This is a genomic window from Pseudodesulfovibrio senegalensis (assembly GCF_008830225.1).
In the GTDB taxonomy this organism is placed as follows: domain Bacteria; phylum Desulfobacterota; class Desulfovibrionia; order Desulfovibrionales; family Desulfovibrionaceae; genus Pseudodesulfovibrio; species Pseudodesulfovibrio senegalensis.
The window spans coordinates 115344-170995 of record NZ_WAIE01000001.1; the positions used below are offsets into that span (position 1 = coordinate 115344).

Genomic DNA, 55652 nt, shown 5'->3' on the forward strand with positions numbered 1-55652 from the left:
TGACGGCTATGGCGAGGGTGCGCGGGGGGCGCGGTTCTGTTTCCGCCTGAAAACACCTGCGTAATCCTGATGTGATTTGGTTGCCGTCCCCCAAGGAGGGGGCTTGATGGACGTATACGATCTTTTCTTTTATCTCTCGCTATTTGCGGGATTCATGATGGCTTTCAACCTGGGGGCCAACGACGTTGCCAACTCCATGGCTTCGGCCGTGGGAGCCAAGGCCATTACGGTGCGTCAGGCGGTGTTCATCGCCGGTGTGCTCAATTTTGCGGGCGCGGTTTTTCTGGGTTCGCACGTCACGGCCACGGTCAGCAAGGGCATCATCAACGCGAGCTCCATTGATCCGAAAATAATGATGATCGGCATGTTTGCCGCGCTTCTGGCTGCCGCCATCTGGGTGCTTCTATCCACGTTGACGTCGTTGCCGGTTTCATCGACCCATTCCGTGGTGGGAGCCATCGCGGGCATGGGCATCGTGGCCGGGGGCATGGACGTGGTCAACTGGCTCAAGATGGGCGGCATCGTTCTTTCCTGGGTCATTTCACCGTTTTTTGCCGCGGCAATCGGTTTTGCGGTCTTTTCGCATGTCCGGCGTTACATCCTGTACAAGAAGCATTTTATCCTGCAGGCGCGGCGATGGGCCCCGTTCTGGGTGGCGCTCACCGTGTCGCTGGTGGTGCTTTCCTTTTTGTACAAGACGCCCATCGGCAAGAATCTGCATCTGCCGTGGGCCGTTTCTCTGGGCGTGGCCGTCGTGCTGGCGCTCTGTACGTGGGCCGGGGCCCGGATCTGGGCCGGGCGCGTGGTCAAGGATGTGGAAGAGGGTGCCGAGGGCGTGGAGCGGGTTTTTCGCAAGATGCAGGTGGGAACGTCCTGCTACGTAGCCCTTTCCCAGGGTGCCAACGACGTTGCCAACGCCATCGGTCCTGTTGCCGCAATTTACATGATCGCCAAGGACCATGTGCTGCTGGGCAAGGCCGAAGTGCCCATCTCCATGCTGATTCTGGGCGGCGTGGGCATTGCCGTGGGTATCAGCCTGCTGGGGCACAAGGTCATGGCCACGGTGGGCAGCAAGATCACCACCCTGACCAATACGCGCGGCTTTGCCGTGGACTTTGGCGCGGCCAGCACCGTGCTGGTTGCCTCGAACCTCGGCCTGCCGGTTTCAACGACCCACGCGGCCGTGGGCGCTGTGGTGGGCGTGGGCCTGGCCCGCGGGTTCAGCGCCGTGGATTTTCGCGTGCTGGGGCGCATCGTGATCTACTGGTTGCTGACTGTGCCCATTGCGGCCTTGACAAGCATCGTCATATTTGAGCTTTTGAAATGGATGTGCCTCTAGGCGCGAAAACATATACGGAGTCCTGCCATGTTTTTGAAAATTCCCTTTTTCGGACTGATCGCCAAGCGTTCGCCCATGGACGGCCTTGTGGAGCATTACGACAAGATTTCCGAGTGCGTGGCCACCATTGATGAATCTCTTGAGTGTTATGTTTCCGGTGGCGTGTGTCGCGAGTTCGAGGAACTGACCAAAACCATCGACACCATCGAAAACCATGCGGACAAGATCAAGCGGAACATCCGCAACCATCTGCCGCGCGGCCTGTTCATGGCCGTGGATAAAAGCACATTCCTCAATTATACGAAATTTCAGGACAATATCCTCGACGCCGCACAGGATGCCCTGCATTGGCTGGGTATGCGTCCCGTTGCCATCCCCAATGAATTCCAGAAGGAACTCATCAACCTGCTGGACAGCGTGCGCCACGCCACCGAACTGCTTGGGCCGGCGCTCAAGTCCACCATCGGCCTTGTGCACGGCGAATCTCTGGACCGCTCCGGCACCAAGGACTGCTATCGCAAGGTTCGCCACGAGCGGGAGACCATCCGCAAGGCCGCCAACAAGCTGCAGGGCAGGATTTACAATTCGGACATGGATTTCAAGGACATCTATCAGGTGATACACTTCATCGACTGCTTGGGCGACATGGGGCATAACTGCGAGAACTGCGTGGACTGTTTGCGCAACATGATAGCGCGCTAGCCTTACGGCTGCCGATAGCGGCGTGACTGCGTCGTCGATGCAAAAAGACCAACCCCTCGCGTACGTTTTGTACGCGTCGGCCTTGGTCTTTTTTTTTCTCCTAGCCCTCGCTTGCTCTCGCCAGCCTTGCGAATTGAGGGGGCACCCACGCTGCGCGGCTTCGGTTTGGAACTCGCCGAATCAGCCGAAAGGGAATCGGGGCGGTCGCGGTTCTGGTGTCCGATTTTTTATCGCGTTGTTTCCGGTGGTTGTGGAAAAAATTGCGCTTCATGCCGCATGTGTTGCCGAAAGCCTGTTGCCGCCGGGCCGTATTTGCGGTAAATCGTTCTCCTTATGCATGAAATGTCAATAGTCCAAAGCATTTTGGCGATACTCAAGGATGAAATGACCAAGCGGGATATTCCCCGACTCAAGCGTGTGGTTCTCAAGAACGGCGCCTTGGCCGGAGTGGTGTCCGAATCCATGGAATTCTGCTGGACGGCCCTTGTGCCGGGCACCGAGTTCGAGGACACGGTGCTGGAATTGAGCGAAATTCCCCTGAAGCTGCGCTGCGGAGAGTGCGGCGAGGAATTTTTTCCGGAAGATGTCCGCTATACCCCGTGCCCCAAATGCGAGGCGGTCATTGGCCACGATGTTTTGGAGGGGAAGGAACTGTATATCGATTTCGTGGAACCCGCCGAGGAATAGGGCGGCACAAGGAGCCTGCAATGAGCATGGAAGTTCCCATCGTCAGAAATGTGCTGGAAGCCAACGACCGCATAGCCGAGGAACTGAAGAACACTTTCAGGGAAAAAGGCATTCTGTGCCTGAATCTCATGAGTTCCCCGGGAGCGGGCAAGACCAGCCTGCTGGAACGCACCCTGACCGACCTCAAGGACGAGTTCGGCATGGCCGTGGTGGAAGGTGATCTGCAAACCGATAACGACGCCCGCCGCGTGGCCGCCACTGGTGCGCAGGCAGTTCAGGTCAACACCGAGGGCGGCTGCCATCTGGATTCCGGCATGGTGCTGGATGCCATCCGCTCCATGGATCTGGACAATATCGACATCCTGTTCGTGGAAAACGTGGGCAACCTCGTGTGTCCGGCGGAATTCGACGTGGGCGAGGACTACAAGGTCACGCTGCTTTCCGTGACCGAGGGTGACGACAAGCCGGAAAAGTACCCCCTCATGTTCCACCTGTCCGCGGTCATGTTGCTGAACAAGACCGATCTTTTGCCCTATGTGGACTTCAGCCTCGACAATGCGGCCAGGCATGCCAAGGCCTTGAACAAGGATATCAAGGTCATGCCCCTGTCCTGCCGCAATGGCGAAGGGCTTGACGATTGGTACGAATGGCTGCGTGCCAAACGAGCGGAAAAGAAGTAGATTCTTGGAATGTGATTATTGCGCCCCGCACGGCTTGCCGTGCGGGGCTTTTTTTGGGCGAATAATCCGTCCTTTTTTTCGTCATTTCATCCCTTTTCATGCGTGAATTTTGGGCGTATGCTGCGCCCATGTCGTTTCCGAAAGACCTACCCTTCGAGGATGTGCTGGCCTCCATTGCCGATGGCGTGTTCACCGTGGATACGGATTGGAACATCACCTATTTCAACGAGGCGGCCGAGCGCATCACCGGGATTCCTGCCGAAGAGGCCCTGGGCCAGAAGTGCTGGGACGTGTTTCACTCCAGCCTGTGCGACGGTTCCTGCGCCCTGCGCGAATGCGTTGCCAATTCGGGCGTGATTTCCTGCAAGTCCATATTCATCGTGCGGCCGGACGGGCAGAAGGTGCCGGTGTCCATTTCCGCGGCGCCCCTGCGCAATGCCGACGGCGAAATCGTGGGCGGCGTGGAGACCTTCCGCGACCTGACGGAATTGCAGCTCATGCGCCGCAAGGTCGAGGAGCACTACAGCTTCGAGGACATCGTGGGCCGCAGCGAGGCGCTGGACAAGATTTTCCGTATCCTGCCGCAGGTCAGCCGCAGCGAAGCAACCGTGCTGCTCTTGGGCGAATCCGGCACGGGCAAGGAGCTGTTCGCCCGCGCCGTGCACAACCTGAGCACACGGCGCGAAGGACCGTTCGTGGCCGTGAACTGCGGAGCACTGCCGGATACGTTGCTGGAATCCGAACTGTTCGGGTACAAGGCCGGGGCCTTTACCGACGCCAAGGGCGACAAGCCCGGGCGTTTCGAGCTGGCTGCCGGGGGCACCATTTTTCTGGACGAGATCGGTGATCTGCCCGCCAAGTTGCAGGTCAAGCTGTTGCGCGTGTTGCAGGAGAAGGTTTATGAGCCGCTGGGCGGGGTCAAGCCCGTGCCGTGCGACGCGCGCATCATTGCGGCCACCAATCGTGATCTGGAAACCCTCGTGGCCGAGGGAACCTTCCGGCAGGATCTCTATTACCGGCTGAATGTGGTCACCCTGCGCCTGCCGCCGCTGCGGGAGCGGCGTGAGGACATTCCGCTTTTGGTGAATCATTTCATACGCGAATATAACACGTTGCAGGACAAGAACGTGCAGGGCGTGTCCGAAGACGTCATGGCGCTTTTGCTGCGGCACGATTTCCCCGGCAATGTGCGCGAGCTGGAAAACATTCTCGAGTTCGCCTTCATTTTGTGTAGCAACGGCTTCATTCAGCTGGAACACCTGCCGGACAGCATCCGGCCGCTCAAATCAGCGGACGTGCTGGCCGAAGGTGTGGGCGGCACGCTGGAGGAAATCAAGTGCCGGGCCGTGCTGCAGGCTTTGGAGCGCAACGAGGGCCGCAAGATGGCCACCTGCCGCGAACTCGGCATTTCCAAGGACACCCTGCGGCGCATGCTGCAGCGTTGTGCGGAAACCGGAGCGGAAACGGGCGCAGAATAAGCCTTCGTTTTTTCTCAAGGCGAAGTCTGCGCCGTTTTTTTCGGGGCAAGAAAATTTTATTTGTCTGTAATTATTGATTTTATTGCGTTGGCACATTGTGTGCTTTATGGAGGTGTCCGTCGCGACAACCCGTGGCGGAGCAAAAGCTTATGAATGAAAAACAACTCGTTTGCCTGGCCTGTTATGAAGATCGTCTTGCTTCCGTGTTCGACAACGCGGACGAGTTTCGGTTTTATCAGGTGGACGAGGACGGAATTTGCCCCGCAGGTCACCTATCCCTTCCCTCAAAGGACCCAATGGACAGGACATCCGCCATACTGGCCTGCGGGGTAACAACTCTTGTATGCGGCGCCTTGTGCGGCCGCACTGAACGACAGCTTGTCAATGCTGGTATCGCCGTCCGCCCGTGGGTCAGGGGCGGCGTCGAGGAAGTCCTCGACGCCTTTGTGCGAGGCTCCATCGAGTCTCTGGCCATGCCCGGGTGCCGTGCCGCGAGAGGCGACGCGACCTGGCCGGGAATGGGTCGTTGCCGCTCCGGCAATGGTTTGGGACGGCGCCGGGGAGCCGGTTTGCAGGGTGCAGCCGGTTGCCGGGCGGGCGGCGTACTCAAAAAGAAAATGAACGGGGGTAACTGATGAAAATAGCAATCAGCAGCACCGGACCGGACCTTTCCGGTCCCATGGACGCACGTTTCGGGCGCGCTACCGGTTTTGTGATCTACGACACAGAGACCGGCGAGCACGAATACGTTGATAACGAACAGAATCTGACCCTGCCGCAGGGCGCGGGCATCCAGTCCGCACAGAACGTGGCCGCCACCGGGGCCAAGGCCGTGATCACCGGCCACGCCGGTCCCAAGGCGTTCAAGGCTCTGGAACACGGCGGCATCGCCATGTATCTCGGCCAGGGCGGAACCGTGCAGGAAGCCGTGGACGCATTCAAGGCCGGCTCCCTCGAGGTTGCACAGGGTCCGGACAAGGAAGGCCACTGGTAATGGGTAAAAGGGGTTTGACAACCCCGCGTCAGTGATTATTTCCCGTTACACAACGGCCTTGGCCGGAATTTCAATATCAGGAGAATCATCATGAGTGACTCATGCGGTAGCTGTTCATCCGCCCAGGGCGGCGGATGTTCCGGCGGCGGATGTGCCGAAAGTCCCGAGGAACTGAAACTCAAGAAAACCCTTGGCCGCATCAAGCATAAGATCGTGGTCATGTCCGGCAAGGGCGGGGTGGGCAAGTCCACCGTTGCCACCAATATTGCCGTGGCCCTTTCGCAGGCGGGCAAGCGTGTCGGTCTTCTGGACGTGGACGTGCACGGACCCAGCGTGCCCCGACTCCTGTCGCTGGAGGGCCAGCAGCCCCACATCGGCAGCGAGGTCATCGAACCCATTTCCTGGAGCCGCAACCTGTGGGTCATGTCCCTCGGTTTCATGCTGCCCAGCAAGGAAGACGCCGTAATCTGGCGTGGTCCGGTCAAGATGGGATTGATCAAGCAGTTCGTGCAGGACGTTGCCTGGGGCGATCTGGACTACCTCATCGTGGACTGCCCTCCGGGCACCGGCGACGAGCCGCTTTCCACTTTGCAGACCCTCGGTCAGGACGCCCATGCCGTGGTCGTGACCACCCCGCAGGGCGTGGCCGTGGATGACGTGCGACGTTCGGTTTCCTTTGTGCGCCAGCTGGGCAACCCGCTGGTGGGCATCGTGGAAAACATGTCCGGCTTTGCCTGTCCGGACTGCGGCGCTGTACACAACATTTTCAATTCCGGCGGCGGTGAAGAGCTCGCCAAGGAAATGGGCACCAAGTTCCTGGGTCGCATTCCCATCGATCCGGAAGTTGCCCGCTCCGGCGACGAAGGCTTCCCGCTGGTCAAGGTGGATCACGATTCCGCCACGGCCCAGGCCATGAATGCGGTCATCAAGCACATGCTTGATCTGGCCGACGCATTGCAGGAGAACAAAGAAATGCCCAAGGTCGATGAAGTGAATTCCGAAAACGGTCGAGTCCGTATCGCCATTCCCGTGGTGCAGGGCCAGTTGTGCATGCATTTCGGCCATTGCGAGCAGTTTGCCATGGTGGACGTGGACTCGGAGCTCAAGTCCATCATCTCCACGCATTTCGAAACGCCGCCGCCCCATGAGCCGGGTGTGATTCCCGCATGGTGCGCGGACCAGAAAGTCAATCTGGTCATCGCCGGGGGCATGGGGGCCAAGGCCCAGTCCATGTTCACGGATCGCGGCGTGCGCGTGATCACCGGCGCCCCGTCCCTGGAGCCGGAAGCCGTGGTCAAGCAGTATCTGGACGGATCGCTGGTCACCGGCGCAAACACCTGCGACCACTAAACGAATACAAGGCATAACCGACATGCCTCCATTCCCAGACGGGGGACGCGGTCCGAACGACCGCGTCCCCCTGATTTTTTGTGGCCATTCGGCGTGAACAGGCGTCCGTGCTGGCCGCAGGCGCTTTTCGCGGAAAACCGGCATTGACAGGAGCGCGTTCATGCTGTTGTCTTGCCGGGCCATGAAAATCATACACAAACTCTTTCGCACACCGGCCGCGCTTCGCGGGCTGGTGCAGGCCGCGTTCACGCTGTTCTGCCTGTACGTGGGCTGGACCTTTTTCTGGTTCGTAAGCTGGGCCAGAGGCGCAAGCCCGGATTTCGTCCCCCGTCCGCCGGCCGTGGAGGCTTTTTTGCCCATCAGCGCGCTCATGGGGTTGAAACGGCTGGTCATGACCGGACAATGGGACCCGGTGCATCCGGCCGGACTGGCCATTCTGGTGGCCGCATTGGTCATGAGCTGGCTTTTCCGCAAGGGTTTCTGCGCGTATGTCTGTCCCGTGGGTTTCATTTCCGGCCTGCTGGAAAAACTGGGCAGGCGCATCGGCCTGGCCCGCACCCCGCCCCGCTGGCTTGCTGTGCCCCTGCACGGCCTCAAGTATCTGTTGCTTGGCTTTTTCCTGTATACCACCTTCTTCGGCATGAGCCTGTTCGCTGCCGAGCGGTTCATGCGCTCGTCCTACAACATCACGGCAGACGCACGCATGCTGGATTTTTTTCTGCATCCCTCTGCCGCGGCCCTGACCGTGTTGGGAGCGCTGCTCGTGCTGTGCATTGTCTGGCGCAATTTCTGGTGCCGTTTTCTGTGTCCCTATGGCGCACTGCTGGGGTTGGCCGCGTTTTTTTCCCCGCTGGGAGTGCGGCGTGATCCTGCGACCTGCGTGGATTGCGGACGGTGTTCACAGGCTTGTCCCATGGGCATTCCCGTTCATGAGCGGATCTCCGTGGGCTCGCCCGAATGCATCGGCTGCGCCGAATGCGTTGGTGCATGTCCTGTTCCGGACTGTCTGAACGTGAGCGCCGGCCGTCGTCGTTTGCCGTTCTGGATCGTTGTCGCTGGCTGTGTTGCCGTGTTGCTGGGAGTCTGGATTGTGGCACGTGTGACCGGGCATTGGGACGCGGCAATGCCGCAGGACATGCTGCGGCGCATGTACTCCATGCCTGCTGCCGGTTTCTGATCCGGGCATAGGTTATAACTGGCGTCCGTCCGGTTTTGGTGTATTATCATCCCATGATGAAATACGTTTTGCGTGGGGGGGCGATCATCGCTCTTCTCATTTTTCTTTTCAGCACGGCACAGGCCGCCCCGGTTCGTGTCGTCTTCATCCCCAAGGCCACCATGCCGTTTTTCTGGCAGGTAATGGAACGGAGTGCCCGACATACAGCGGAACGGCTGAACGTGGACCTCGTCTGGCGCGGGCCGCGAAACGAAATCAATCTGTTGGCCCAACGAAAGTTGCTGACCCTCTATACCCGGACCCCCGGGACAGATGCCATTGTCCTGGCCCCGTCAAGTCTCGACGATCTCAATCCGGAGATAGCGGAGGCCGCCGAGGCGGGCATCAAGATCGTCGTGGTGGATTCGCCTTCCTCCTCGCGTCATGTTTCGGCTTTCATTGCCACGGACAACTATCATGCCGGGTACAAGACCGGCGAATACATGGCCGCAAAGGTTGGTCCGGACTCCACCGTGATGATCATGGGGTACGTGAAGGGAAACGTATCCACGGACCGGCGTGAGAAGGGTTTTCGCGACGCCATGAAGGCTCGGGCACCCGGAGTGACTCTGGTTTCCAGCCATTGCGAAAAGGGGCTCTACCGGGTCTGTGCACAGGCCGCGCTTGCAGGGCTCAGGAAATACAAGGATCTTGCCGGCGTATTTGCCGTCAACGAGATTTCGAGCGTGGGGCTGGTGGAAGCGCTGGGCTATCATGAAGGCACCCGCCCCGGGACTGTCGTGATATTCGACTACAATCAGCGCCTCGAGGATGCGCTCAAGGATGGAAGCGTGGATATTCTTGTCGCCCAGTCGCCGGAAACCATGGGCAGGCTCGGTGTGCAGACGGCCCTCGACCTCGTGGAAGGGCGCTGCGTGGAGGCGGTGAAGCGATGTCCCGTGCTGTTTCTCGACCGTGAAAGCGCCACGGAAGATGTTTTGAAGACCCTTCGCCTTGAAGGGTTCAGTGGTGTGGAGGCATCGCCCCACATCATGGGAATCAATACCCCGACCCCTTGACTTCCCCTTGCGTCCCTGCTTGAACAAGGCAATACTTGAGATATGCGCGTGTCCGGAACTGTCCGCCATGCGCACTTTTTGACCCTACCCCTGATGCCGTGCGGCCGAGGAGAAACCGGATGTTCGTTGGACTGAAAATGTTGCGCGATTTCGAAACCGTGACCCCGCAAACCCTGGTCAAGGATGCTCAGAAGATTCTTGAAGAGAGCAAGCTGTGGATGCTGCTCGTGGAAGACGGGGACGACCTTGTGGGCTATGTGCGCAAGGAAGACATCACCGGCGCACTGCCGAGCATGGTCACCTCGCTGGAAAAGCACGAGATCAGCTTTCTCATGAGCAAACTGACCATTGCAGAAATCCTGCGCACGGACATCAAGAAGGTTGCCCCGGAAACCGAAATCGAGGCCGCCGCGGACATGATGCACGAGATGAACCTGGCCGGGCTGGCCGTGGTGGATGAAAACGACGGTCTCATCGGTTACATCAACCGCAGCGTGATGCTCGACGTGCTCGTGGAGGGCATGGGCTACCGCGAGGGCGGCAGCCGCGTAGCCATGGAAGTGGAAGACCGCCCGGGCATGCTCTACGAAGCCGCCGGAATCATCGCCAATCTCAAGTTTTCCATTATTTCCGCGTCCACGTTCCTTTCCGGCGACAGCCGCCTGCTTGTTTTTCGCATTGCCGCCGATGACACAGCCCCGGTTGTGGAGGCCCTTGCCGGACGCGGGTTCAAATTGGTGGATTCCTCGGATTTTCAGGAAAACTGGCGATAGCCGTGTCCTTCGACTGGATCGACGAGGATCGCCTGCCGCAGTTCGCGCCCGGCGAGCAACTGCTGTTGTTCGGGGCCGGGCAGGGGTGCGTGGAGCTCCTGCAGTGGCTGGCCGAATTCGCTCCGCAAACCATCGTGACTGCCATTGCGGACAACGACAATTCCATGTGGGGCCGCAGCCTGCAGGGGTATCCGGTCATTGATCCCGCCACCATTGCGGAGCACGAATTTTCGCGCATCGTCATCACCACCATTTCCGGCGAAGACCCGGTTTCCGCACAGTTGCGGGCCATGGGCCATGAGCCGGGCGAGCATTTCTGTGCGGTGGGCAGGTATCCCACCAATCATCTGGGCAATTTCAATATTCTGTTGGAACTGGACCGGGCCTGCCCGTTTCTGAATCCGGGCTCGCGCATCCTGCATGTGGGGCCGGGCGGGTTTCTCGGTTTGGAATGCAGCCTGTACGCGCTCGGGCATGAACCGTGCAGCATGGACGCGTATGCCTTCGGGGTCAGCTATCCGGACGTGACCGAACGCATGGACAAATACCGCGGCACACGTGACGCCCTGTTGCAAACGCCGCAGGCCAAGGACGTGCCGGATGCCGCCGAACGTTTTGATTCGCTTTTTTCCGAGCGGGGCGGGCGGATCATGCTGGACGAACAGCGCATGCCCTATGTTGCCCCGGCGCGGTTCAGCTCCCTGCCTTTTGACGATGCCAGCCTCGACGTGATCAGCTCGTTTGCGGTGCTGGAGCATGTGCGCTCCCCGGAAAACGTGGTGCGCGAGTGCCGCCGCGTGTTGCGGCCGGGCGGCGTGGCCGTGCAGCGCATCCTGAGCCGCGACCACCGCTCCTTCGGTCAGGTCGCGGGGTATCATCCGGCCAGTTATCTGGACCATTCGCCGCAGGAATGGGAAGCCGTGAACACGGACAAGTTTTACCAGAATCGCGTGCTGCCCGAAGAATGGCGCGACCTGTTTGAACAGGGCGGCTTGCGCGTGGAGTTTTTCCGCACCCTTGGCCAGTATCATTTCAGCGACGAGGAACGTGAGCGGCTGCATCCGGATTTCGCGCATGTGGCCGAGGCAGGGGTTGTTTCCGTCAACTGCGATATGGTCGTCCGCAAATACGAGAACGGATAAAGGGCCGATAGCTTCGTTGCTGCGAAAAACGCAGTCCCTCGCGTATGGAGGAATACGCGTCGGCCCTTATGCCCTTCGGACGGAGCAGGGCGCTGCCCTGCACCCGCAAGGGACACGTCCCTTGACCCTTTTCTGCCGTTGCATCCTGCGGATGCAGCGGCGGGTTTGTACTTCAGGAAAGTTTTTCTTCCTTTCTTCACAATGCACCAGCGGCCCGGTTTGCCATGCAAACCGGGCCGCTCGCCAAAAAGTTTTGGAGATTCCAAAGAACCTTTTTCAAAAGGTTCTTTGGCCGCCGGCGGCATCTTCCCGCTTTTTCTTATACGCTTACGCCAGCCTGATCAAAGGTGGCCATGTTGTTGTATATGGCGGCGGCGGCGCGCAGCAGGAACATGGCGCAGGCCGCGCCGGTTCCCTCGCCGAGCCGCATGTCCAGATGCAGCAGCGGCGTGAGGCCCATGGCCTGCATGGCTCTGGCATGGCCGGGTTCGGCCGAGGCGTGGGAGAGCACGCAATAGTCGGCTACAGCCGGGTTCATGCGCCATGCAGCCACGAACGCGGCCGTGGAGATGAAACCGTCCACGCAGATGGCCTGGCGGTTGTGCGCACCTTTGAGGATCATGCCGGTCAGGGTGGCGATTTCCAACCCGCCCAGTGCGGCAAGGATGCGCAGGGGATCGCCGGATTCCACGGCGTCGCGGTTGGCGTGCAAACCGTCCCGCACCACCTGCGCCTTGCGGCGGACCATCTCGGGCGGCGCCCCGGCTCCGGGCCCGGAGACGTCCTCGGGGTCGAGGTTCAGATAAGCGCAATACAGGGCTGTGGATGGTGTGGTGTTGCCGATGCCCATTTCACCGGTTCCCAGCGTGCGCACGCCGTCCGCAAGGGCCGAGTCCGCGAGCTTGGCGCCCAGAAGCAGAGCGTCGAGGCATTGCTCGCGGCTCATGGCCGGACCGTGCGAAAGGTCGGCCGTGCCCGGGGCGATCTTGTTGCGTATCAGTGCCGGATGAGCCGGGAAATCATCGCCGCAGACCCCGGCGTCCACCACGCGCAGTTCGGCGTTTGCCGTGGCTGCCAGCGCATTGATGCCCGCGCCGCCGTTCAGAAAATTGAGGACCATCTGCCGGGTCACGGCCTGCGGGGCCGCGCTTACGCCCTGGGCCACCACGCCGTGGTCGCCTGCCACCGTATAGATGCGGCACGGGTCGGGCGCGGGCGGATTGCCGTTGTTGATCAGGAACAGTTGCAGGGCCAGTTCCTCCAGTCTGCCCAGGCTGCCCTGCGGCTTGGTCAGGTTGTCCAGGTGTGCCTGTCCGGTGGCGGCAAGCGTGCTGTCCACGGGACATATGTCGTTGATTATGGATTGGATTCGTTGCATTGCTTTTGTCCTCGGCAAGTGTGCACGTTGCCGGTCTGTTTGGTTGTGTGTTATCTCCCGCGCATGGAACATGCTGTCATTCATGCCAATTGCCAGGGCGAACCGCTGTTGGAACGCCTGCTGGCCTGCCCGGAATTCGCGGCCCGTTACCAGTGCGAAGTGTTCGTCAATTACGTGCGCCAGCCCATTCCCGAAGGCACGCTGGAACAGTGCGGCCTGTTTTTGTATCAGCACCTTGGTTCCAAATGGGAGGGGCTGGCTTCGGACCGCTTGCTGGAGCGCGTGCCGGACTCGGCGCGCACCCTGTGCATTCCCAACATGTTTTTTACGGGCTACTGGCCCCTGTGGTCGGGCGAGCCGGGTTTCAATTACCGGGATTCCCATCTGGATGCGCTCATTGATGCCGGACTGTCCGCGGAAGAGGTGCTGACCCTTTTCCTGCGGGGTTCCCTGTCATCGCGTTTTGATCTCGGCAGACTGCTGCGCGAGACCCTGGACAGGGAGCGGGAGCGGGAAGCGCATACCCCGGTGAAATATGTGGACGTCATCGAGCGGGATTTCCGTTCGGAACGGCTGTTCAATACCGTGAACCATCCCGGCTCGAAATTGCTCAACCATGCGGCCACGGAAATTCTGAAGCAACTGGGATTCGAACCGCCGGACATGTCCGGCATGTCTGACCCGTTTCCGGAATTCGAGCAGCCCATTCACCCGCAGGTGGCAGCCTTTCACAAGCTGTCCTTTGTGGACGCGTCCACGGAATACAACGTCTATGGCTGCCGGAAAACGTTTGTCCAGTACGCAGCCCGATACGTGGAAGCGCGGCTTGCCGGGGTCACGGACTTTATTGAGTATCTCGCTTCCTGCTGATTTCTACAACCCCGTGGTCAGTGCGTCGAGCAACCCCTGATAATCCATGGGGCGCGGCAGATAGGCGCCCAGAATTTCGTTCAGCTCGCGAGGCCCGCGCATCTGGCGCAGGCTCAGGGCGGCCCGGAGGGTCATGTCCGTCTTGATGCGCATTTCCCGTTCCAGCGTGTCCTTGCGGCGGCTCATGACTTCCTGCACAAGGTGCGCGTCTTCCATTTTTCCCAGCAGTTCCAGCCCGGCTCCGAGATAGGCGTCGTCAACAGCCCATTCCGGTTCGGCCAACACGGCATGCCCGTGCACACGGGCGGTCTGTGCCAACGCCAACAGGTCCGCGGCCAGATTCACCTCCTGCGTGAACAGGCTGCCCAGGATGTTTGTGCGGCTTTCGGCCAGACCCGGCAGCCGGTCACGTTCCAGAAAGAGCAGGGGTGTCACGTCGCAGAGCCGGTCCAGCAGTTCGTCGGCGGAAAGGTCGCGGCAGATGCCCATGACCCCGCGCCGGGCCAGTTCCAGCATGTCCGAGTAGTGCGCCGTGAACTCGGTTTGCAGGAGTCCGGATTCGGCCATGAAGCGGTCATCGTCGCTGTCGTCCGCGGCAAGGGCCAGCACGCCTGCGGTGAATCCGTCGCGCACCGAGTCCAGCGCCTCGTCCACGGCCGTGTTGAAAAGCCTGTCGTAGCGGTAGGCCAGCAATACCCAGAACCCGAGAATCCCCTCGGGTGAAAATTCGGCTATGTGCGCGTGGGGCAGGGGTCTGGACAGCAGCGGATTTTCGGACGCCCCGGAGGGTTCAGGCATGTCCGAGGCCAGATGGATCATGCCCCGGGAAAGGCACCGGCTTGTGGATTGCAGAACCGTGTCCACGGCCTTTTCCATGGCCGGTTCAAGCGTGTGCAGGTCTTCGATGTCCGAGGTCTCATAGGTGCGCAACAGGTCGCGCACCTCCTGACGGCGCACGCTGTTCAGGCCGCTGAGCACAGCCTTGCGCGCCGGTTGGCCCGTGCGCATCAGGGCCAGCGCAAGTGTCTCGTTGCTCATGCGCGTGCCGTTCACGAATTTGTCCGCCACCTGAAATACGGCTCCCGGCCCAAGGTGAAGGAAAACATCCATGCCGTATTCGTCCACCGGGGAACGTCCTGAAAACGGCATGGTCATGAAACAGACTCCTTGCGCTGTGTCGTGCCGGGCGCAAAAGGCGCGGGTATACGCTTTGCTCTACCGCAGGGCCGGAGGCCCGAGCACGATCATTTCGGCGATGGTATGGTCCACCTTGGGCAGACTGCGCAGCTTGGGCCCCACGAATTCCATTTCCAGCCGGGCGAGGTCGGAATAGAGCGGGGTGCGGTCCACCACGGGCGGCTGCCTGTCCTGTTCGCGCATGTCGCCGGTCAGTTCCTGGCATTTCCAGCAGCCCGGAAAGTCCACACTGCGTCCGTCCGGCCGGGTCATGACGTTGGGAACACCGTGCATGCGGCAGATCATGAGCCTGTGTTCATACAGGCCGCAACGGCCCTGTCCCTCGTCGCCGAGGTTCAGCGGACACATGATGTGCGGGCGCTCCCCGCGTTGCAGGTCCTGCCGGGCCTGCTCCACGTATTCACGGGAGCGGTCCTCGAACAGCGTGCGTTGCGCGTCGGGCAGTTGTTTCAGCCCTTCCCACAGGTAGGCCCATTCGATGTATGTGTGGTGCTGGAAAAAGCTGTAGCAACAGTTGTCCGTGCACCCTTCACAGCTCAGGCCGATGGCCTGTGCCGCGTCCGCGTAGCCGTCGGCCATGCGGGTATAGATGGCGGCCAGCTTGCGAAAGGCCGCCTTGGGAGTCTTTTTCTTCATGCGAAGTTCACCTTGTTCAAAATGGCCTGCACGCATTCTTCGGGCGTGCGGTCGTCGGTACGCACCGTGATATCGGCTGCGGCACGGTACAGGGGCTGGCGCTCCCTGTAAAGGTCGCTCATGCTCATGCCCGGGGCAATGGCCAGCCCGCGGTTGTGCCCGGCTCCCACGCGGCGCAGGAATTCTTCTTCGCCCACGGCAAGGTGAACCATGGGACCGAGCCGCTTGAGCGCGGCCACGGCCTTTGTGCCGTAGATCACGCTGCCGCCCGTGGAGACGATGGTGCGGTGCAGCATGAGCTCGCTGACAAGGTGTTCCTCGATTTTCAGGAACTGGTCGCGTCCATAGGTGTCGTAGACCCCCTGCAGGGGCAGCGCGTAATAGGATTCGATGTGCCGGTCCGTGTCCAGATGAGCCCATCCCAGTGCCTCGGCCAGCAGCGGGGCAAGTGTCGATTTTCCGGCCCCGGCCATGCCCACCAGCGAAATGCAGGGAGCCTTGGGGTCGTCCTGTTTGACCTTGGTGAACGCCATCTATGCCTCGTCTTGATCGGTAACCACGCAGACCTTGTCCTCGGCATCGCGCTCCAGCACCATGACGTTGACGTGTTCGCCCTTGGAGGTCTTGACGTTTTTGCCCACGTAGTCGGCCTGAATGGGCAGTTCGCGCAGTCCGCGGTCAATGAGCGCCAGCAGCTCCACGCGCTTGGGCCGTCCGTAGTCGAGGATGGCTTCCAGCGCGGCGCGCACCGTGCGGCCGGAATAGAGCACGTCGTCCACGAGCACAATGCTTGCGCCCTCGATTTCAAAGGGGATTTCCGTACAGTTTATGGTGGGCTGCACGTCCGGATTGGTCCAGTCGTCCCGGTACAGGTTGATGTCCAGCTTGCCCAGTGGAACCGTGCGGTCCAGTTCGCGGTCAATGGTCCGTTTGAGGCGGTCGGCCAGATCCGCGCCGCGGCGCTGGATGCCGACGATGGCCAGCCGTTCGTCCTCGCCCCGGCGTTCGATGACTTCCATGGCCAGTCGTTCGATGGTCCTGCCCAGTTCGCGGCTGTTCAAAATGGTCCCGCATTCACGCATGTATCCACCTTCCTTCGGCAGGCTGTCGCAATAATGTGAACGGCCTGTGTTTGTTGACGCAACCAGTGGTTTGTCAGGAATTTTCGGCTTGTGAAACTCCATGAATAAGCCATGGTCCCCGCCGTGGTCAACAAAACGTCTTATCAGGAATGATTTCTATTTGACAAAGAAGAACACAGGTCTTACCTCTCTAGTCCCAACCATGAATTTCAAGGAGGACTGACAGATGATCAATTTGACCGAAGCCGCACAGAAGCAGCTGGAAAGCTACTTCTCGGATCGGGAAACCTCTGCCATCCGGGTGTATCTCGCATCCGGCGGTTGAGCTGGCCCCCGACTGACATTGGCTCTGGATGAGCCTAAGGACACTGACGGCGTATACGAAACCGGTGGATTCAAGTTCCTTTTGGACAAGGAGCTGGCACAGCAGACCGGTGAAATCAAAATAGACATGACCTACTACGGATTCTCGGTGGACGCACAGAATCCCATGGGGGGCGGATCCTGCTCCTCGTGTTCCACGGGGTCGTGCTCCTGCTAGCAGGAGTTGCCACTGTCGTTTCAGGGCGTCCCGCAAGGGGCGCCCTTTTTTTATACTGTTTTTTCGGAGTGTTGCCTGCACCGTGCATGAGAGTTCTCAATTTTGGTTTGACGCCTCGCTTTTTCATGCCTACCTGTAGGAGACCAGACCTTTAACGATCATAGGAGGATTTCATGATCGAAGTAACCAATGAAGCCATTGCCAAGCTCGAAGAGCATTTTGAAGGACAGGACCGTGCGCCCATTCGCGTGTATGCGGCCTCGGGCGGTTGTTCCGGCCCCATGCTCGGACTTGCGCTGGACGAGGTCAAGGCGGGCGACGCCAGCACCGAAATACAGGGATTCACATTCATTGCCGAAGAAAAGCTGCTGGAAGTCGTCGGTGACGTGAACATTCACGCCAACGAGCACGGCTTTCAGGTCGCCAGCCAGAATCCGCTTCCGGGCGGCGGTTGCGATTGCAACTCGGGCTGCGGCGGCTGCTGCAGCTAGCAGGAATATCGTGCCGGATGGCAAATGGCTCCCGCGCTTACGGCGACGGGGGCCTTTTTTTATGGAAAAATGACCCGTGCGACACCGAACAGGACCGGCATGCTTGCAACTATGGCCCATGGTTCGTATGACTACCTGCCACCAGAACAAACCGAGCGGGAGATCGGCCATCATGTTCAGACAGGAAGAATGGATTTTCAGCGGGGCATCCGGCGCACACTACCGGTTCTCCATTCGCACCAAGAAAAGCGGCCTGCCGCAGGCCCCGGGCGTGGTCATGCTGGCCTATACCCATCCGCGCGGCCATATGGCCGGATGGCAGGTGAACCCGCTGTTCATCGGTCATGCCGACGACATGAGCCGGATTCCCGAAAGCGAAGTTGATCCGCACAGCAAGCAGATGGCCCTGTGGAACAGTTGTTTCCTGTTGCCGGAATCCCTTGCCGCTGCCCGTGAGGCATGTGTCCTCGATCTGGAGCGTGCGAACGCCCCCTTCATCATCATTCCGGAATAGCCCGACCTATCCTCCGCAACGCCGGAAAAAATATTGGCTGGCCCAGCCTTGCTTTTTTTTGGGCCTTTGACCATGCCGTGAGCAAAGATTGATTTGTTGACACGGCGGTCATTTCCATATTAGCTGCTTAGAAAAATGACCGTCGGTCACATTATGACCGGTGGTCACGCAACAGGTGCGGGACACGTGAACCAGACAGGAACAGGCAGCATGAGCAGGCAGCAGGAAAAATCGCGCCAGACCATGAAAGAGTTGATGGAAGCGGCCACCAGCCTGTTCGCGTCCAAGGGCTTCACGGCCACGTCCGTGGCCGAGATCACAAGCCGGGCCGGGTATGCCAAGGGCAGCTTCTACCGCCACTGGGAAAGCAAGGGCCAGCTGTTTCTGCAGATCGTGGAGCACAAGATGCGCCAGTACCGCGACGCCCGCGACCGCCGTATTGCCGATGCCGGTAATCTGGAAGAGGCCATGCGCATCATCTGGGATTTTCTGGAGACCATGGTCTCGGATTCCGAGTGGGCGCGCGTTTTTCTGGAGTTCACCGTGCATTCCATGCGCGATGAAGAGCTGTGCGCCGAACTGCGGCGCAGCCAGTACCGTCTTTCCGAGGACATTTTTGCGGAGCTGGTGCGGCCCTTCGTGACCACGGATTATCCTGCGGAAAAGATCGGGGCCCTGAACACGGCCCTGTTCGAGGGCTTCATGGTCCACAACGCGCTGGAGGCCGGGGTGCTGGAGCTGGAGGACGTGCGCGAGGCCGCCGTGGCCCTTGCCGTTGCCAAGGGAACGAAACAGTAGATCGCTGTTCGCCATATATTTAATCACGGGAGGAGAGGATGAAACGGGTATTTCTGTTGAGCACGGCCGTTGCGGCCCTGTGTGTGAGCATGTTGTGTGTGAGCGGTCCGGCCGAGGCCCAGACGCGGCTGACCTATTCCAACTTTTTCCCGCCCACCCACGTGCAGTCCCAGCTGGCCGAACAATGGTGCCGCGAAGTGGAAAAGCGCACGGACGGCGAAGTGGTCATCGACTACTATCCGGGCAGCACCCTGACCAAGGCCAAGCAGTGTTATGACGGCGTTGTCGAGGGCATGTCCGACATCGGACTTTCCGCGCTGGCCTATTCTCGCGGGCGTTTTCCTGTCATGGCCGCCGTGGACCTGCCCCTGGGCTACACCTCGGGCGTGCAGGCCACCCGGGTGGCCAACGACGTGTACGCAAAGTTCCGTCCGGCCGAGCTGGACGACGTGCAGGTCATGTATTTCCATGCCCACGGCCCGGGCCTTTTGCACACGGCCAAGAAGCCGGTCAAGACCCTTGAGGACATCAAGGGACTGAAGCTGCGCGCAACGGGCAACTCCGGCAAGCTGGTGCAGGCGCTGGGCGCCACCCCGGTGGCCATGTCCATGTCCGATTCCTACCAGGCCATCCAGAAGGGCGTGGTGGACGGCGGCATGTATCCCGTGGAAACCAACAAGGGCTGGAAAATGGCCGAGGTCGTGGACTACATGACCGAGTCTTTCCCGGTGGGGTATACCACCACCTTTTTCGTGGTCATGAACAAGGACCGCTGGAACGCGCTTTCCGACAAGGCCCGCGCCGCCATCACCGAAATCAACGCCCAGTGGTCCGTGCTGCACGGCAAGGCCTGGGACGAGAGCGACGTGGTGGGCCGCGAGTACTTCAAGGCCAAGGGCGGGGAGATCATCCCCCTGAGCGCGGCCGAAGGCGAAAGGTGGAAGGCTGCGGCCGCACCCATGCTCGATGAATACGTGAACGACGCGGACGCCAAGGGCCTGCCCGGCAGGGAAGTGCTGGAATTTACCCAGAAGTCGCTCGAGGCGGACCACTAGGAATCTGAATTCGAATACGCGCGCGGTCTTTGCGGGCCGCGCGTTTTTTTACGGGACAGACGCATGGAAAATCAGAATCCGGGACTGCTCGGGCGCTTGGAGTCGGTCATGAAGGTGGTTGCGGCCGCCTGTCTGATGGCCATGGCGCTCGTCACGGGCGTGGATGTGGCCGGGCGCGCCCTGCTCAATACACCCCTGTTCGGCACCGAGGAAATCGTGACCATTCTGGCCGTGTTCGTGGCCGGGCTGGCCTTGCCCTATACCCATTCGCAGGGCAGCCACATCGGTGTGGAAATCCTGTATGCCCGCATGGGCAGCCGGATGCGCGCCGTGTTCGACGTGCTGACCAATTCGTTGGCGGGCGGACTTTTCCTGCTGGTGGCGTGGCGCATGGTGCTGTACGGCAACAGCCTGCGCCGTTCGGGTGAGGTATCCATGAACCTTGAGCTGCCCACCTACATGGTGGTCTATGCGCTGGGATTCTGCTTTCTGGTCTTTGCGCTCTGCCTGCTGGCCGGGGCCGCCAAACCCCTGACGCGCGGAGGCCGCTCATGAACCTGATGGACCCGACCACCATGGGCCTTGTGGGCGTGGGTGTGATGCTGCTTTTGTTCATGACCCGCATGCCCGTCGCTTACGTCATGACCCTTGTGGGCTTCGTGGGTTTTTCCTGCCTCATCTCCCTGAAAGGCGGCATGAACCTGCTTTCGCGCAGTATCTACGACGCGTTTTCCTCCTACAGCCTCGCCACCATCCCCCTGTTCATCCTCATGGGGCAGCTGGCCTTCAACAGCGGCATCAGCCGCAGGCTGTACGATGCGGCCTATTGTTTCTTCGGCCATGTGCGCGGCGGGTTGGCCATGGCCACGGTCACGGCCTGCACCGCGTTCGGCGCGGTGTGCGGGTCCAGCCCGGCAACGGCCGCCACCATGACCACCGTGGGCCTGCCCGAGATGAAGCGCTACGGTTACGCGGATTCGCTGGCCACCGGAGCCATCGCCTCGGGCGGCAGCATGGGCATGATCATGCCGCCCAGCGTGGTGCTGATCATCTACGGCGTGCTCACCGAGCAGTCCATCGGCGCATTGTTCGTGGCCGGAATCCTGCCCGCACTGCTCATGACCCTGCTTTTCGTGGGCGCCATCGCCATGCAGTGCGCCCTGAACCCGAAGCTCGGCCCGGCTGGGGAGCGCACGCCTCTGGCCGCGCGTTTCAAGTCCCTGATGGGTCTTGCGGACACCCTGCTCATCTTCCTGCTGGTCATCGGCGGCATGTTCTTCGGCTGGTTCACGCCCAACGAGGCCGCCAGCATCGGCGTGCTGGGGGTGCTGGCCATTTCGCTGGTCAAGCGCCAGCTCACGTGGCGGGCGTTCGTCAATTCACTGTACGAGACCCTGCGCACCTCCTGCATGGTGCTGTTCCTTGTGGCGGGCGCGGGCGTGTTCGGCAAGTTCCTGGCCGTGACCCGCATCCCGTTCAACGTGGCCACCTGGGTCTCCGCCTTTGACCTGCCGCCCTTTGCCATCATGGCCATGATTGTCGGCATCTTCTTCATCGGCGGCTGTTTCATGGACGCGCTGGCCCTGATCATGCTGACCATCCCGGTCTTTTTTCCGGTGGTCACCAACCTCGGGTACGATCCGATCTGGTTCGGCATCATCATCGTGCTGGTCACGCAGATCGGGGTCATCACTCCGCCTGTGGGTATCAACGTCTATGTGGTCTACGGCATGTCGCGCAAGATTGCGCCTTCGGTTTCGCTGGAGGCCATTTTCCGTGGCGTGATGCCGTTTCTGGCCGCCATCGTGTTCGGAATCGCGCTGTTGTTCGTGTTTCCGGAAATCGTCATGGTTCTGCCGAACATCATGTACTGACCGCAGCCATTCCCGACCGTTTTGCCGTTTCAGCAGCCGCCGCACGGATCGTGATTCCGTGCGGCGGCTGCTTGCGTCCTCATGCCGGACGTTATAAGGGATTTGATATATAAGAACGCCAATTCACGCGATTGCGGCGGGGCCGGATCGTCCGCTCCCGCCTGTCGTGAACCCTGAACAAGGCAGGTTCCCATGAGTCCGCAACGACTGTACAAATCCATCTACGATATCGCCAGAACCATCAACTCCAGCCTTGAGCCTTCCAAGGTGCTGGCCGCCATTGCCGAGCAGGTCACCCGCGCCATGAATGCCAAGGGCTGCTTCATCCGCTTGCTGGATGCGCGCGGCGAAATGCTGCTGCCCGGTGCGTATCACGGCCTGAGCGACCGCTACGCCGAGAAAGGCCCGGTGCAGGTGGAAAAGAGCCGCCTTGATCAGGAGGTGCTTGAGGGCAAAATCGTGACCATTGCCGACGTGCGCACGGACGACCGTTTCCAGTACCCGGCCGAGGCCGAGGCCGAGGGGCTTGTTTCCCTTGTCGTCGTGCCCCTGACCGTGGGCGGCGAGCGGGTGGTGGGCGTGTTGCGCGTGTATTCGGACGCGGCGCGCGAGTTCGATTCCGAAGAGCTGGATTTTCTTTCCTGCATTGCCGACCTTTCGGGGTTGGCTCTGGAAAACGCACGCATGTACAAGGCGTTGAAGCGGGCCAGCGAGCTGGCCAACGAGTTCAACTACCGCGTTTTCGAGGATTGATGCGAACGTCACGACAATCGGGCGCGGCCGCATGGTCCGCCGGGAGGATAGCATGAGCAAGATCAGAGTAGGCATCAACGGATTCGGCCGCATCGGCCGTCAGGTGCTCAAGACCATATGGGAATACCATCGCGACACCATGGAAGTGGTGGCCGTGAACGACCTTTTCGACATAGAGACCAACGCGCATCTTCTGGCCCACGACACCAACTACGGCAGCCTGCCCGTGGACATCGCCGTGGACGGCGATACCATCCGGGTTGGCGATGACTTCAAAGTCACAAGTTTTGCCGAGCGCGATCCGCGCATGATCCCGTGGGGCAGACTCAAGGTGGACGTGGTCGTGGAATCCACGGGCATTTTCCGCACCGGACCCACCGCGGCCCAGCACATCGAGGCCGGGGCGCGCAAGGTGGTCATTTCCGCGCCCGCCAAGGAAGAGGACATCACCCTTGTCATGGGCGTGAACCACACGGACTATGACCCGGCCAAACACCATGTCATTTCCAATGCCTCCTGCACCACCAATTGTCTTGCCCCGGTGGTCAAGGTCATGCACGAGGCCTTCGGCATCAGCAAGGGCGTCATGACCACGGTGCACGCCTACACCAACGACCAGCGCATTCTGGACATGCCGCACAAGGACCTGCGCCGTGCGCGCGCCGCGGCCTGCAACATGATCCCAACCTCCACAGGCGCGGCCAAGGCCGTGGCACTGGTCATCCCGGAGATGCAGGGGCGGTTCGAGGGCTATTCCGTGCGCGTGCCCACGCCCACGGTCTCCCTTGTGGATTTCGTGGCCGTGCTGGAAAAGGATACTACCACCGAGGAGCTCAAGGCGCGGCTCAAGGCCGCCTCGCAAAACGAGCTTGCGGGCATTCTCGGTTATTCCGAGCAGGCGCTCGTGTCCACGGATTTCGTGGGCAATCCCCATTCCGGCATCGTGGAGGCCGACTTCACCGTGGTGCAGAGCGGCAATCTCGCCAAGGTCTATGCATGGTACGACAACGAGTGGGGCTATTCCTGCCGCGTGGCCGACCTCATCGACTACATGGGCCAAAAGGGGATTTAGGTAACGTTGCTTTTTTTGGGGAGAACCCTTTTGAAAAAGCCCCCCTCCCCAAATCCCATCCCGCAAAATTTTTTGGCGAGCGGCCCGGTTTGTCTTGCAAACCGGGCCGCTGGGTTGTTGTGGGGAAACGAAAAACTGTCTTTGCTGAATTACTCACCCGCCGTTGCATCCGCAGGATGCAACGGTAGAAAAGGGTCAAGGGACGTGTCCCTTGCGGGTGCAGGGCAGCGCTCAGCTTCTCCCAAGGAAATCATTTCATGGCCTGGATTTTTCGTGCGTTTCGTATGGACGTGAGCGTGTCGCGGTAGGGTGCGTCCTTGCCTTTCGGAGCAAGTCCCACGGCTTCCTGAGCCAGCTGTTCGGCCCTGTCCAGCCTGCGTTTGCGCGTGTAATAGAGCCAGGCGAGGTTGTTGCGTGGCCTCGGGTCGTCGGGCATGTGCTTGATGGCTTTTTCATAGCGTTTTTCCGCGCGGAGCCATTTTTCCATGGCAAAGGCCACGTTGCCCAGATACAGCCACGCCTCGGGCAGGTCCTTGGCCTGTTCGTATTGCTCCTGTGCCAGTTGCAGCTCGCCCTTTTGTTCATAGCTCACGCCCAATTGCAGGTGCTCTTCGGGCGAGAGAGCGTCATCGTGCAGGGTTATTTTGGGCATGGCGCAGCCGCCAAGCCCCATGAGCACGATCAGGGCGAGGCAGGGCAGGGCCGCGCGCAGCCTGTATTGAGTGCTTTTTCCTTTCATTATCGTTCCTTGGGCGTCACGGTCAGCATCCAGTAGCCGGTTTCCTGCCACTGGCCGAGAAATTCCTTCCACGCAATGCGTTTGGCGCGCTCGTGGCCGGAGTGCACGATCACTTCCGTGGGCGTGTAGCCGATGACCACCATGTAATGCAGCTTGCGCACCATGGGCAGACCCTGATCCACCATGACCACCATGGGGTGGCCCTGATTCACGGCGTTGATGACCGCCTGCGGCGAACCCTTGCCGAACATGGAATTGAATCCGCGGTGGCGCGGGTACAGGATCATGTCCAGGTTCACGGCCCCGCGGATGTCCTTGCGGAACACGTCGCGGGCGATCGCTTCCGGCGTGACGCGGTCCCCGGCATGGTTCAGCACCATGGCCAGCGCAGCCGGGCCGCATTGGTATTGCTCCTGCACCAGAAAGGGCACGTCCCGAATCATGGCGCTGCCCATGTTCTTGGGCAGGGGCGGCAGGTTTGTTCTGGCGGCGCAGCCGCAGAGCACGCACAGGACAAGAACCGTTGCAAGCCCCATGGCGAACAGCCTTCCGGGCAGGGCGGGGCAGCATGACGGGGGGGGCATGAATGGTTGCCGGACCGCACGCGCGGCCCGGTTTTTTTTCGAGGCAGTCATCAGGATATGGTCACCCGCGTGTCCGTGAAGTGGAATATGAGCGCCACAAGCGCCACGATCACCAGCAGGCCGATGACCAGTCCCACGCCGTCACCGGCGACGTCGATATCCTTGATGCTGGAGGCCACCCGGTGCAGCTCCTCGTCCGAGAGCGCGCTCATGCGGGTTTTGATCTCTTCCTGCGAGTAGCCCAGTTCGGAGAGCCGCTTGGTGACCATCCTGTTTTCCAGCACCTGCTGCACGGTTTCCATGTTCTGGCCCCGCTCCTGGGCGTAGGCGTCCGCGCTGGGGATGAAACCGGCCTCGGCCCGGGGCGCGAAACCGGCAATGGTCATGACCGCCAGCAGCAGAATGGCGGTGATCCTGAACAAACGTGTGTCTATGCATTGCGTCATTGCAAATCCTCCATGAGCGCCCAATTCCCCAAAGGGGGAGGGGTGTCAAGCATGTGCAGGGATCGTGCACAAACACGGGGATTTGCAGCGGCATACCCTGCGGGGCATGCGTCAGCGCACGGGCAGGCCCCACTCCTTGCGCACGTCGTTCAGGTCGATGATGCGCGGCGGCAGTAGCGTGAACCCCGATGCTTCGCACAGGTCGTGCCGGTCCGCGAACTTGTCTTCGTAGAGCACCTCGTCGAGGATGTAATAGTCGGATTCGTTCATGATACGGTCCCACTGGTGGGTCATGAATTGCAGATGGTCGGGGTCGAACGTGTCCACGTCGTCCCAGTGCCAGCTGAAGCGGCACAGCTCGTTGTCGAATCCGAGCACGCAGATGTACCGGGCCTTGCTGTCCAGATACATGCGCCGCCTGAGCTTGAGCGGGTCGCGCGTGATGGCGGCCATGTCGAACTCCACGGGTTCGCCGTTGAGCGTGGTGTTGACGTAGCAGTTGGCGTCGATCTTCATGCCCCACGTGGCGGTCTTGCCGCGCCGCCACCATTCCAGCGGCGTGTCGGAGTATATGTCGAATCCCTTTTCCGTGATGCGCTTGGCCGTCTTTTCGGAGACCGGGTGAAGGGCCAGATCGCACGAATGTCCGTGCACGGTGATTTCCAGAGCCATGGTTGTTCTCCTTGCGTTTTTTCTTTTGCCTGTGCACGGGCAGTGCCAATAGGAGCGTTGCGATATATTGTCTCGTTTCATCAGGCGGTTGCGTTGGGGCGTGGCTGCGCGTTGCGCAAATTGGTATCGCGCAGCAGAGCCGTGCACGATGTTGCGGGGTGATGGCGGAGAGAGCGGCGCTACGCGCACGAAAAAACGCGCCCCGCTGTGCACGGAGCGCGCTTCGTCCCAATCGTGTGCAAGGAGAGAGGTTAATGCAGCAGGTTGGGGAGGAAGGTTATGACGGCAGGGCAGAGGGTTAGGACTGCCAATGTAGCGAGCAATGACAACAGATACGGCATGGATGCCCTCATCACTCGTTCGAGGGGTACCTTGGTAATGGCGCTGGCAACGAACAGGTCCAGTCCCACGGGCGGGGTGATGCACCCGATGGCCAGGTTGATGACCATGAGCACGCCGAAGAACAGGGGATCGATGCCCAGCTGGACGGCCACGGGCAGGAAGATGGGGGTCAGGATGACCACGGCCGCCGAGGCGTTGATGAGCGTTCCGATGAACAGCAGGAGAACGTTCATCATCAGCAGGAAGACCACCGGGGAGTCGGTCATGGACACGATGTACGCACCGATGTGGTGCGGGATTTCCAGGTTGGTGAGCATCCAGCCGAAAACCTTGGCCGCGCCCACGATGAACATGATCAGGGTGGTGCCGATGACCGCCTTGAAGATGATCTTGGGGAAGTCCCTGAGCTTGAGTTCCTTGTAGATGAACAGGCCCACGAAAATGCCGTAGACCGCGGCCACGGCCGCAGCTTCGGTGGGCGTGAAGATGCCGCCGTAGATGCCGCCGATGATGATCACCGGAGTCATGAGCGCCCAGAACGAGTCCTTGAAGCTCTTGAGCAGGGCCATGAACGAGAAATTGCCTTCGGCCGGGATGCCTTCGCGCTTGGCGATGACCCAGCTCACGGCACACATGGTCAGGCCCATGAGGATGCCCGGCACCAGCCCGCCCACGAACAGATCGCCGATGGAGGTTCCGGCGATGACGCCGAAGACCACCAGCGTGATGGAAGGCGGGATGACGATGCCCACGGTGCCGCCCGCGGCGACGATGCCGGTGGCCAGCTCGCGGCGATATCCCTTTTTCTCCATTTCATTGACCATGGTGGAACCGATGGCCGCCGTGGTTGCGGCGGACGAGCCGGAAATGGCCGCGAAGAACATGCCCGAAACCGCAACAACCTGCGCCAGCCCGCCGGTGAACGACCCGACCATTGCCTGCGCGAAGTTGACCAGACGGCTGGTGACGCCGCCGGCGGACATGAAGGTTCCGGCCAGCATGAAGAAGGGCACGGCCATGAACGAGAACGAATCAACGCCCGAGTACATGATCTGGGTGATCATGACCTGCGGCATGCCCAGAAAGTAGTAGAGGATGATGGATACGGACAGGGCCAGGGCAAAGGCCACGGGCACGCCCACGGCGGTCATGCCCAGAAAGGAAAAGAGCAGTACGGCTTCCATGTCATCCCTCCTGGGGCTTTTCGGCTGCCGCGGTTTCCATGTCCGCGGCGGGCCGGTTGCGGTTCTTGATGGCCTTGGCGATGCGCACCGTGTCCTTGAACAGGTAGAGCATCATCAGGCAGGCGCTGGCTGGTATGATGGCGTAGACCGAGCTCATGGATATTCCCAGCCCCGGAGCGGTCTGGAAGGTCATGACCGAGGTCATCTTGGCCCCCTGCACGAGCAGGAGCAGGATGAACACGTAGCTGCAGACGTTGACGAATACTTCCAGTGCCAGCCCGGCAGCCGTGCCTTCCAGTTTCCTGGCCAGCAGCTGCACGGAAAGATGGCCGGATTCGCCCATGATCAGGGCGGAGCCGAGGAAGACGACCCAGACGAACAGAAAGCGCGAAAGTTCCTCGGACCATTCAAAGGTATGGCCGAAAAAGTAGCGCGATATGACCTGCAGGAAGATGAGTACGAGCATCAGGGTCATGGCCGAGACCGAAACCCAGTACAGTACCGCATGCAGGCCCTTGAACAGTTTTTCCATGGTAGCATCCTTGGGGGAGCGGCGCCCGGACACAAAGGCCCGGACGCCGGGAGGAGTTATTTCTTGAGGGCTTCGACAGCGTCGATGTTGTCCTGTCCGACCACATCGGCAAACTGCTTGTAGACCGGACGGGTCGCCTCGATGAAGGCGGTGCGGTCAACTTCGATGACTTCGATCTTGCCGGTGGCCTTGATCTTGTCCCAGAACTCCTTGTCCTGCTTTTCGGAAAGCTGGCGCTGCCATGCAATGGCTTCGTCGGCACTGTCCTGAATGATCTTCTGTTGGGCCGGGGTCAGCCTGCTCCAGGTGATCATGGAGATGACCACCGGTTCCGGCGCATAGGCGTGCGCGGTCTTGGAGGCGTATTTCTGCACTTCGAAGAAGCGCTTGGTCCAGATGTGCGCGCTGGGGTTTTCCTGTCCGTCCACGGTGCCCTGCTGCATGGCGGAATAGAGTTCGCCGAAGGCCATGGGAGTGGGGGAAGCGCCGAGCGCTTTCATCATTTCGATGTATATCTTGTTGGTCATGACGCGGATCTTGAGGTCGGTCATGTCCGCGGGGGTCTTGACCGGGCGGATGTTGTTGGTCAGGTGGCGGATGCCGTTTTCCATGTAGCCGAGCAGCTTGATGCCCTTGGGCTCAAGGTCTTTGCCGATCTTCATGCCGACGGTATCCAGGCTCTTGTAGGCGTGTTCCCTGTCCTGAAACAGGAAGGGCAGGTCGAACAGAGAAATCTGGGGCTGGAACTGGCCGAGAACCGCGGTTCCCACGAGCGCCATGTCCACGGTCCCGAAGATCAGACCCTCGATGAGGTCCTTTTGCCCACCGAGCTGGGAGGTGGGAAAGACCTTGACTTCGATTTCGCCGCCGGACTTTTCCTTCACCAGTTTGGCGAAGTGGTCCGCGCCCTGTCCATAGGGGTGAATGGGTTCCGCAATATGACCCAGCTTGATGACGACTTTTCCTGCAAAGGCCGGCACCGCAATGACGACCGACAGGATGACGGTAAAAAAAATGGTTGCCAGACGTTTCATGATAGCTCCTCAGTTTACATGAATGGTTGGTGCGGGGAACCCCACGTTCCCCGTTATGAATGTGCTCCTACGTTGTCTGGCATACACATTCCGTCATGAAAAAAACTGTTGGGAACGTATTCTGGAAAGTGTGTTTTTCGGGCGTTTTGTTCATTTTGTTCACGCGGTCGGCGTGACGGATGCGGCCCGTAGGAAAAACGGCCCGCCCCCTTTCGGGAACGGGCCGTTCTGTGTGACGTGTGTGGGGGGCTAGGCCCGGAAGTATTTGCGTTCCGGTCTGCCCACGCTGCCGTAGACCACGTCCGCGTACACGAAATTCACGGAAACCAGATATTCGAGATAGCGGCGGGCCGTGGACCGGCTGGCCCCCATGCGCTCGGCCGCGTCCTCGGCGCTCAGGCCCGTGGTGCGCGGCAAGTCTTCAAACAGCCGCCGGACCTTGCGCAGGGTCAGGGAGTCGATGCCCTTGGGCAGGTCGTCCTGCACGGCGTTCCCGGCCGGGGCCGTGGCGGGCCGCAGGATGCTGTCCACGTCGCGCTGTTCGATGGTTTCGCTGTTCGAGAGCCGCATGCGGTATTCGCGGAATTTGGTCAGACAGTCGTTGAAGCGCTCGGTGATGACCGGCTTGATGATGTAGTCGAACACGCCACCGCGCAGCGCCTGCTTGAGCGGCTCCATTTCCCGGGCGGCCGTGATCAGGATCACGTCGGTCTCCATCCTGTTGGCGCGGATGGTGTGCAGCAGGTCCATGCCCGAGCCTTCGGGAAAATAGAGGTCCAGCAGGATAAGGTCCGGTTCCAGCGCCTCGACCATGTAGCGGGCGTCTTCCAGCCCGGTGGCGATGCCCACCACTTCGCATCCTTCCACCCGTTCGGTGAAGCGCCGGTGCAGGTCCGCTATCTTGGCATCGTCTTCGACAATCAAAACCCGTATGGTATTCATGCGTTTTCCGGTTTGGTTTTCGGGATGGTCACGGTAAACAGCGCGCCGCCCAGTTCGCTTTCCAGCACCATGACCTGTCCGCCCATTTCCCTGAGCCTTTTCCGGGCCAGAAACAGCCCCAGTCCGCGCCGTTCACGGCCTTTGGAGGAAACGCCGCGCCTGAATATTTCCTCGCTCTGCTCGGGCGAGACCCCGGGGCCGGAGTCCGAGACCTCAAAGACCAGATCGTTGCCGAGGTCCGTGAACGAAAGTTCCACTTTCCTGTTGTTCCGGGGCTGGTTCCTGACCGCGTCAAAGGCGTTGTCCAGCAGGTTGCCGAGGATGGTCACCACGTACTCCTGCCGAATCCAGCCGGGCACGTCCACCATGGTCCCGTGGCGGTCCATGTGCAGCTCCACCTTGAGCTCGCGCGCCCGGTTGTATTTGCCCAGCACGATGGCGGCAATGACCGGGTGGGGCACGGCGCGGTTCAGGAAACGGATGATTTCCTCATAGCCCGTGGATTCATTGACCACAAGCTCCAGCGCCTCCTGGTGCGCCTCGATCTGGATCAGCCCGGCGATGGTGTGCAGCTTGTTGGAATATTCGTGGGTCTGGACCCGCAGCAGTTCGGAGTACTCCTGCACCCGGGAAAGCTCGAAGGCCAGCCTGTCCAATTCGTCCTTGCGCCGGAAACTGGCTACTGCGCCCTGCACCTCGCCCGAATGGATGAGCGGCACGGTATTGAAGATCAGGTCGCGGCCGTTGATGCTCAATTCCACGTCGTGTTCGGATTCGCCGGTTTCCAGCGTGTGGTTCAGGCCGTTTTCGGGCATGAGTTCGCGGATGTCGTTGCCCGGCATCAGTTGCTTGGCGTCCAGCCCGGTGTAGTGCATGGCCGCGCGGTTGGCCAGTCGGATTTCTCCTGTGCGGTCCACGGAAACGACCCCTTCGCGGATGGCCTCCAGCACGGCGCCGCGCTCCAGATACAGGGCCGTGATTTCGGCGGGTTCCAGTCCGAGGGTGATCTTCTTGAGATGCCCGGCAATGAATATGGCGCTGACAATGCCGATGAGCAGCATGGAAACGATGTATATGAGAGGTTTGTTCAGGTGGGCGGGGATGGCCTTGCGCACGCTTTCCATGAGGTAGCCCACGGCCACGAAGCCGATGATCTCATCGTCATGGAATATGGGCACCATGCCGCGCAGGGACGGGCCGAGTGTGCCCACGGCGCGCGACACGTAGGATTTGCCCTCGTGCAGGGCCGGGCCGGTGTCGCCGCCCACGAAATGCCTGCCGATGCGGTCCGGCTTGGGGTGGGAATAGCGGACCCCGTCCGTGTCGCCCACCACCACGTAGGACGCCCCCGTGGCCTTGCGGATCTGTTCGGCCTTTTTCTGGATGCTGCCCAGCGGGTCGCGGGCCATGAGCGCCATGCGTATGGACGGCATGAGCGCCACGCTCTGGGCGGTCTGCAGGGCGCGCTTGCCGATCTGCTGGTGCAGCACGTCCGTGGCCAGGCTGGAAACCGTGAGCCAGCTCATGAGGCTCTGGATGACCACCAGTGCCAGCACCATGTGGATGAGATAGGACTGGATGCTTTTGGGTTTGATGCGTTCGTACAGACGCATGAGGAACATGGCTCGACCTCCACGCATTGGCGATGATTCCGGCCTACATGGCAGATTCGAAGGCATTAGGCAAACCCTGTTCAGGATCGAGGCGGGCGGGGGCGGTTCAGTATGTTTCAAAAAGTTGCCCGATGTGTCGGAATCGTTGCTGCCCGGCCTGTGCCGTGGTACGTGGACACATGCCCGAAGTCGACAGAGAACGCCTCATACAATTCTTTACCCAGCCCGGAACCCTTTCCGGCCTGCTGGACGAACTGCCCATCGGCGTGGCCGTGCTGGAGCGTGACGGCTCCATCCTGCTGGTCAACGGGGCCTATGAAAGTCTGACCGGCGTGGACCGGGCCAGGGTCACGGGCCTGCGCTGCCTGCATTCCCTGCGTTGCGACTTCTGCACGCGCGACTGCCCTGTCTTTGCGGGCAGGAGCGATTTTCCCATTCAGCAGGTCAAGGGCAACATCATCAACCGTGAGCGCAAAAAGGTTCCGGTGCGCCTGACCGTGGCCCCGGTGTTCGACGAGGCCGGGGAGCAGGTGGGGGTGGTGGAAACCGTGACCCCGGTTTCCGGGCCGGACGATTACGACGACCCCGAGGCCGGGTCCTACAGTTTTGGGAAGCTGGTGGGCAAAAGCCCGCAGATGGACAAGGTCTTCCGCATGGTGCCCAGCGTGGCCCAGACCGATTCCTCGGTGCTGATCACCGGGGAGACCGGAACCGGCAAGGATGCGCTGGCCGAACAGATACACCGGGCTTCGGACCGGGCGGATGGGCCGTTCGTCAAGGTCAACTGCGGCGCATTGCCCGACACCCTGATGGAGTCCGAATTGTTCGGCCATGCCAAGGGGGCGTTCACGGGCGCGGACCAGAACAAGCCGGGTCGGTTCCGGCTGGCCCACGGCGGTTCACTGTTCCTGACGGAAATCGGGGACCTGCCGCTCAACCTGCAGGTTAAGCTGCTTTCGTTCCTGGACGACAAGACAATCTATCCGCTGGGCAGCGCCAAGGGCTTTCACGCGGACGTGCGGGTGATCGTGGCCACGCATCGCAATCTCGAGGCCATGGTCCGGGCGAACCAGTTCCGGCAGGATCTGCTGTTCCGGCTCAACGTCATCCGCATCCACCTGCCGCCCCTGCGGGAGCGCGGCGTGGACATCACCTTGCTGCAGGATCATTTTCTGCGCGATTTCCGCAACCGCTTCAACAAGAAGATCGTGGGTTTCACCAGGAACGCCACGGACCTGCTCGGCGAGTATCATTACCCGGGCAACGTGCGCGAATTGCGCAATATCATCGAATATGCCGTCAACTTCTGCAACGACAAACGCATACATCTGCGCCATCTCCCGGCCTATCTGCATCAGGTTTCGGCCGTTCCCGCGCAGGAGGCGGAAGCCCTCCCCGCGCCTGCTCCCGCCCCTGTTCCGCCGCCAACTGTTCCTGAAGCCCCGGCCGCTGCCCGGGCCAGCGAGACGTGGGAGGACGTGGAGCGGCGCATGATCCTGGATGCGCTGGTCAAGGCCCATGGCCGCCGCGGCCGCGCCGCGGAAATCCTCGGATGGGGGCGCAGCACCCTGTGGCGCAGGATGAAGCGCTACGGCATGGAGTAACGCATGCAGCAACGTATTCTGATTCCCATACTGGATAACGAGATCGCACCCCGGTTCGATCTGGCCACCGACGTTCTCATCATTTCCCTTGTGTGGGTGGACGGCAAGATCGTGGACCGCGAAGACAAGGTGGTGGTTCTGGATCATCCTTCTCCCGAGGCCGTGTGCCGTCTGGTTATCGTGCATACGGTGAACACGGTCATCTGCGGCGGCATCGAAGGGGAGTATTACGATTTTCTGGTATGGAAAGGCGCGGAAGTCATTGATGACGTGGTGGGATCCACGGCGGACGCCATGTCCGTGCTGCTGGCCGGGGAACTGGAATCCGGCATGATCCTGCAGCGCGGGGATAGTTGGTAGTTTCATTTTGTCTCTTTATGTCTCAAATGCGAGCGCGCTATCTGAAACAAAATGTTTCAAACGGCGCGTTTCTGTTGGTCGGTGATTGTGAAAAATTGCTCAACCTGCTGAATTCCTGCAAGAAAGCAGGGTTGGCATGCGGATTGCCTTGTTTTTTTGTGGCCGGCCTGATGTGCGCCGGTCGTAAAACAGCAAGGATCAACCTCGAGCATGAAAGTTTTGATTGTAGACGCAGACGAAGCCTTCCGGGCCAATCTTGCCACCCAGCTTTCCCGGCGGGGCGTGCAGGTTTCGGCCACGGACGACGGAGAACAGGCCGGCCGCATGGCGTGCAGCGACAAGGCGGATGCCGTGTTGCTGGGCGTTTCCAGCCATGACCGCTCTCTTGTGGCTCATGTCGGCCGCGTCAGAAAGGCCTGTCCGCGAGCGGAGGTCATTCTCATCAATCATTCCGGCGATGTCCCGCTTTCCATAGAGGCCATGAAGATGGGGGCATTCGCGGAATTGGCCGCGCCCGTGGACATGGAGGAACTGGAGGACAAGTTGCGGTTGATTCGGGAACGAAGAGGCGGGAGGTCCGGCCGTTGAGCCGGAGTTTCTTCAAAGACCAGCAGGAAGGTTGTTTATGAAAGTCAGGGAATTGATGATTCCGGTGGCCGAATACGTTACCGTGAGTGAAGGTGCCACGTTGCTGGATGCGTTCGTGACGCTTGAGGAGGACCACCGTGCCAAAGGCAACGGCGGGCATGCGCACCGGGACGTTCTGGTGATGTCTTCGGCAGGTGAAGTGGCGGGGACCATTACCATGGTGGATATCATCCGCTCACTGGAACCCAACTACAAGAAACTCACCAGCGGAGGCCAGGAGTCCGACGTGCTGTCCCGGGAGTATGTGGCCGGGGTGTTCAAGGAACTGGGCCTGTGGGGCGAGTCGCTGCAGGATTTGTGCGGCAAGGCCGTTGAGCTGGCCGTGGAAGAGGTCATGCACCGACCCGACAAGCAGGAGCTGGTGGACGAGGACGATCCATTGGAGCTTGCCATCCATCATTACATCATGGGCGTTCGCCAGCCTTTGCTCGTCAAGCGTGGTGAAGTGGTGGTAGGGGTTCTGCGGTTCAGCGATATTTTTGAAGAAATCCGCAAGCGCGTTTTGGCCTGCGGGTAATGGGGGTTGTCATGGAGGAGGCAGTAATGGCTTCGACTCAGGCCGAAAAATTCGATTGGAAGCGGATTGTGTTCATGCTGCTCGGCGTGTCGCTGTTCGCTGTGGTTTACTACAGTCCCATGTGGCCCGACGCCGTGGACCCCATGGGTGAACATTTCCTGCTTTCCCGCGAGGGCAAGGGCGCCATTGCGGTGTTTCTGCTGGCCGGAACGTGGTGGGTGTTCGAGGTCGTGCCCATCGGCGTGACCAGTCTGCTCATCGGCGTCATGCAGGCCATGTTTTTCATCCGGCCCGCCAAGGTGGCGTTCAAGGATTTCATGGACCCGTCCGTGCTGTTCATTTTCGCGTCCATCATGATCGGGCTGGTGTTCACCAAGACCGGTCTGACCAAGCGTCTGGCCTACAAGATGCTGGAAGTGGTGGGTGAAAAGACGAGTCGCATCTATCTGGGCGTGTTCGTGGTCACCGCACTGCTGACCCACATCATGGCGCATACCGCGGTGGCGGCCACCATCTACCCGCTGCTGCTGGCCATCTACAGCCTGTACGGCGAGGGCAAGAAGCCCACCAAGTTCGGCAAGGGCCTGTTCATCGGCATGGCTTACGTGGCGGGCGCGGGTTCCATCGTGACCCTGCTGGGCGCGGCGCGCGGCGCGGTTGCTTTGGGCTTTTTCAAGGAAGTCGTGCACCGCGACATCGGCTTCTTCGAACTGAGCTGGTACATGTTCCCCATCGGCTGGCTCATGGTCTTTTTGCTCTGGGGTTTCTTCATGGTCTTCTTCAAGCCGGAAAAGGCCACCATTCCCGGCCTGCGCGAAAAGGCCCGCGAGCTCAACGCCAAGATGGGACCCATCACCCGTCAGGAGATTCTGGCCGCAGTCATCGTGCTGGGCGTCATCGGGGTCATGAGCGCCCGCGCGTTCGTGCCCGAGCTCAAGATGCTCAACAAGACCGCCATCATCCTTGTTTCGTCCATCCTGTTCTTCGTGTTCAAGATTCTGGACCTCAAGGACCTTGAAGACATTCCCTGGAACATCATCCTGCTGTTTGCGGGTGCCATGAGTATCGGTTTCTGTCTCTGGCAGACCGGTGCGGCCAAGTGGATGGCCGTGAACTGGCTGGTCATGTTCCAGGATGCAAATTGGTTTATCTTCGTCATGAGCATTGCCTTCTTTGTCATGATTATGACAAACTTCATCATGAACGTGGCGGCAATTGCCATTTCATTGCCTGTCGCGTTGGTCATTGCTCCGTACCTTGGTGTGGCACCGGACGTGATTCTGTACGCTGCCCTGGTAACCGCCGGTATGCCCTTCCTGCTGCTGGTCGGTGCGGCTCCCAACGCAATCGCATATGATTCCGGCATGTTCAGCACCGGTGAGTTCTTTGCTTACGGCATCCCCGCAAGCATCATGCTCATGGTGGTAGTTGGCATTGCCGCCCTGGTTATTTGGCCTATCATGGGAATGCCCGTGACCCTGCCTGTAGGGGGGTAGCCCGGCCTGATCTCGTGAGCCCGGACCGGACTGATGTCCGGTCCGGGCCATAACCTGAACCAAGGCGGACCGGACTGTGAAACAACTGAACAATCTCATCAAGGACATCGTCAATCGCATCACTGCAAACCTTCGTGAACCCGACATGAAGGTGGGCGAATACGTGGATGGGCTGATCCCGCACGACAGCCATTCCATCTATTACGCCTTCTACGCGCTGACCACCGAGCATCCGCTCTCATTCCAGTTCACCCATTCCAGCCTTGCCGGGACCTATTTCCTTGGCAAGTGCGAAGTGGAACTTTCCGTGGTGTACAAAAGCGACATCCGCGGCGACGAACTCAAGAAAAAGGGAACCGTGGTCAAGGTCAATGGAGCCGATCTTGAACTGTTCCAGGACGAGCGCATTTCCATTCGACACAGCTTTTTGGTCAAGACGTTGGTACACAACAATTCCCACGACGCCGAGAACGTGGAAATTTTCCGCATCCTGAACACTCTGTCCCTGCATTACGCAAACATCCACGGCACATCCGTGGAGGGCTGCTACATCGCGCCCTTTGCCACCGTGGACCTGTGCACCTGCCGCAACTGCATCGTCGGCGATTTTTCCTACGTGCAGGCGGGCGACCTTTCGGGCGAGCGTATCGAACCGGGACGGATCTGGATCCGGCAGCCGGGTGTGTTCGAACTCAACTACCAGCATGACCGCAACGTGCTGGACAAGTTCATTTCCATGGACGCCAACAAGCGCCCCAAGGGCGTGTTCATGGATTTCTGCGAAAGCCACAAGGCCGATTTTGAACCCGTGTACAACGCGGCCCAGCCCGAGATTTCACAGGAAATACCGGACACCTCGTTCGTGAGCCACTATTCCGTGCTCAAGGGCGATTGCGCGGTGGGCGAAAACGTGCTGGTGGCCCAGCGCGCCTTTATCGACAATTCACGGCTTGGAGACGGCTCCAACGCGCAGGAAAACTGTTACATCATCAATTCCAATTACGAGGGCATGAACGTCACGGCCCACGGCGGCAAGGTCATCAACTGCGACCTCGGCCGCAAGACCTTCACGGGCTTCAACTCGTTTTTGCACGGAACCGAGGATGCCCGCGTCAAGGTGGGCCGCAACTGTGTGATCATGCCGCACACGATCATTGATGCGGTGGAAGCCATCGAGATTCCGGACGGTTCGCTGGTGTGGGGCTACATCCGCACGCAGGAGGACCTGAAGAACAACACCATCGCCCTGGAGGAATTCAGCAAACGCAATTCCCTTTCCCTGGGCAGGATGAGCTTTACGGGCGATGCCGAGGCATTCGTGAACGGCTTTGCCCACAGGATCGAGCATATACTTGAGGAAAACGGAGCATACTTTGACGGCAGTCCTGAAACCGCCGGTCATGCCCAGAAAACGCAGGAAGTATCGTACAACACGGTGCAGGCGTATATGGGCGGCGAATACAAGGGACTTTGCCCCACCATGCTCATCAAGCCGCTGACGCATTAGGCCTCGGCGGATTCACGCGTAACCGGCCGGTTTCGGCCAGGGGAGTGCGCATGGACCATGGCCCGGACAATAACAGCACCGCTTCGGTGTGCTCGTTCGGGTGTGGCCGCGCCTTTTCTGGACGGGACCGGCCTTGTTTTTGCGGAGTGTTGCGCCCCGGCGCTGTCGAAATGGTGTCTTCGGCAGGGATTTCCCGGCATTTCCGGATAGGTTGATGCTTGCAATACTGTGCGTTCGTTCAGGGGCGGCCTGCGGCGGAAGTCCCCCCGGCCATCGAATGCGAGGCTGGCCGCAACGGCATCCGGGTCGTTGGGCATTGACCCGAAAGCGGGTCGAAACCTGGTTTACTGGGAGGTTGGAATGAACATTGCCAAAATATTGCTTGTGGACGACGAAGTGAACTTCCTGTCCATCATGGAAAAGCGTCTGTCCGCACGGGACATGGGGGTTGTTACCGCGGACAGCGGCAAGGCCGCGCTGGACGTGCTGGAAAAGGATCCGGAGATCGACGTGGTTGTGCTGGATGTGAAGATGCCGGGAATGGACGGGCTGGACGTGTTGCGGGCCATCCGTTCCGGACATCCGCTGGTGGAAGTGATCATGCTCACGGGTCACGGCACCATCGAGACCGCCATTGACGGCATGAAGAACGGTGCGTTCGACTATCTGCTCAAGCCCTGTGAGATCGAGACTCTCATGGATCTGGTGCGTCAGGCCAAGGACAAGAAGGATATTCACGAGGAAAAGATCATTCAGGCCCAGATGAAGGACATCACCGGGCGTATGGGCGTGTAGCCGTATCGTTTTCCTGTTGTTTTATGCGGCCCCGGAGCAGGTTCTCCGGGGCCGTTTTTCAGTTGATGCTCAGGGCCGCCCCCAGTGCGCCGGTCATGTCCGGTTCGTCGGGAACCAGCAGGGTCGCCTCCGTCCCCAGTTCCTCGGCCAGCAGCGAGAGCACGCAGGGGTTTTTGGCCACGCCGCCCGTAAAGACTACCGGAGGCCGCAGGCCCACGCGGCCGAGCATGTTGCGGGTGCGCTTGACGATGGACTTGTGCAGGCCCAGCGCGATGTTTTCCGGTTTGTGCCCTTGCGCCATGAGCGAGGTGGCCTCGGTTTCCGCAAAGACCGTGCACATGGCGCTGATGTGCGGGGCGTTGTCGCCCTGCAGGGCATAGGCGCCGAATTCGTCCACCGGAATCTGGAACACCCCGGCCGTGTATTCGAGGAATTTGCCGGTCCCGGCAGCGCAGCGGTCGTTCATCTCGAATTTGAGCACGCGGCCGTCCTTCACGGCCATGGCCTTGGTGTCCTGACCGCCGATGTCCAGCACGGTTCCGGCTTCGGGGAACCAGTGGGCCGCGCCCAGCGCATGGGCCTTGATCTCCGTGACCGTGGAAACCGGGCATTCCGGATACAGTCGTTCCACGACCTTTTTGACCAGCTCCCGGCCATAGCCGGTGCCCACCACCGCCAAAGGGGTGATTCCTTCCAGCAGTTTTGCGCACTGGCCCAGCGGGTCAAAGGTGGTGGGCAGGGTCGCGCTGTGCGTGATTTTTCCGTTTTCCAGCACCACCAACTCCATGGAGCGCGAGCCGATGTCCAGCCCGACGATCACGCCAGTGTCTCCACAAAGGCCTCGATGCGCGTCTTGAGCTGTTCCACGTCTTCCATGGAGTAGTCCGTCTCAATGGAGAGCATGGGGATGCCCTCGTTTTGCAGGGCCTTGTCCACCTTCATGGATTCATGGGAATAGGGCTGGCAGAAGAGCAGGCTGTAGTGGATCACGCCGTCCGCGTTCAGGTCCTTTGCCAGCGCGGTCACGTTGTCCAGCCGTTCGGTGTTGGGCGTGAAGCAGGCACAGTCTATCTGCATGTAGCGTTCGGCCAGCGCGTCGATCATCTCGTCCAGCGTGGTGCCGGATTCGTCCACGAGGTCGCGGAAGTTGCGCGTGCCGATGCAGGATTCCTCGCCCACGATCACCGCGCCCGCGCTTTCCGTAACATAGGGCAGTTTCCAGTTGGGCACGGCCATGGGACAGCCGGAAAGCAGCAGGCGCGGGGTGTCCTCGTCCGCCACGCCCTGTTTTTCGGCAATGCGGGTTTCCAGTTCGTCGCACAGTTCGTTGATCTTGGCCGTGAAGCGTTCCGGGTCGTCGTAGAAGCTGATCTGGTTGATGAGCAGGGCGTCGCGGCCGGAGATGGGGGCCGGGCTTGCCGCGCGCAGCTTGTTGAGCCGCTGCAGCACGCGCCGCCTGGCGTTGACGGTTTTGATGCCCTGTTTGAGCTTTTCCGCGGTCACGGTGTTGCCGGTCAGTTTTTCCACCTCGGCCAGATAGCGGCGGATTTCGGTTTTCCACAATTCCAGCGCGGCCTTGCTCTTGGTCTGCGGCACCTCCATCACATATGTGGGCGTCAGTTCATTGAAGGCCTCATAGGCTTTTTTCTTGCCGTCGCAGGTGGTTTCGCCCACCACGAGGTCGCAGGATTCAGTGAACGGACAGAGCTTGGCCATCTTGAAGCCTACAAAGGATTTGATCAGCGCGCAGGTGTTGCGCGGAATGACCTGCTCGGCCTGTTCCGTGCCTGCCTCGGCCCCGGCGCACAGCCCCACCTGAATGGCGTCCGCGGCCATGGTGATTTCCTCGGGCACGAACACGCAGAAACTGCCGATGACCTTGCGGCCCGCGGCCTGCGCCTCGCGCAGTTCCTGAATGCGCAGCCCGTGGATTTCCGAGAGCACGAAATCCAGATACTCGGCTCCGGCCAGCCGCCCCTGCTGCGAAAGATAGATGTCCCCGTAAAATTTGCCCAATACTTCAAGCAACCCGTCATGGGCGTCGAGATCAAGGTCAAGGGCTTCCCACATTTTCCTGTAGTTCTGTTGCGTCATGGTCGAGACTCCTGATTATTCTGATGTGTCTATGACAGCTATAGATTTAATCAATATGTCGTACACCGGGTGTTTTTTCGAGTAAAGGGGTAGGTGCTTGTCCGCGGTTCGGCACGAGTGGTTTCCGGAAGGTGCCTGCTTAACAAATGCCGGGATCGTGGTAAGAATGGCCCAACAAATGAGTCACACAGGAAGGAGTGAACGATAATGCTTGAGTTTTCCATAGATCAGGAACGCTGCGTTCAATGCGGCGAGTGTGCGTCGGTCTGTCCCATGCGCGTCATTGCCATGGCAGACGACGGTTTCCCGGTCATCGCCCAGGGGCGCGATGAACTCTGTCTGCGCTGCCAGCACTGTCTGGCGGTCTGTCCTACTGCGGCCCTGTCCATTCTGGGCAAGGACCCGGACAAGAGCGTGCCTCTGGACAACCTGCCGTCGGACGCGCAGATGGAGCAGCTCATCCGGGGCCGCCGCTCCGTTCGCAGCTACAAGAAGGAGGCCGTGGATCCGGAAGTGCTGGAACGTCTGCTGGACGTGGTTTCCAGCGCACCCACGGGCAAGAACAATTTGCAGACCCGGTTCACGGTTGTGGACGACCCGGCCATGATGGACAGGATGCGCGCCGCATTCATGGAAGGCGTGCGCAAGGGCGTTGCCGAGGGCCGGGCCACCGGGCCTTCCAGCGTGTTCGAGGATTTCCTGAAGCTCTGGGACGAGCGTGGCATCGACATCATTTTCCGGGGCGCGCCGCACATGATCGTGGCCTCCTCGCCCAAGCAGAGCCCCACGCCGCAGGCAGACTGCCTGATCAGTCTTTCCTATTTCGAGCTGTTCGCCAACAGCCTCGGCCTGGGCACGCTCTGGGACGGTTTCGCTGTCTGGGCCATGACCACGGTGGCGCCGGAACTGCCCGCCGTGCTGGGCATTCCCGAAGATCATGTGGTGGGCTATGTCATGACCTTCGGCACGCCGGACGTGACATTCCGGCGCGCGGTGCAGCGTGATCCCCTGCCTGTGCACCGCGTTTCACTGTAGGGTCCCCCGCAGAACGACAACGGACCGTTCCGGTTTTTCGCGCCGGGGCGGTCCTTTTGCTTGCCGTTGTTTTTTGGTACTTCACGGCATCCGTTTTTCACCCGCCAAGCCACGGAGCCGATACGCCATGGATGAACGATTCGCACGCCAGATTGAGTTTTCCAACACGTTGGACAGCCTCAAGACCATATTGCGCCGCAACCTGATCATGGACGGTTCGCGCCGCGAGAACAGTGCCGAACATTCATGGCACATGAGCGTCATGGCCATGTTTCTCATGGAATACGCGCCCGATGGCGTGGACCAGCTCCACGTCATGAAGATGATGCTCATTCACGACGTGGTGGAGATCGATGCGGACGACACCTTTTGTTACGATACCAAGGGCTACGAGGACAAAGCCGAGCGCGAACAGGCCGCCGCGGACCGTATTTTCGGCCTGCTGCCCGAAGACCAGCAGCGCGAAATGCGCGCGCTCTGGGACGAGTTCGAAGCCTGTGAAACCCTTGATTCCCGTTTCGCCAACTCGCTGGATCGTTTTCAGGTGCTCTTCCAGAACATGCAAACCCAGGGCGGCACATGGCGCATCTATGACATCCCCAAAAGCAAGGTCCTCGGACGCATGGGCCAGATTCAGGACGGCGCGCCCAGGCTTTGGCCCGTGGTTTTGGAAATGTTGGATGAGGCTGTGGAGCAGGGCTTTCTCGTGGCGGACTGCTGAAAAAGGACCATCTGCTGCGTTGCCGCAAACCGGACAGCCCCTCGCGTACGTGTTGTACGCGTCGGCCCTGTCCGTTTTTTGCGCCTTGCATCTGCCCCTTTTTGAGCAGTCCGTTTCGCGTTTGTGTGGCTGGTTGGAGATGGTCCGCAAGGTGTGCGGGCATGGCTGAAAAAGGACCATCTGCTGCGTTGCCGCACAACGGACAGCCTGATTGTGGTGCGCGTGCAGGTCCGAGGGGTGACCGATAAGCATCCGGTCGCTTGCGGGCGTCACCTCGATGTGCGTCACTCCTGTTCGGGCAGGAGGTTGTGGGGGGCGTCCTTGTTTTGCCGTTGTTCGTTTTCAGGAAAGACCAATGCTTCCGGACCCATGACAACCATGGCTTCGGCCCCGTTTTCACGGCTGTGCAGGGTCAGGGTTCCACCGTGTTCGGCGATGATTCTGCGTGCGGTGGGCAGGCCCATGCCTACGCCGTCCGGCTTGCTGGAATAGAAGGGATCAAAGGCGAAGGGCAGATGCTCCTGCGAAACGCCCGGGCCGTTGTCGCGTACCGTGATCACGCAGGCATCGTCTTCGGCCGAGGCCATGACCCGCAGCCGCAGGGGGTGTTGCTCGGTGAAGTCGAAAGCGTTGTCGATCAATGCCTGCATGGCCTTGAGAAAGAGTTCGTGGTCCACGAAAAAGTCCACCACCGGACAGGCCGTGATCCACTCCAGCGTGCGTCCGTCGTTTTTCGCCCGGTTGTTGGCGTGGTCCTCCAGTTCGGCCAGCAGTACGCAGGACGGCACGCGTGATCGCCGCGCCGGGCGGAGTTGCGCATAGTCGCGCACTGAGGCAACCACGTTTTCCAGCCGCCGCGCCTCTTCCAGAATGACTTCCAGATGATGGGAATAGGGTGATCCGGGTTCCTGTTCGCGAAGCATCATGGCCCCGAACCCGCCGATGGTCATGAGCGGATTGCGTATCTGGTGGGCCACGGAAAGGGCCAGCTTGTTCAGTCCCTTCACACGCGCATCCTGTAATTGATGGATTTCCCGCAAATGGCGGTTTTCCCGCTTGAGCATTTCCACGCGTTCGGTTTCGTCTTCCAGCAGCAGCACCACGGCTACGATTGTATCGTTTTCCTTGAGATAGGAGGTCGTCACCTGCAGATGGCTGGTTTTTCCGTCCTTTCGTTGGTGGGCAATGCTTTTTTGCAAGCCAACGGCCCCATGCTGCACCGCTTCCAGTATGGCGTCCGCAAGGTCCGACGAGCCGGCATCCTCCAGAAACAGGTCGGCCCATGGCTGGTCCTGCATGGGGGCATCCACCATGTCCAGTATTTCGGCAGCGGCGGGATTGGCTGCGGCAATGATTCCGTCGGGCCGGATGACCAGAATGCCCACGGGCAGCCCTTCCATGATGTTGGCGATAACCAGTTCTTCCGAATGCGGCATGGCGTTTTTCCTGTTTGCAGGTTTCCTTGAATCAATAGCATGCCCGCGCCTTTAACGTCCAGATGCACTCTGAACGGGCTGGTGGCAATGCGTTTGTCAATGTGATCGTTTCGGTGACAAAAGACCTGCCCGCTCTGTGGAAATGATCAGGCTGGCAGCATCGTTTTTTTGCGGCATTGGTGGTCATTGTTAATGATTTTCCCTGCCATGACAGATTGTTGCGAATTCTATACATAGCGACGCTTTTTTCTGTTCTCGTTTTTCTGATACAAAAAATGTCTTGTGGAACAGGCTTTTGTCATTGCGCGGACACGGGGATGCGTCCTATTGTCATGGGGTCGCGTAAATCAGGCATCCTGCCAAGGTTGCGGGCGCTGCCGATGAATCAGGGAAGAGAATCGAGATGAGCGAATTGCACGGCGAAGGGCTGTACGCACGCGTTGCCTGGGCCTACTACAACGAGGAAATGACGCAGGCGGAGATTGCCGAGCGCATGGGTATGACCCGCGCCCGCGTCAACCGCATTTTGCAGGAGTGCCGCGATACCGGACTGGTGCAGATCATCATCAATTCCGAGATCACGGGCTGTGCCGGAGCCGAGCATGATCTGGAGAGGGCGTTCGGATTGACCAAGGCCGTGGTCGTGCCGACGCCGACCCGGGAGCGGCATCTGTATACGGCCATCGGCAGGGCTGCGGGTACGTATCTTTCCGCGCGCATTCGCGACGGCCAGACCCTTGGGTTGGGCTGGGGCACCACTCTGCGCGCCAGCGGGCGGTCGCTGATCCAGCGCAACCCGGGCGGCATTCGCATCGTTTCCCTGTTCGGCGGCCTGCCCAGCAGTTCCACCACCACGCCCTATGACGTTGCCTCGGTGTTTTCCCGTCGTCTCAACGCCGAGGAATGCTATTACATTGCCGCGCCCATGTACGCGCCCTCCGAGCAGATGCGCGAGACCCTCATGACCCAGAAAATGTTTGCCACGATTTTCGAGATGGGCTCCGAGGTGGACATGGCCCTTGTGGGCGCGGGCGACCTGACCAACCGTTCCACCAACGTCAATCTCGGGGCCATCACCGAGGACGAGCGTGTTTCCCTGTGCGAGGCCGGAGCCGTGGGCGAGGTCTTCGGGGTTTTGCTGGACCGGCACGGCAACCGGGTGGAACACACGCTCAACCGTAGGTTCATGGGGCCGGCCTTTGACCGTCTGCCGGATGCGGCCGTGAAGATTCTGGCGGCCGGGGGACTGCACAAGGTCCCGGTGTTGCGGGCCGCACTGGCCGGGGGCTACGTTGACGTGCTGGTCACCGACGAACTCACGGCCGAGTCCTTGCTGGCCCTTGCCGGGGAGGAGACACCGTGAACAGCGTCCGTGCGGTTTTCTGGGACATGGACGGTACGCTTATCGACACGGAACAGCTTCACTACGAGGTCATCCGCGACTGGTGCGCGGACCATGGCTTTGCGCTCACCGAGCAGGCCAACGAGAACCTTTTGGGCAAGACCATGCCGGAAAAATGGGACCTGCTGCGCCCGAACCTGCCTGCGGACGCGGATTTTGAACATTTCGGGAAATGGTGCGCACGGGAGTACATGGGGCGGCTGGATATTTCCATGCGCCGTGACGACACCGTGGCCGTGGTGCGCGAACTGGCCGCGCAGGGCGTGGCGCAGGCGTGCGTTTCCAACGGCGATGCAGAGGTCGTGCGCACCAACCTGCGCATCATCGGCGTTGAATCGTGCATGGATTTTTTCATCAGCGGACGCGACGCGCCCCGGGGAAAGCCGCATGCGGACCCGTATCTGGCGGCGGCCCGCCGGGCCGGGCTTGCGCCGGAGCACTGTCTGGCCGTGGAAGATTCGTTGGTGGGGCTGACCGCTGCGCGCGCAGCCGGATGCGTGGTCTGCGCATGGCCCCTGCACATGGATTCATTGCTGTGCGCCCCGGACGAGCCTTTGCCCGCGGCGGATTTTGCGATCCGCAAACCTGACGATTTCCCGCATCATCTGTTGGACTGATTGTTACGCACGGTCGGCAAACGCAGAACGGGCCGCATCAGGATGATGCGGCCCGTTTTTTTGGGTCGTAAAGCAGTTGCCGGACCTGCTAGAAGACGTTCAGTCCCTTGAGCAGCACGATGGCCACCAGCACCGGGGACACGAAACGCACCAGCGTGAAGTAGATGCCGGATAAGGTTGCGTTGTCCAGCATGCCGTTGTTGGAGAGCGCCTTGGTCACGTGGTCCTTGCCCCAGAACCAACCCACGAACACGCACAGGCACAGGCCCACGCTGGGCATGAGGATGTTGGAAGACAGGAAGTCGTAGCAGTCGAACACGGTCTTGCCGAAGAACGTGGTGTCTGCCATGACCCCGAAGGACAGGGTGGCGGGCACGCCGAACAGGGCCAGCACCAGCGATGTGGCGATGGTGGCGGTCTTGCGGGAACAGCCGGCCCACGTTTCGGTCATGAAGGCCACGGGCACCTCGATGATGGACAGCATGGCTCCGATGGTGGCGATGGCCGTGAGAATGAAGAAGATGGACATGAACAGCTGGCCGCCGGGCATGGAGCTGAACACGGCCGGAATGGTCATGAACAGCAGGCCAGGGCCTGCAGCGGGCTCGAATCCGTAGTTGAACACGGCCGGGAAGATGGCGATGCCCGCCAGCAGGGAGACGGTCAGGTCCGCCAGCATCACGCGGGTGGCGGTCATGGGGATGTTGGCGTCGTCGCGGAAGTAGCTGCCGTAGGTCATCATGGTGCCCACGCCCAGCGAGAGCTTGAAGAAGGCCAGGCCCAGCGCCATATAGACCACGTCCACCGTGACCTTGGAAAAGTCCGGGGTGAACAGGAAGGCCAGCCCCTGACTCGCCTTGGGCAGGGTCAGGGAGCGTGCGCACACGATCAGCAGCATGATGAACAGGATGGGCATGAGGGTCTTGGTGACCTTCTCGATGCCCTTGGAAACGCCCGCGATGATGATCACGCTCACCAGCGCCAGCACCAGCCACTGCCAGCCCAGCGCGCCCCATGTATTGGAGACCATGCCGCCGAACACGGCCGAGGCCACGTCCGGGTCCGTGGTGTTGAGCTGGCCGCTGACAGCCTTGACCACATAGCTGAACACCCAGCCCACCACACCGGTGTAAAAGGCCATGAGCGCCACGGCTGCCACAACGCCGCCCACGCCCACCAGCGTCCAGATCCGGTTCGGGGTCAGCTTGCGCCATGTGGCGATGACGTTGGCCTTGCCATAGCGGCCGAGCATGATCTCCGAGATCATGACCGGCAGCCCCACCACCAGCGTGGCCAGAATGTAGACCACCAGAAAGGTCGCGCCCCCGTGCTCGCCTGTCATGTATGGAAATTTCCAGATGTTGCCGAGTCCCACTGCGGAACCCAGCGTTGCCGTGAGTACGCCGAGCCTTGTGGCGAAGCCGTCCCGGTTGCATTGTGGTGTGGCCATTGTCGCTCCTCCTCCCCTGTTTCTGATTGGAAAATTGTCCGCAAAACCTGAGGGTCAGTAGAACGGATGCGCGCAGTTGGCAAGGTGTTATTTAATTAATGTAGCCAAAAACTGCTCCTCGTCGAATAAAATTAGGATTTTGGCACAAGAGAAGGGGTTGTGTTCGGTGGAGGATGGCTTTGGGATTGAAATTCCCCCTGCCCCGGAGGAGGTGGGGCGGGGCAGGGGGAGTACGCTCAGACGTGTTGCGGATCAAAGGCGGATTCATTCACGTCGTTGCGCATGGTTACCTGAAGGATGTCGTGCAGCCGCTCCAGCTCGCGGACCAGCTGTCCGAGGCGCTTGTCCTCGTTGACCATGAGATACATGCGGCTGGTGCTGCCGTCCCCGAGCGCGCCGCACAGGATGCCCTCCAGATTGAAGGCGCGGCGTGCGAACAGGCCGGTGATGTGGGACATGACACCCGGATGGTTGTGAACGTGCAGTTCGATCACGGGCTTGGCCATGGTTGCGGTATGGGCGTTAGCAGTCATGGGCGGCTCCTTCGATCATCTGGTGGTTGGCGGCTCCGGGAGGCACCATGGGATAGACGTTGCGGGCGTGGTCGATGGGCATTTCCACGATGCACGGGCCGCTGCCGCACAGGGCGTTTGCCAGGGCTGCTTCCGGGTCGGTTTCCCTGTTCAGGTTCGCGCTGCGCAGGCCGAAGGCGCGTGCCAGGGCGGCAAAGTCCGGCACCGTGGCAAAGCGCGAGGCCGTGGTGCGGTTGCCGTAAAAGAGTTCCTGCTGCTGGCGCACCAGCCCGAGGTGGCCGTTGTTCATGATGATCACGGTCACGGGCAGGTTCAGGTCCGCCAGTGTGGCCAGCTCCTGAATGTTCATGAGAATGGAGCCGTCGCCGCTGAAACAGACCACGCGCCTGCCGGGCGAGGCCATGGCCGCGCCGATGGCCGCGGGCAGGCCGAAACCCATGGTCCCCAGCCCGCCGGAGGTCAGCAGGGTGCGGGGCCTGCGGAACGGGTAGTGTTGGGCGACCCACATCTGGTGCTGGCCCACGTCCGTGGTGATGACGCTGTTTTCGTCCATGATCCCGGCCACCCGCTCGATGACCCCCAAGGGGTGTTCGTGGCCGTGTTCCGGCATTTCCGGGTCCATGGTCTTGAGTGCGGCAATGCGGCGTTGCCATTGCGTGCGTTCCGATTCCTCGGTCAGGGGCAGCAGCTGGCGGATGACCGCGCCCGCGTCCGCGGCAATGGAGATGCTGGCCGGGCGCAGTTTGCCGATTTCCGAACGGTCGATGTCCACATGGGCGATCTTGGCGTCCGGGCAGAACTCGTTGAGCTTGCCTGTGGCGCGGTCGTCAAAGCGCACGCCAATGGCCAGCAACAGGTCGGCTTCCTGCAGGGCCTGATTGGTGCTGCGCGCGCCGTGCATGCCGAGCATGCCCAGAAAGAGCGGATCGTCGGAGGGCATGGTGCCCAGTCCCATGAGGGTGCAGGCCACGGGGATGCTGTTGTGCCGCGCCAGCTGCTGCAGTTCCTGGCAGCATCGGGCCGAGGTGATGCCGCCGCCGATGTACAGGATGGGGCGTTTGGCCTTGCCCAGCATGCGGGCGAGCGACTGGATGTCTTCGGGCTCGGGTTGGGCAAGGGGTGTTCTTTTGCCCGGTTCAGGCCATGCGTCGAATTCGATTTCGCCGGTTTGCACGTCTTTGGGGATATCCACGCACACAGGGCCGGGCCGCCCGGATTCGGCAATGGAAAACGCCTCGGGAATGACCTCGAGCAGTTCCTCGGTGCTGCGCACCAGAAAATTGTGCTTGGATATGGGCAGGGTCAGCCCGTAGGTGTCCACCTCCTGAAAGGCGTCCGTGCCGATCATGGGCAGTGGCACCTGTCCGGTGATGGCCACCATGGGGATGGAGTCGAGCCGGGCATCGGCAATGGCCGTGATCAGGTTGGTGGAACCCGGGCCGGACGTGCCCAGACACACGGCGGCCTTGCCAGTGACCCGGGCCATGCCCTGGGCCATGAATCCCGCGCCCTGCTCGTGGCGGGTGAGCACGTGGTTGATTTTCGAATCGGCAAGCGCGTCGTACAGCGGCAGGGTGGCCCCGCCCGGTATGCCCGCGATGGTGGTGACGCCCTGCCGCTCCAGCAGGGTGGTGATGATCTGTGCTCCCGTGCGTTTCATGCTTTTTGCTCCTCTTGTGTGCGGTAAAAGAAAACCCCCGCCGGGCTTGCGCCTGCGGGGGTGGGATTTTCTCGGTTTGTGCCCATGCCGCTACGGCGCTGCCCGGATGACCGGGAGTGCTGCTAGTACGGGTACTACTACGATTGCGTTCATGGTGATCATTGCCTGCTCCTCGTTTGCCTGTGTCCTGAAACTGAAAACCCCCCGAAGGCTGCGCCTTCGGGGGGTCGGTTTGCGAATATGACCGAAAAACCTAAGGCGCTGCCCGGAATGAATGACGTACTACTACTACGGATACGATGGATACGACGGCTAGGCGGTCGTCGCTGCAGGTGTGTATGTGCGTCAGGGAATGCGTCATGGTTTTTCTCTTTCCATTGTGCATAGACCGTCCGTGCGGCAAAGGCAAGGCCTTTGCCGTATTTTTATACTATGCGCCAAAGCTTTGGTCGTGGTACTTTTTTCCCATGGCAACATGGGGCATGAAAATAGTGAAGGCAGGCGTATGCGCAATCCTCCTGTGCATGGTCCTTGCGACCTTTCCTTTCCGTGCGGCAGCCGGCGATGCGTTGCCCGTGGTGACCATGGCTTCGCTGGAATGGCCTCCCTATTCCGGGGCTTCCCTACCCGGTCAGGGGGTGAGCGTCTGTGTGGCCCGCAAGGCGTTTGAGGCCATGGGCTATCGGCTAGAAGTACGTTTTTTTCCGTGGCAGCGAGTCCTTTCGCAAATGGGCATGGACAGCGGGGTGATCGGGTATATGCCGGAATACGATTCCGCTGAACGCCGTGAATCGTATTCGTATTCGACCCCCATAGGGGTAAGCCCGCTGGGGATAGTGGAGCCTGCGGACAAACCATGGCCGTGGCATGAGCTTCGCGATTTGCGCGGAGCCCGCATCGGCGTGGTTGCCGGTTATGTCAACACACCGGACTTTGATGCTATGGTCGAATACAGACAGCTGTGGGTAGAACCCGTGATGGACGATGAAACCAACCTGCGCAAGGTGTTGGAGGGGCGCATTGATCTGGCTGTCATCGACCAACACGTGTTCAACTGGATTTTGCGTTCATCCCGTTTTTTTCGGGGCCGGCGAGACGGCGTTCGGTTTCAGGACAGACTGTTGGGCGAGAACCTTTTGTACGCCTGCTTTGCCGGCACCGTTGAGGGTCACCACTGGAGAGATATTTTCAACGAGGGGCTCACGAGAATCAACGCCATGGCCTTGCACAAGAGCCTGATGCAAAAAGCCGAGGGAAAGGATTCTATAAAGCGCTGAATGGAAAGTATCGGCGGCTGATGGTGTGATATATGCCCGAGGCGGATATCTGGTCGATGGCGCGGTTCAGTTTGCTGCGAAGCTCGGAATCCGACTTGCGCACGGCAATGTGTGACGAATTGTGAGGATATTCCTGCTCGGAAAGGGCCTTGCCCACCAGTTCGCACTCTCCGCCTTTTTTCGATTTCAGAAATTCGAAGGCCGTCAGCAATGGCGCAAGGGCCAGATCGCATTCTTTTTCCGCCACGGCCAGAAGGGCGTCCTCCATGGTCGGAAAGCCGATTACATGCGCCTCTTTTCCGTATTTGTCTTTCAGGTATTTGAACTGAATGGTGCCGGACTGCGTGCAGAGGCGCTTGTTTCGGGCCGCCTGCAGGGTCAGCGGAATTTTTGGGCTGGTGCCGTAGCCCACGAATCCGGTCTTGGAACGTTGGTAGGGTTTTGTGAAGGATACCACCGTGGAACGTTCCGGAGTCTTGGCCATGTTGGCGATGATGGCGTCCACCCTGTTGTCCAGCAGGGCCGGGATGAGTTCATTCCAGTTGAAGGCCCGGACTTCACATTGCATGTTCATGGCCTTGCTCAGCGCATGGGCGATATCCACGTTGAATCCATATGGTTTGCCGTTTTTGTCCGTCTGGCTGAAGGGCGGGTAATGGTATTCAACCGCCACCCGCAGGACGTTTTTGCGGGCGAGCGCGTTGGTGGACATGGCAAACAGGGCCAGTCCCAGAGCAAGGACCATTGCCCGGAGCAGGAGGGAATGGTGCGGCCCGGCCCCATGGCAAATACGGTTGTTCATCATGAGGTGAGGATAGGACGTGTGCATGGCGCGCGCAATGCAGTTATAGTTCCACACGGTCTGAATCTGTTTAACCGCCTATTCGTCCATGAATCGGGACAGGTCATTGATCAGATCCTTCAGGGCTTCCGCGTGTTCGCTGGCGCCTGAGGATTCCATTTCTTCAAATTGACCAAGGCGGCGCTTGAGAAGCTGCGTCCGTGCTGATTTTATTGCCGCATCAACGGCCCGCATCTGCACGAGGACATCACGGCAGCTTCTGTCCGTTTCCACCATGCGGTACAGGCCGCGCACCTGGCCTTCGATTCGTTTCAGGCGGGAGAGTACATTTTTTTTGAGCTGTTCCTGGTCCTTTGCCGGTTCATGCCCGTTGTTCATGGACGTGCTCCTGGGAGGGTAATGGGTTGCATCGACTGGGCGGGGAATAGTCCGTGGCGGAGAAAATGGCAACCTGTGCCCGCCGACTGATCGAGCGATTGATTGCGTATTTTTTGCAGATTGCGAAAAGAATTGAATCCGGAATCGAAAATAAGTATATAGAATACGTGAAGAGTCTGTTTTTGGTTTGCGAAAAACGCGCAGTTTCCCGGCGATTGAAGGAATTGTGTTGCAGGTGCAGGAATGAGCGACAAGGGAAGTGTCTGGATGGGGCTTTTGTGGGCCTCGATATTTTGCCTTCTGGCCGCCGGAGCGGGTTTGGGCACGGGCTATGTGGTGGATATGAAACGGCGTGCTCCCGACGAGCCCGAACCGGTAACGCTGGCGGCGGAATATGATTTTTCCGGCCCTGTCAAACCTTCGCATCTGGCGTTTACGAGAAAGGAGATTCTGCGCCTCAATGCCACTGCCCGTTCGGCCTGTTCCGAATTCAGAAAAATCGACGTGCGCCTTGCTCCTCTTGTCGATCAGGATCTTTCCCGCCCGGATACGCTCATGAAGATGGAAATTCGCCTGCAACTCGGTTCGGATTCGGTTATCAGGTCCTGGGGGCGCAAGGTGAAGCGCAGGATGCTGGTGAGGCGGCTGGAACGCACCGTGGCTCTTGGAATGGAGGAAATGCGCAGGTCCCGGGAAAGTGGCCGCTCGTTCAAGACGCTGTATATCTGAAATTTCCCCCCCCTTTCTTTTTTTGCACGATCGGCACCTGTTGCCATTGCGCCGTACCCGCTGTAGAAAAATTCTGCTGGATTGAGCTTCGCATCAACAACCGCAAAGGATTACCGCATGAGCGTGCGCATGGAATCGAAGAGTCGTTTGTTTCGTTTGTCGTTTGTTGTGTTTATTTCCTTGTTCCTGCTGGGGTGCAGCATGCATCCTCTGGGGATCAGTGACGAGGAATGGAACCAGCTGACCCCGGAGCAAAAGCTCGAGGCGCACAAGCAGGAAGAGGCCAACCGGCTGGAGCGCATGCGGCTGCGGCAGGAAGAGGAAAAACGGCGGCAGCAAGAGCAGAAACGGCGGGAAAAACTGGAACTGGAGCAGGACCTGGCTGCAGGCATGCTCATGCAGTATCATCCCGAAGTGGTCCGGGTTATTGGCGGAAAGGATAACGATTTTCAGGAGTTGATCCTTTCACTGCAGCGCCCGGCCTATGTGGACAAGGTGGTCTTTCATGCCGACGACCTGATCGGCAAGCATCACGAGGGTAAGCTTGCCGTGTATGCGGACGGCGTGTTGATCAAGGACAGGATCGACATCAAGAAACGCGGCAAGTGGCATCAGGTGCTGGTGGCTCGTTTGGCGCGCAACATTTCCTTCAGGGCCGTTGATGACGAAGTGCATGTCAACCGTGTCAAGGTTTACGGCAGCTGGGTCTCGCAGGGCGACCGTCAGTATTACTATTTTCGATAGCAGATTCGTGTTCGTTCATGGGCCGCCCCTTTTGGCGGCCTTTTTTTGGGCCATGAAGTGTCATTTTTCTCGTTTTCGTATGATTTATTGTTTATCAGTTTGAATTTCATATCTTCCATATTGTAATTCTTTGGCAAAAGTAATACGAAAATGGAAAGTTTATGCAGACAGCATGTGCCGGGCGAGACTTCGTACACGGTTCGAGGTGTGCCGTTTTCAGCCTGTGAGGGGTGGGCAGGGCGGTCGGATTTTTCCGGAGGGCGGACCGGGGTATCTTTTTTCGCTGCCGTGTGCCTGTACGCCCATGAACGTGCTGTTTCCTGTCGTCAACCTTGAACGAATCGAAGGATGGAGGTGTTCACCATGGACAGAACATACAGGAAAGTGCGGTCGTTCGGCGTGTGGCTTGCGTTGGCTGCGACGTTGACATTTTGTTTTTCCACCGCGGTTTTGGCAGCTCCGGCACAGTACGGCAACGCCGTGAAATTGGGGCAGGCTGCGAGCGCACAGGCCTCCGGCATGCTGGGCATGGACTGGTCGCAGGCTGAGGTCATCGCGGTGACCAACGCGGGGTACGCCATGCCGGGCGAGAATTCCACAAAGGGTTGTCTGGACGGCATTGCCGAGGCCACGGGCGCCACGGTCGGGGCGTGCACGCTTTTGACCCTGCAAAGCCGTTTCGACCAGCCGCTGTGGTTTGCCTTTTTCAGCAAGAAAACGGGCCAGTGCGTGTATCTTGAATATGAGTCGGCCCGGGCCGCCAAGGCCTTGCAGGGCGAATCACCGGAATCGATCAAGGCCGGGGTGGCCCAGATGGCCAGAATCGACGCGGACTATCTGTTCGCCCATGCCGCTGATTTTTCCGCACAACTGAAAAAAGGGCTTTTCGGCAACAATGCGTTTCGCATCGTGACCACGGCCAATGCCGCCGCCCGTAATTGCAACAGCGAAACGCTCAAGGCCATTCAGGTACATGACCACTTCTGCCCGGGCGTGAGTTCCGGCATCGTGCTGGCCAACTACGTGCGTCACAATCTGCTGCCTTCGCCGGACGCGGGATGCTTTGTGCTGAGCGTGAATCCATGGTGCAAGGAAGACGCACTGACCACCCTGCTCAACGCCACGCCGGGCAAGCGCAGCTATGCCGTGGTCTATCCCACGGGCAAGCAGCGTGCCGCATGGCCCGCTCCCCTGAACCGTGCCTGCTCCGTGATCTTCACGCAGCAGAAGGGCCAGCCGTGGCACGGCACCGTGCTGGGCTTCGATTTCTCCAAGGCCAAGGCCGAATACGGCAAGAAGTCTTTTGGCAACAAAGTACTGGACAAACTGCACGCGGACCTGTGGTTCATGGACAACATGGACAGGGCCGAGGCCATGGTCGAGCCGCTCAAGGAGTTCGATCTTGCGGCAGGCATGATGCCCCGCGATCTCATGCAGCCGGGCACGGACCTGATCGGAACGCTGCACAAATTGTAGCGCCACCGGCTACTGTATACAATCACGAAGCCGCTTTCGGCGTTCCCGTGTGGGACGGCCGGAGGCGGCTTTTGGCATGAATCGGCGGGTAACGCTGCTGTCTTTTCGGGTTTCAAAGGAACGGTTCGTGCGATGACGCTCTCTGACCGGCTGGGTTTCGCGTCTGGATTTAGCTCTCTGAGATCGTTTACAGGTCCGTTGTTTTTTTGGGGTGGTTCAAAACGCCCCGCTTTGCAGGGTGTCGTGCAAGCAACACGATAACGAGGACCTCCCGTGGTCTTTTCATTTGTTCGGTACAAAATGTTCCAGTGGGAGTTTTTGTACCGTTTTTCCCTTTTTTTGTATTGAATAGGGATTTCAAATGCCTGAGAGGACGTTGATACGCTTGGTGTCGGCCTCGATGGCTTTGTTTTTATAGTTAATTATTTCAGCGCTTACGCGTTGTGTGCTTCATTGGCTTCTGTGTTGCCTTCTGTCAGGCGTCTGGCACGCGGCTTGCTCATTGCCCAGAAACGCGCGTTGACTCGGCGCGTATTCCAGGGAGAGATGTATGCAGGTTCGGGAAAAAGGCTCATACCACAAGCTGTCGCGCAACATGGTGTTTACTGTGGTCACAGTATCCATGGCGCCGCTTATTCTTGT

Annotated in this window: 61 protein-coding genes (2 of these 61 cut by a window edge); 39 read left to right on the top strand and 22 right to left on the bottom strand. The window is 60.0% G+C overall.

The features are described 5' to 3' along the window. The 13 genes from F8A88_RS00490 to F8A88_RS00550 form a co-directional block, all read left to right on the top strand. Positions 1-64: the final stretch of a sensor histidine kinase gene (locus F8A88_RS00490; protein ID WP_151148979.1), read on the top strand. Its footprint begins 1727 nt before the window's first position; 64 of the gene's 1791 nt are visible here — the last part of the coding sequence; its start codon lies beyond the left edge, outside the window; the stop codon is at positions 62-64. Between the two features lie 42 nt (positions 65-106). Then, entirely contained in the window at positions 107-1339 is a 1233-nt protein-coding gene (locus tag F8A88_RS00495; RefSeq protein ID WP_151148980.1) for an inorganic phosphate transporter, read from the top strand. Positions 1340-1366: 27 nt separating this feature from the next. Continuing rightward, the gene (locus F8A88_RS00500; protein WP_151148981.1) at positions 1367-2041 is read left to right on the top strand and encodes a DUF47 domain-containing protein; all 675 of its coding nucleotides are present in this window, start codon (positions 1367-1369) and stop codon (positions 2039-2041) included. 342 nt (positions 2042-2383) lie between these two features. Beyond that, the gene (locus F8A88_RS00505; protein ID WP_338325271.1) at positions 2384-2728 is read left to right on the top strand and encodes a hydrogenase maturation nickel metallochaperone HypA/HybF; all 345 of its coding nucleotides are present in this window, start codon (positions 2384-2386) and stop codon (positions 2726-2728) included. Between the two features lie 20 nt (positions 2729-2748). Further along, entirely contained in the window at positions 2749-3408 is a 660-nt protein-coding gene (gene hypB / locus F8A88_RS00510; protein WP_151148983.1) for a hydrogenase nickel incorporation protein HypB, read from the top strand. A 128-nt stretch (positions 3409-3536) separates the two neighbouring features. Next, positions 3537-4886, top strand: coding sequence for a sigma-54 interaction domain-containing protein (locus F8A88_RS00515; protein ID WP_151148984.1), 1350 nt, complete (start codon positions 3537-3539; stop codon positions 4884-4886). A 149-nt stretch (positions 4887-5035) separates the two neighbouring features. Beyond that, entirely contained in the window at positions 5036-5521 is a 486-nt protein-coding gene (locus F8A88_RS00520) for a NifB/NifX family molybdenum-iron cluster-binding protein (protein WP_151148985.1), read from the top strand. Next, the gene (locus tag F8A88_RS00525; protein WP_151148986.1) at positions 5521-5880 is read left to right on the top strand and encodes a NifB/NifX family molybdenum-iron cluster-binding protein; all 360 of its coding nucleotides are present in this window, start codon (positions 5521-5523) and stop codon (positions 5878-5880) included. The genes F8A88_RS00520 and F8A88_RS00525 overlap by 1 nt, the downstream gene beginning before the upstream one ends. Positions 5881-5970: 90 nt before the next feature. Next, positions 5971-7230: an iron-sulfur cluster carrier protein MrpORP gene (locus F8A88_RS00530; RefSeq protein WP_151148987.1), complete on the top strand. Its 1260-nt coding sequence runs from the start codon at positions 5971-5973 to the stop codon at positions 7228-7230. Positions 7231-7390: 160 nt separating this feature from the next. Beyond that, positions 7391-8407, top strand: coding sequence for a 4Fe-4S binding protein (locus F8A88_RS00535; RefSeq protein ID WP_151148988.1), 1017 nt, complete (start codon positions 7391-7393; stop codon positions 8405-8407). Positions 8408-8460: 53 nt separating this feature from the next. Next, the gene (locus F8A88_RS00540; protein ID WP_151148989.1) at positions 8461-9465 is read left to right on the top strand and encodes a substrate-binding domain-containing protein; all 1005 of its coding nucleotides are present in this window, start codon (positions 8461-8463) and stop codon (positions 9463-9465) included. Positions 9466-9584: 119 nt separating this feature from the next. Next, positions 9585-10238 (top strand): CBS domain-containing protein, encoded by a 654-nt coding sequence (locus F8A88_RS00545; protein ID WP_151148990.1) that lies wholly within the window; start codon positions 9585-9587, stop codon positions 10236-10238. Positions 10239-10240: 2 nt separating this feature from the next. Beyond that, complete coding sequence (locus tag F8A88_RS00550) at positions 10241-11380, top strand: class I SAM-dependent methyltransferase (RefSeq protein WP_151148991.1); 1140 nt, start codon at positions 10241-10243, stop codon at positions 11378-11380. Between the two features lie 319 nt (positions 11381-11699). Here F8A88_RS00550 and cobT read toward each other — a convergent pair whose 3' ends face one another. Continuing rightward, positions 11700-12758, bottom strand: coding sequence for a nicotinate-nucleotide--dimethylbenzimidazole phosphoribosyltransferase (gene cobT, locus F8A88_RS00555; protein ID WP_151148992.1), 1059 nt, complete (start codon positions 12756-12758; stop codon positions 11700-11702). 63 nt (positions 12759-12821) lie between these two features. Here cobT and F8A88_RS00560 point away from each other — a divergent pair, with 63 nt between their 5' ends. After that, entirely contained in the window at positions 12822-13628 is an 807-nt protein-coding gene (locus tag F8A88_RS00560; protein WP_151148993.1) for a WcbI family polysaccharide biosynthesis putative acetyltransferase, read from the top strand. Positions 13629-13631: 3 nt separating this feature from the next. Here the strand turns inward: F8A88_RS00560 and F8A88_RS00565 are convergent, their stop codons facing one another. Genes F8A88_RS00565 through pyrR form a run of 4 tightly spaced genes read right to left on the bottom strand, consistent with a single transcriptional unit; the run spans position 13632 to position 16543 of the window. Then, positions 13632-14783 (bottom strand): hypothetical protein, encoded by a 1152-nt coding sequence (locus F8A88_RS00565; protein WP_151148994.1) that lies wholly within the window; start codon positions 14781-14783, stop codon positions 13632-13634. Between the two features lie 60 nt (positions 14784-14843). Further along, positions 14844-15461 carry a hypothetical protein gene (locus F8A88_RS00570; RefSeq protein ID WP_151148995.1) on the bottom strand — a complete coding sequence of 206 codons (618 nt, stop codon included), beginning with the start codon at positions 15459-15461 and terminating at the stop codon, positions 14844-14846. After that, positions 15458-15994: a homoserine kinase gene (gene thrB / locus F8A88_RS00575; RefSeq protein WP_151148996.1), complete on the bottom strand. Its 537-nt coding sequence runs from the start codon at positions 15992-15994 to the stop codon at positions 15458-15460. Before thrB ends, F8A88_RS00570 begins: the two co-directional genes overlap by 4 nt. Beyond that, positions 15995-16543, bottom strand: a complete 549-nt coding sequence (pyrR, locus tag F8A88_RS00580; RefSeq protein WP_151148997.1) for a bifunctional pyr operon transcriptional regulator/uracil phosphoribosyltransferase PyrR — start codon at positions 16541-16543, stop codon at positions 15995-15997. Between the two features lie 226 nt (positions 16544-16769). Between pyrR and F8A88_RS15940 the strand changes: the two genes are divergently transcribed. The 9 genes from F8A88_RS15940 to gap all read left to right on the top strand — a co-directional run bounded on the left by F8A88_RS15940 (position 16770) and on the right by gap (position 23641). Continuing rightward, on the top strand, positions 16770-17084 hold the full coding sequence (locus F8A88_RS15940; RefSeq protein WP_151148998.1) for an IscA/HesB family protein: 315 nt from the start codon (positions 16770-16772) through the stop codon (positions 17082-17084). Positions 17085-17257: 173 nt separating this feature from the next. Further along, positions 17258-17575 (top strand): IscA/HesB family protein, encoded by a 318-nt coding sequence (locus tag F8A88_RS00590; RefSeq protein WP_151148999.1) that lies wholly within the window; start codon positions 17258-17260, stop codon positions 17573-17575. 172 nt (positions 17576-17747) lie between these two features. Then, complete coding sequence (locus F8A88_RS00595; protein WP_151149000.1) at positions 17748-18089, top strand: hypothetical protein; 342 nt, start codon at positions 17748-17750, stop codon at positions 18087-18089. Positions 18090-18299: 210 nt separating this feature from the next. Then, positions 18300-18887 carry a TetR/AcrR family transcriptional regulator gene (locus F8A88_RS00600; RefSeq protein WP_151149001.1) on the top strand — a complete coding sequence of 196 codons (588 nt, stop codon included), beginning with the start codon at positions 18300-18302 and terminating at the stop codon, positions 18885-18887. A 38-nt stretch (positions 18888-18925) separates the two neighbouring features. After that, positions 18926-19942 carry a TRAP transporter substrate-binding protein gene (locus F8A88_RS00605; protein WP_151149002.1) on the top strand — a complete coding sequence of 339 codons (1017 nt, stop codon included), beginning with the start codon at positions 18926-18928 and terminating at the stop codon, positions 19940-19942. Positions 19943-20005: 63 nt separating this feature from the next. Beyond that, the gene (locus F8A88_RS00610) at positions 20006-20497 is read left to right on the top strand and encodes a TRAP transporter small permease (RefSeq protein ID WP_151149003.1); all 492 of its coding nucleotides are present in this window, start codon (positions 20006-20008) and stop codon (positions 20495-20497) included. A 5-nt stretch (positions 20498-20502) separates the two neighbouring features. Beyond that, the gene (locus F8A88_RS00615; protein ID WP_151150206.1) at positions 20503-21816 is read left to right on the top strand and encodes a TRAP transporter large permease; all 1314 of its coding nucleotides are present in this window, start codon (positions 20503-20505) and stop codon (positions 21814-21816) included. 192 nt (positions 21817-22008) lie between these two features. After that, the gene (locus tag F8A88_RS00620; protein ID WP_151149004.1) at positions 22009-22569 is read left to right on the top strand and encodes a GAF domain-containing protein; all 561 of its coding nucleotides are present in this window, start codon (positions 22009-22011) and stop codon (positions 22567-22569) included. 52 nt (positions 22570-22621) lie between these two features. Beyond that, positions 22622-23641: a type I glyceraldehyde-3-phosphate dehydrogenase gene (gap, locus tag F8A88_RS00625; protein ID WP_151149005.1), complete on the top strand. Its 1020-nt coding sequence runs from the start codon at positions 22622-22624 to the stop codon at positions 23639-23641. 250 nt (positions 23642-23891) lie between these two features. On the opposite strand, the gene F8A88_RS00630 is transcribed toward gap, so the two are convergent. From F8A88_RS00630 to F8A88_RS00670, 9 genes are all read right to left on the bottom strand, one after another. Continuing rightward, the gene (locus F8A88_RS00630; protein ID WP_241667296.1) at positions 23892-24380 is read right to left on the bottom strand and encodes a tetratricopeptide repeat protein; all 489 of its coding nucleotides are present in this window, start codon (positions 24378-24380) and stop codon (positions 23892-23894) included. Continuing rightward, positions 24380-24964: a C39 family peptidase gene (locus F8A88_RS00635; protein ID WP_161598285.1), complete on the bottom strand. Its 585-nt coding sequence runs from the start codon at positions 24962-24964 to the stop codon at positions 24380-24382. The genes F8A88_RS00630 and F8A88_RS00635 overlap by 1 nt, the downstream gene beginning before the upstream one ends. A gap of 50 nt (positions 24965-25014) precedes the next feature. Continuing rightward, positions 25015-25410: a PA2779 family protein gene (locus F8A88_RS00640; RefSeq protein ID WP_151149007.1), complete on the bottom strand. Its 396-nt coding sequence runs from the start codon at positions 25408-25410 to the stop codon at positions 25015-25017. Positions 25411-25521: 111 nt separating this feature from the next. Then, positions 25522-26082: a hypothetical protein gene (locus F8A88_RS00645; RefSeq protein ID WP_151149008.1), complete on the bottom strand. Its 561-nt coding sequence runs from the start codon at positions 26080-26082 to the stop codon at positions 25522-25524. A gap of 251 nt (positions 26083-26333) precedes the next feature. After that, positions 26334-27608, bottom strand: a complete 1275-nt coding sequence (locus F8A88_RS00650; protein ID WP_151149009.1) for a TRAP transporter large permease — start codon at positions 27606-27608, stop codon at positions 26334-26336. A gap of 1 nt (position 27609) precedes the next feature. Continuing rightward, positions 27610-28140, bottom strand: coding sequence for a TRAP transporter small permease (locus F8A88_RS00655; RefSeq protein WP_151149010.1), 531 nt, complete (start codon positions 28138-28140; stop codon positions 27610-27612). A gap of 56 nt (positions 28141-28196) precedes the next feature. Then, positions 28197-29174: a TRAP transporter substrate-binding protein gene (locus F8A88_RS00660; RefSeq protein WP_151149011.1), complete on the bottom strand. Its 978-nt coding sequence runs from the start codon at positions 29172-29174 to the stop codon at positions 28197-28199. A 249-nt stretch (positions 29175-29423) separates the two neighbouring features. Then, positions 29424-30116: a response regulator gene (locus F8A88_RS00665; protein ID WP_151149012.1), complete on the bottom strand. Its 693-nt coding sequence runs from the start codon at positions 30114-30116 to the stop codon at positions 29424-29426. Then, positions 30113-31738: an ATP-binding protein gene (locus F8A88_RS00670; RefSeq protein WP_151150208.1), complete on the bottom strand. Its 1626-nt coding sequence runs from the start codon at positions 31736-31738 to the stop codon at positions 30113-30115. The genes F8A88_RS00665 and F8A88_RS00670 overlap by 4 nt, the downstream gene beginning before the upstream one ends. 170 nt (positions 31739-31908) lie before the next feature. Here F8A88_RS00670 and F8A88_RS00675 point away from each other — a divergent pair, with 170 nt between their 5' ends. The 7 genes from F8A88_RS00675 (at position 31909) to F8A88_RS00705 (ending at position 38656) form a co-directional block, all read left to right on the top strand. Further along, entirely contained in the window at positions 31909-33333 is a 1425-nt protein-coding gene (locus F8A88_RS00675) for a sigma-54 interaction domain-containing protein (protein WP_151149013.1), read from the top strand. Between the two features lie 3 nt (positions 33334-33336). Then, positions 33337-33693, top strand: coding sequence for a NifB/NifX family molybdenum-iron cluster-binding protein (locus F8A88_RS00680; protein WP_151149014.1), 357 nt, complete (start codon positions 33337-33339; stop codon positions 33691-33693). Positions 33694-33903: 210 nt separating this feature from the next. After that, positions 33904-34281, top strand: a complete 378-nt coding sequence (locus tag F8A88_RS00685; protein ID WP_151149015.1) for a response regulator — start codon at positions 33904-33906, stop codon at positions 34279-34281. Between the two features lie 37 nt (positions 34282-34318). Further along, complete coding sequence (locus F8A88_RS00690) at positions 34319-34858, top strand: CBS domain-containing protein (RefSeq protein WP_151149016.1); 540 nt, start codon at positions 34319-34321, stop codon at positions 34856-34858. Positions 34859-34884: 26 nt separating this feature from the next. Beyond that, positions 34885-36354, top strand: coding sequence for an SLC13 family permease (locus tag F8A88_RS00695; protein ID WP_151149017.1), 1470 nt, complete (start codon positions 34885-34887; stop codon positions 36352-36354). A gap of 76 nt (positions 36355-36430) precedes the next feature. Next, the gene (locus tag F8A88_RS00700) at positions 36431-37861 is read left to right on the top strand and encodes a transferase (protein WP_151149018.1); all 1431 of its coding nucleotides are present in this window, start codon (positions 36431-36433) and stop codon (positions 37859-37861) included. 360 nt (positions 37862-38221) lie between these two features. Next, a complete protein-coding gene (locus tag F8A88_RS00705) occupies positions 38222-38656 on the top strand; it encodes a response regulator (protein WP_151149019.1) in 435 nt (144 codons plus the stop codon). A gap of 58 nt (positions 38657-38714) precedes the next feature. On the opposite strand, the gene F8A88_RS00710 is transcribed toward F8A88_RS00705, so the two are convergent. After that, complete coding sequence (locus F8A88_RS00710) at positions 38715-39476, bottom strand: acyl-CoA dehydratase activase (RefSeq protein WP_151149020.1); 762 nt, start codon at positions 39474-39476, stop codon at positions 38715-38717. After that, positions 39473-40750 carry a double-cubane-cluster-containing anaerobic reductase gene (locus F8A88_RS00715; RefSeq protein WP_151149021.1) on the bottom strand — a complete coding sequence of 426 codons (1278 nt, stop codon included), beginning with the start codon at positions 40748-40750 and terminating at the stop codon, positions 39473-39475. Before F8A88_RS00715 ends, F8A88_RS00710 begins: the two co-directional genes overlap by 4 nt. 207 nt (positions 40751-40957) lie before the next feature. Between F8A88_RS00715 and F8A88_RS00720 the strand changes: the two genes are divergently transcribed. Further along, positions 40958-41785 carry a nitroreductase family protein gene (locus F8A88_RS00720; RefSeq protein WP_151149022.1) on the top strand — a complete coding sequence of 276 codons (828 nt, stop codon included), beginning with the start codon at positions 40958-40960 and terminating at the stop codon, positions 41783-41785. Between the two features lie 127 nt (positions 41786-41912). Continuing rightward, positions 41913-42506, top strand: a complete 594-nt coding sequence (locus F8A88_RS00725; protein WP_151149023.1) for an HD domain-containing protein — start codon at positions 41913-41915, stop codon at positions 42504-42506. A 284-nt stretch (positions 42507-42790) separates the two neighbouring features. Here the strand turns inward: F8A88_RS00725 and F8A88_RS00730 are convergent, their stop codons facing one another. Continuing rightward, the gene (locus F8A88_RS00730) at positions 42791-43942 is read right to left on the bottom strand and encodes a two-component system sensor histidine kinase NtrB (RefSeq protein ID WP_151149024.1); all 1152 of its coding nucleotides are present in this window, start codon (positions 43940-43942) and stop codon (positions 42791-42793) included. A gap of 403 nt (positions 43943-44345) precedes the next feature. Between F8A88_RS00730 and F8A88_RS00735 the strand changes: the two genes are divergently transcribed. Together F8A88_RS00735 and F8A88_RS00740 are read left to right on the top strand one after the other, a co-directional pair. Beyond that, positions 44346-45305: a sugar-binding transcriptional regulator gene (locus F8A88_RS00735; RefSeq protein ID WP_151149025.1), complete on the top strand. Its 960-nt coding sequence runs from the start codon at positions 44346-44348 to the stop codon at positions 45303-45305. Further along, a complete protein-coding gene (locus F8A88_RS00740; protein ID WP_151149026.1) occupies positions 45302-45961 on the top strand; it encodes an HAD family hydrolase in 660 nt (219 codons plus the stop codon). The genes F8A88_RS00735 and F8A88_RS00740 overlap by 4 nt, the downstream gene beginning before the upstream one ends. Positions 45962-46049: 88 nt before the next feature. On the opposite strand, the gene F8A88_RS00745 is transcribed toward F8A88_RS00740, so the two are convergent. The 3 genes from F8A88_RS00745 to ilvB all read right to left on the bottom strand — a co-directional run bounded on the left by F8A88_RS00745 (position 46050) and on the right by ilvB (position 49604). Then, entirely contained in the window at positions 46050-47411 is a 1362-nt protein-coding gene (locus F8A88_RS00745) for a sodium-dependent transporter (RefSeq protein ID WP_151149027.1), read from the bottom strand. Positions 47412-47647: 236 nt separating this feature from the next. Next, complete coding sequence (locus F8A88_RS00750; protein WP_241667297.1) at positions 47648-47944, bottom strand: ACT domain-containing protein; 297 nt, start codon at positions 47942-47944, stop codon at positions 47648-47650. Further along, on the bottom strand, positions 47934-49604 hold the full coding sequence (ilvB, locus tag F8A88_RS00755) for a biosynthetic-type acetolactate synthase large subunit (protein WP_151149028.1): 1671 nt from the start codon (positions 49602-49604) through the stop codon (positions 47934-47936). The genes F8A88_RS00750 and ilvB overlap by 11 nt, the downstream gene beginning before the upstream one ends. A gap of 482 nt (positions 49605-50086) precedes the next feature. On the opposite strand from ilvB, the gene F8A88_RS00760 reads away from it, so the two are divergent. After that, positions 50087-50881 carry a substrate-binding periplasmic protein gene (locus tag F8A88_RS00760; protein WP_161598286.1) on the top strand — a complete coding sequence of 265 codons (795 nt, stop codon included), beginning with the start codon at positions 50087-50089 and terminating at the stop codon, positions 50879-50881. Here the strand turns inward: F8A88_RS00760 and F8A88_RS00765 are convergent. Continuing rightward, positions 50868-51740, bottom strand: coding sequence for a substrate-binding periplasmic protein (locus tag F8A88_RS00765; protein ID WP_151149030.1), 873 nt, complete (start codon positions 51738-51740; stop codon positions 50868-50870). The two genes, F8A88_RS00760 and F8A88_RS00765, sit on opposite strands and share 14 nt — an antisense overlap. 21 nt (positions 51741-51761) lie before the next feature. Then, positions 51762-52061, bottom strand: coding sequence for a metal-sensitive transcriptional regulator (locus F8A88_RS00770; protein ID WP_151149031.1), 300 nt, complete (start codon positions 52059-52061; stop codon positions 51762-51764). A gap of 243 nt (positions 52062-52304) precedes the next feature. Between F8A88_RS00770 and F8A88_RS00775 the strand changes: the two genes are divergently transcribed. The 4 genes from F8A88_RS00775 to F8A88_RS00790 form a co-directional block, all read left to right on the top strand. After that, positions 52305-52790 (top strand): hypothetical protein, encoded by a 486-nt coding sequence (locus tag F8A88_RS00775; RefSeq protein ID WP_151149032.1) that lies wholly within the window; start codon positions 52305-52307, stop codon positions 52788-52790. A 201-nt stretch (positions 52791-52991) separates the two neighbouring features. Next, positions 52992-53534 carry a LamG domain-containing protein gene (locus tag F8A88_RS00780; protein WP_151149033.1) on the top strand — a complete coding sequence of 181 codons (543 nt, stop codon included), beginning with the start codon at positions 52992-52994 and terminating at the stop codon, positions 53532-53534. Between the two features lie 363 nt (positions 53535-53897). Further along, complete coding sequence (locus tag F8A88_RS00785; protein ID WP_161598287.1) at positions 53898-55010, top strand: FmdE family protein; 1113 nt, start codon at positions 53898-53900, stop codon at positions 55008-55010. A gap of 550 nt (positions 55011-55560) precedes the next feature. Continuing rightward, positions 55561-55652: the 5' portion of a sensor histidine kinase gene (locus tag F8A88_RS00790; protein WP_151149035.1), read on the top strand. 1621 nt of this gene lie beyond the right edge of the window; the window shows 92 of its 1713 coding nt (coding positions 1-92); the start codon lies at positions 55561-55563; its stop codon lies beyond the right edge, outside the window.

Coding starts and splice junctions, on each gene's coding strand:
- F8A88_RS00495 (WP_151148980.1), top strand. CDS start 107: ATGGACGTATACGATCTTTTCTTTTATCTCTCGCTATTTGCGGGATTC.
- F8A88_RS00500 (WP_151148981.1), top strand. CDS start 1,367: ATGTTTTTGAAAATTCCCTTTTTCGGACTGATCGCCAAGCGTTCGCCC.
- F8A88_RS00505 (WP_338325271.1), top strand. CDS start 2,384: ATGTCAATAGTCCAAAGCATTTTGGCGATACTCAAGGATGAAATGACC.
- hypB (WP_151148983.1), top strand. CDS start 2,749: ATGAGCATGGAAGTTCCCATCGTCAGAAATGTGCTGGAAGCCAACGAC.
- F8A88_RS00515 (WP_151148984.1), top strand. CDS start 3,537: ATGTCGTTTCCGAAAGACCTACCCTTCGAGGATGTGCTGGCCTCCATT.
- F8A88_RS00520 (WP_151148985.1), top strand. CDS start 5,036: ATGAATGAAAAACAACTCGTTTGCCTGGCCTGTTATGAAGATCGTCTT.
- F8A88_RS00525 (WP_151148986.1), top strand. CDS start 5,521: ATGAAAATAGCAATCAGCAGCACCGGACCGGACCTTTCCGGTCCCATG.
- F8A88_RS00530 (WP_151148987.1), top strand. CDS start 5,971: ATGAGTGACTCATGCGGTAGCTGTTCATCCGCCCAGGGCGGCGGATGT.
- F8A88_RS00535 (WP_151148988.1), top strand. CDS start 7,391: ATGCTGTTGTCTTGCCGGGCCATGAAAATCATACACAAACTCTTTCGC.
- F8A88_RS00540 (WP_151148989.1), top strand. CDS start 8,461: ATGATGAAATACGTTTTGCGTGGGGGGGCGATCATCGCTCTTCTCATT.
- F8A88_RS00545 (WP_151148990.1), top strand. CDS start 9,585: ATGTTCGTTGGACTGAAAATGTTGCGCGATTTCGAAACCGTGACCCCG.
- cobT (WP_151148992.1), bottom strand. CDS start 12,758: ATGCAACGAATCCAATCCATAATCAACGACATATGTCCCGTGGACAGC.
- F8A88_RS00560 (WP_151148993.1), top strand. CDS start 12,822: ATGGAACATGCTGTCATTCATGCCAATTGCCAGGGCGAACCGCTGTTG.
- F8A88_RS00565 (WP_151148994.1), bottom strand. CDS start 14,783: ATGACCATGCCGTTTTCAGGACGTTCCCCGGTGGACGAATACGGCATG.
- F8A88_RS00570 (WP_151148995.1), bottom strand. CDS start 15,461: ATGAAGAAAAAGACTCCCAAGGCGGCCTTTCGCAAGCTGGCCGCCATC.
- thrB (WP_151148996.1), bottom strand. CDS start 15,994: ATGGCGTTCACCAAGGTCAAACAGGACGACCCCAAGGCTCCCTGCATT.
- pyrR (WP_151148997.1), bottom strand. CDS start 16,543: ATGCGTGAATGCGGGACCATTTTGAACAGCCGCGAACTGGGCAGGACC.
- F8A88_RS00590 (WP_151148999.1), top strand. CDS start 17,258: ATGATCGAAGTAACCAATGAAGCCATTGCCAAGCTCGAAGAGCATTTT.
- F8A88_RS00595 (WP_151149000.1), top strand. CDS start 17,748: ATGTTCAGACAGGAAGAATGGATTTTCAGCGGGGCATCCGGCGCACAC.
- F8A88_RS00600 (WP_151149001.1), top strand. CDS start 18,300: ATGAGCAGGCAGCAGGAAAAATCGCGCCAGACCATGAAAGAGTTGATG.
- F8A88_RS00605 (WP_151149002.1), top strand. CDS start 18,926: ATGAAACGGGTATTTCTGTTGAGCACGGCCGTTGCGGCCCTGTGTGTG.
- F8A88_RS00610 (WP_151149003.1), top strand. CDS start 20,006: ATGGAAAATCAGAATCCGGGACTGCTCGGGCGCTTGGAGTCGGTCATG.
- F8A88_RS00615 (WP_151150206.1), top strand. CDS start 20,503: ATGGACCCGACCACCATGGGCCTTGTGGGCGTGGGTGTGATGCTGCTT.
- F8A88_RS00620 (WP_151149004.1), top strand. CDS start 22,009: ATGAGTCCGCAACGACTGTACAAATCCATCTACGATATCGCCAGAACC.
- gap (WP_151149005.1), top strand. CDS start 22,622: ATGAGCAAGATCAGAGTAGGCATCAACGGATTCGGCCGCATCGGCCGT.
- F8A88_RS00630 (WP_241667296.1), bottom strand. CDS start 24,380: ATGAAAGGAAAAAGCACTCAATACAGGCTGCGCGCGGCCCTGCCCTGC.
- F8A88_RS00635 (WP_161598285.1), bottom strand. CDS start 24,964: ATGCCCCCCCCGTCATGCTGCCCCGCCCTGCCCGGAAGGCTGTTCGCC.
- F8A88_RS00640 (WP_151149007.1), bottom strand. CDS start 25,410: ATGACGCAATGCATAGACACACGTTTGTTCAGGATCACCGCCATTCTG.
- F8A88_RS00645 (WP_151149008.1), bottom strand. CDS start 26,082: ATGGCTCTGGAAATCACCGTGCACGGACATTCGTGCGATCTGGCCCTT.
- F8A88_RS00650 (WP_151149009.1), bottom strand. CDS start 27,608: ATGGAAGCCGTACTGCTCTTTTCCTTTCTGGGCATGACCGCCGTGGGC.
- F8A88_RS00655 (WP_151149010.1), bottom strand. CDS start 28,140: ATGGAAAAACTGTTCAAGGGCCTGCATGCGGTACTGTACTGGGTTTCG.
- F8A88_RS00660 (WP_151149011.1), bottom strand. CDS start 29,174: ATGAAACGTCTGGCAACCATTTTTTTTACCGTCATCCTGTCGGTCGTC.
- F8A88_RS00665 (WP_151149012.1), bottom strand. CDS start 30,116: ATGAATACCATACGGGTTTTGATTGTCGAAGACGATGCCAAGATAGCG.
- F8A88_RS00670 (WP_151150208.1), bottom strand. CDS start 31,738: ATGTTCCTCATGCGTCTGTACGAACGCATCAAACCCAAAAGCATCCAG.
- F8A88_RS00675 (WP_151149013.1), top strand. CDS start 31,909: ATGCCCGAAGTCGACAGAGAACGCCTCATACAATTCTTTACCCAGCCC.
- F8A88_RS00680 (WP_151149014.1), top strand. CDS start 33,337: ATGCAGCAACGTATTCTGATTCCCATACTGGATAACGAGATCGCACCC.
- F8A88_RS00685 (WP_151149015.1), top strand. CDS start 33,904: ATGAAAGTTTTGATTGTAGACGCAGACGAAGCCTTCCGGGCCAATCTT.
- F8A88_RS00690 (WP_151149016.1), top strand. CDS start 34,319: ATGAAAGTCAGGGAATTGATGATTCCGGTGGCCGAATACGTTACCGTG.
- F8A88_RS00695 (WP_151149017.1), top strand. CDS start 34,885: ATGGCTTCGACTCAGGCCGAAAAATTCGATTGGAAGCGGATTGTGTTC.
- F8A88_RS00705 (WP_151149019.1), top strand. CDS start 38,222: ATGAACATTGCCAAAATATTGCTTGTGGACGACGAAGTGAACTTCCTG.
- F8A88_RS00715 (WP_151149021.1), bottom strand. CDS start 40,750: ATGACGCAACAGAACTACAGGAAAATGTGGGAAGCCCTTGACCTTGAT.
- F8A88_RS00720 (WP_151149022.1), top strand. CDS start 40,958: ATGCTTGAGTTTTCCATAGATCAGGAACGCTGCGTTCAATGCGGCGAG.
- F8A88_RS00725 (WP_151149023.1), top strand. CDS start 41,913: ATGGATGAACGATTCGCACGCCAGATTGAGTTTTCCAACACGTTGGAC.
- F8A88_RS00730 (WP_151149024.1), bottom strand. CDS start 43,942: ATGCCGCATTCGGAAGAACTGGTTATCGCCAACATCATGGAAGGGCTG.
- F8A88_RS00735 (WP_151149025.1), top strand. CDS start 44,346: ATGAGCGAATTGCACGGCGAAGGGCTGTACGCACGCGTTGCCTGGGCC.
- F8A88_RS00745 (WP_151149027.1), bottom strand. CDS start 47,411: ATGGCCACACCACAATGCAACCGGGACGGCTTCGCCACAAGGCTCGGC.
- F8A88_RS00750 (WP_241667297.1), bottom strand. CDS start 47,944: ATGACTGCTAACGCCCATACCGCAACCATGGCCAAGCCCGTGATCGAA.
- ilvB (WP_151149028.1), bottom strand. CDS start 49,604: ATGAAACGCACGGGAGCACAGATCATCACCACCCTGCTGGAGCGGCAG.
- F8A88_RS00760 (WP_161598286.1), top strand. CDS start 50,087: ATGAAAATAGTGAAGGCAGGCGTATGCGCAATCCTCCTGTGCATGGTC.
- F8A88_RS00770 (WP_151149031.1), bottom strand. CDS start 52,061: ATGAACAACGGGCATGAACCGGCAAAGGACCAGGAACAGCTCAAAAAA.
- F8A88_RS00775 (WP_151149032.1), top strand. CDS start 52,305: ATGAGCGACAAGGGAAGTGTCTGGATGGGGCTTTTGTGGGCCTCGATA.
- F8A88_RS00780 (WP_151149033.1), top strand. CDS start 52,992: ATGCATCCTCTGGGGATCAGTGACGAGGAATGGAACCAGCTGACCCCG.
- F8A88_RS00785 (WP_161598287.1), top strand. CDS start 53,898: ATGGACAGAACATACAGGAAAGTGCGGTCGTTCGGCGTGTGGCTTGCG.